The 56,190-nt window shown below is 72.1% G+C and carries 57 protein-coding genes (1 of these 57 only partly in view); 24 read left to right on the top strand and 33 right to left on the bottom strand.

Translation table 11 applies throughout. The features are described 5' to 3' along the window. From ABD262_RS00285 to ABD262_RS00270, 4 genes are all read right to left on the bottom strand, one after another. A protein-coding gene (locus ABD262_RS00285) for an ABC transporter ATP-binding protein (RefSeq protein WP_425564823.1) crosses the window boundary here: on the bottom strand, positions 1-7 show its start. The gene continues 716 nt to the left of window position 1, outside the view; only the first 7 of its 723 coding nucleotides appear in the window; the start codon lies at positions 5-7; the stop codon falls past the left edge of the window. A gap of 252 nt (positions 8-259) precedes the next feature. Next, the gene (locus ABD262_RS00280) at positions 260-853 is read right to left on the bottom strand and encodes a TetR/AcrR family transcriptional regulator (protein WP_344129422.1); all 594 of its coding nucleotides are present in this window, start codon (positions 851-853) and stop codon (positions 260-262) included. After that, entirely contained in the window at positions 850-1,668 is an 819-nt protein-coding gene (locus ABD262_RS00275; protein WP_344129419.1) for a sugar phosphate isomerase/epimerase family protein, read from the bottom strand. The genes ABD262_RS00280 and ABD262_RS00275 overlap by 4 nt, the downstream gene beginning before the upstream one ends. 23 nt (positions 1,669-1,691) lie before the next feature. After that, the gene (locus tag ABD262_RS00270; protein ID WP_344129416.1) at positions 1,692-2,618 is read right to left on the bottom strand and encodes a Ppx/GppA family phosphatase; all 927 of its coding nucleotides are present in this window, start codon (positions 2,616-2,618) and stop codon (positions 1,692-1,694) included. A 138-nt stretch (positions 2,619-2,756) separates the two neighbouring features. Here ABD262_RS00270 and ABD262_RS00265 point away from each other — a divergent pair, with 138 nt between their 5' ends. From ABD262_RS00265 to ABD262_RS00230, 8 genes are all read left to right on the top strand, one after another. Beyond that, a complete protein-coding gene (locus ABD262_RS00265; protein ID WP_344129414.1) occupies positions 2,757-3,269 on the top strand; it encodes a hypothetical protein in 513 nt (170 codons plus the stop codon). 47 nt (positions 3,270-3,316) lie between these two features. Continuing rightward, complete coding sequence (locus tag ABD262_RS00260; protein ID WP_344129411.1) at positions 3,317-4,117, top strand: DUF3109 family protein; 801 nt, start codon at positions 3,317-3,319, stop codon at positions 4,115-4,117. Between the two features lie 13 nt (positions 4,118-4,130). Continuing rightward, complete coding sequence (locus ABD262_RS00255; RefSeq protein WP_344129408.1) at positions 4,131-4,838, top strand: class I SAM-dependent methyltransferase; 708 nt, start codon at positions 4,131-4,133, stop codon at positions 4,836-4,838. Positions 4,839-4,952: 114 nt separating this feature from the next. After that, positions 4,953-5,381: an SRPBCC family protein gene (locus ABD262_RS00250; protein WP_344129405.1), complete on the top strand. Its 429-nt coding sequence runs from the start codon at positions 4,953-4,955 to the stop codon at positions 5,379-5,381. A 48-nt stretch (positions 5,382-5,429) separates the two neighbouring features. Then, on the top strand, positions 5,430-6,815 hold the full coding sequence (radA, locus tag ABD262_RS00245) for a DNA repair protein RadA (protein ID WP_344129402.1): 1,386 nt from the start codon (positions 5,430-5,432) through the stop codon (positions 6,813-6,815). Positions 6,816-6,858: 43 nt separating this feature from the next. Next, entirely contained in the window at positions 6,859-7,935 is a 1,077-nt protein-coding gene (gene disA / locus ABD262_RS00240; RefSeq protein ID WP_344129399.1) for a DNA integrity scanning diadenylate cyclase DisA, read from the top strand. Next, positions 7,932-8,834, top strand: a complete 903-nt coding sequence (locus ABD262_RS00235) for an HhH-GPD family protein (protein WP_344129396.1) — start codon at positions 7,932-7,934, stop codon at positions 8,832-8,834. The genes disA and ABD262_RS00235 overlap by 4 nt, the downstream gene beginning before the upstream one ends. 1 nt (position 8,835) lies before the next feature. Further along, positions 8,836-10,296: an MFS transporter gene (locus tag ABD262_RS00230; protein WP_344129393.1), complete on the top strand. Its 1,461-nt coding sequence runs from the start codon at positions 8,836-8,838 to the stop codon at positions 10,294-10,296. Between the two features lie 6 nt (positions 10,297-10,302). On the opposite strand, the gene ABD262_RS00225 is transcribed toward ABD262_RS00230, so the two are convergent. The 5 genes from ABD262_RS00225 to paaK form a co-directional block, all read right to left on the bottom strand. After that, the gene (locus tag ABD262_RS00225) at positions 10,303-10,824 is read right to left on the bottom strand and encodes an amino-acid N-acetyltransferase (protein ID WP_344129390.1); all 522 of its coding nucleotides are present in this window, start codon (positions 10,822-10,824) and stop codon (positions 10,303-10,305) included. Beyond that, positions 10,817-11,998 carry an LCP family protein gene (locus ABD262_RS00220; RefSeq protein ID WP_344129387.1) on the bottom strand — a complete coding sequence of 394 codons (1,182 nt, stop codon included), beginning with the start codon at positions 11,996-11,998 and terminating at the stop codon, positions 10,817-10,819. The genes ABD262_RS00225 and ABD262_RS00220 overlap by 8 nt, the downstream gene beginning before the upstream one ends. 177 nt (positions 11,999-12,175) lie before the next feature. Beyond that, a complete protein-coding gene (locus tag ABD262_RS00215; protein WP_344129384.1) occupies positions 12,176-14,698 on the bottom strand; it encodes an ATP-dependent Clp protease ATP-binding subunit in 2,523 nt (840 codons plus the stop codon). Between the two features lie 217 nt (positions 14,699-14,915). Further along, positions 14,916-15,428 (bottom strand): hypothetical protein, encoded by a 513-nt coding sequence (locus tag ABD262_RS00210; protein ID WP_344129381.1) that lies wholly within the window; start codon positions 15,426-15,428, stop codon positions 14,916-14,918. Between the two features lie 82 nt (positions 15,429-15,510). Further along, positions 15,511-16,788 carry a phenylacetate--CoA ligase PaaK gene (paaK, locus tag ABD262_RS00205; RefSeq protein ID WP_344129378.1) on the bottom strand — a complete coding sequence of 426 codons (1,278 nt, stop codon included), beginning with the start codon at positions 16,786-16,788 and terminating at the stop codon, positions 15,511-15,513. Positions 16,789-16,888: 100 nt separating this feature from the next. Between paaK and ABD262_RS00200 the strand changes: the two genes are divergently transcribed. The 5 genes from ABD262_RS00200 to ABD262_RS00180 are packed head-to-tail and all read left to right on the top strand — an operon-like array spanning position 16,889 to position 21,829. Further along, complete coding sequence (locus tag ABD262_RS00200; protein ID WP_344129375.1) at positions 16,889-17,764, top strand: S1C family serine protease; 876 nt, start codon at positions 16,889-16,891, stop codon at positions 17,762-17,764. Positions 17,765-17,788: 24 nt separating this feature from the next. After that, complete coding sequence (locus ABD262_RS00195) at positions 17,789-18,826, top strand: AAA family ATPase (RefSeq protein ID WP_344129372.1); 1,038 nt, start codon at positions 17,789-17,791, stop codon at positions 18,824-18,826. Continuing rightward, entirely contained in the window at positions 18,805-19,740 is a 936-nt protein-coding gene (locus ABD262_RS00190; protein ID WP_344129369.1) for a DUF58 domain-containing protein, read from the top strand. The genes ABD262_RS00195 and ABD262_RS00190 overlap by 22 nt, the downstream gene beginning before the upstream one ends. Further along, complete coding sequence (locus ABD262_RS00185; RefSeq protein WP_344129366.1) at positions 19,737-20,723, top strand: VWA domain-containing protein; 987 nt, start codon at positions 19,737-19,739, stop codon at positions 20,721-20,723. The genes ABD262_RS00190 and ABD262_RS00185 overlap by 4 nt, the downstream gene beginning before the upstream one ends. Before the next feature lie 2 nt (positions 20,724-20,725). Further along, positions 20,726-21,829, top strand: coding sequence for a VWA domain-containing protein (locus ABD262_RS00180; RefSeq protein ID WP_344129363.1), 1,104 nt, complete (start codon positions 20,726-20,728; stop codon positions 21,827-21,829). A gap of 117 nt (positions 21,830-21,946) precedes the next feature. Here the strand turns inward: ABD262_RS00180 and ABD262_RS00175 are convergent, their stop codons facing one another. Both ABD262_RS00175 and ABD262_RS00170 read right to left on the bottom strand, forming a co-directional pair. Continuing rightward, positions 21,947-22,096 carry a hypothetical protein gene (locus ABD262_RS00175; RefSeq protein ID WP_344129360.1) on the bottom strand — a complete coding sequence of 50 codons (150 nt, stop codon included), beginning with the start codon at positions 22,094-22,096 and terminating at the stop codon, positions 21,947-21,949. A 114-nt stretch (positions 22,097-22,210) separates the two neighbouring features. Further along, on the bottom strand, positions 22,211-23,038 hold the full coding sequence (locus tag ABD262_RS00170; RefSeq protein WP_344129357.1) for an Fpg/Nei family DNA glycosylase: 828 nt from the start codon (positions 23,036-23,038) through the stop codon (positions 22,211-22,213). Between the two features lie 49 nt (positions 23,039-23,087). On the opposite strand from ABD262_RS00170, the gene ABD262_RS00165 reads away from it, so the two are divergent. The 3 genes from ABD262_RS00165 to ABD262_RS00155 all read left to right on the top strand — a co-directional run bounded on the left by ABD262_RS00165 (position 23,088) and on the right by ABD262_RS00155 (position 25,665). Next, positions 23,088-23,732 (top strand): PadR family transcriptional regulator, encoded by a 645-nt coding sequence (locus ABD262_RS00165; protein ID WP_344129355.1) that lies wholly within the window; start codon positions 23,088-23,090, stop codon positions 23,730-23,732. A 162-nt stretch (positions 23,733-23,894) separates the two neighbouring features. Beyond that, the gene (locus ABD262_RS00160; protein WP_344129352.1) at positions 23,895-24,908 is read left to right on the top strand and encodes an ATP-binding cassette domain-containing protein; all 1,014 of its coding nucleotides are present in this window, start codon (positions 23,895-23,897) and stop codon (positions 24,906-24,908) included. A gap of 1 nt (position 24,909) precedes the next feature. Continuing rightward, positions 24,910-25,665: an ABC transporter permease gene (locus ABD262_RS00155; RefSeq protein ID WP_344129349.1), complete on the top strand. Its 756-nt coding sequence runs from the start codon at positions 24,910-24,912 to the stop codon at positions 25,663-25,665. 64 nt (positions 25,666-25,729) lie between these two features. Here the strand turns inward: ABD262_RS00155 and ku are convergent, their stop codons facing one another. Continuing rightward, positions 25,730-26,611 carry a non-homologous end joining protein Ku gene (ku, locus tag ABD262_RS00150; RefSeq protein WP_344129346.1) on the bottom strand — a complete coding sequence of 294 codons (882 nt, stop codon included), beginning with the start codon at positions 26,609-26,611 and terminating at the stop codon, positions 25,730-25,732. A 105-nt stretch (positions 26,612-26,716) separates the two neighbouring features. Here ku and ligD (ABD262_RS00145) point away from each other — a divergent pair, with 105 nt between their 5' ends. Both ligD (ABD262_RS00145) and ligD (ABD262_RS00140) read left to right on the top strand, forming a co-directional pair. Continuing rightward, positions 26,717-27,661 carry a non-homologous end-joining DNA ligase gene (ligD, locus tag ABD262_RS00145; protein ID WP_344129343.1) on the top strand — a complete coding sequence of 315 codons (945 nt, stop codon included), beginning with the start codon at positions 26,717-26,719 and terminating at the stop codon, positions 27,659-27,661. Continuing rightward, complete coding sequence (gene ligD, locus ABD262_RS00140; protein ID WP_344129340.1) at positions 27,654-28,535, top strand: non-homologous end-joining DNA ligase; 882 nt, start codon at positions 27,654-27,656, stop codon at positions 28,533-28,535. The genes ligD (ABD262_RS00145) and ligD (ABD262_RS00140) overlap by 8 nt, the downstream gene beginning before the upstream one ends. Here ligD (ABD262_RS00140) and ABD262_RS00135 read toward each other — a convergent pair. The 4 genes from ABD262_RS00135 to lysS all read right to left on the bottom strand — a co-directional run bounded on the left by ABD262_RS00135 (position 28,532) and on the right by lysS (position 31,314). Beyond that, entirely contained in the window at positions 28,532-29,035 is a 504-nt protein-coding gene (locus tag ABD262_RS00135) for a (2Fe-2S)-binding protein (protein WP_344129337.1), read from the bottom strand. The genes ligD (ABD262_RS00140) and ABD262_RS00135 overlap by 4 nt on opposite strands. Positions 29,036-29,208: 173 nt before the next feature. Further along, positions 29,209-29,541, bottom strand: a complete 333-nt coding sequence (locus tag ABD262_RS00130; RefSeq protein ID WP_344129334.1) for a histone-like nucleoid-structuring protein Lsr2 — start codon at positions 29,539-29,541, stop codon at positions 29,209-29,211. A 103-nt stretch (positions 29,542-29,644) separates the two neighbouring features. Then, positions 29,645-29,860 (bottom strand): hypothetical protein, encoded by a 216-nt coding sequence (locus ABD262_RS00125; RefSeq protein ID WP_344129331.1) that lies wholly within the window; start codon positions 29,858-29,860, stop codon positions 29,645-29,647. Next, entirely contained in the window at positions 29,857-31,314 is a 1,458-nt protein-coding gene (gene lysS, locus ABD262_RS00120) for a lysine--tRNA ligase (protein WP_344134459.1), read from the bottom strand. Before lysS ends, ABD262_RS00125 begins: the two co-directional genes overlap by 4 nt. A 419-nt stretch (positions 31,315-31,733) precedes the next feature. On the opposite strand from lysS, the gene ABD262_RS00115 reads away from it, so the two are divergent. Next, positions 31,734-33,209, top strand: a complete 1,476-nt coding sequence (locus ABD262_RS00115) for a fibronectin type III domain-containing protein (RefSeq protein WP_344129328.1) — start codon at positions 31,734-31,736, stop codon at positions 33,207-33,209. Positions 33,210-33,268: 59 nt separating this feature from the next. Here ABD262_RS00115 and nadC read toward each other — a convergent pair whose 3' ends face one another. From nadC to ABD262_RS00090, 5 genes are all read right to left on the bottom strand, one after another. Next, positions 33,269-34,147, bottom strand: coding sequence for a carboxylating nicotinate-nucleotide diphosphorylase (gene nadC / locus ABD262_RS00110; RefSeq protein ID WP_344129325.1), 879 nt, complete (start codon positions 34,145-34,147; stop codon positions 33,269-33,271). After that, on the bottom strand, positions 34,144-35,946 hold the full coding sequence (locus ABD262_RS00105) for an L-aspartate oxidase (RefSeq protein ID WP_344129322.1): 1,803 nt from the start codon (positions 35,944-35,946) through the stop codon (positions 34,144-34,146). The genes nadC and ABD262_RS00105 overlap by 4 nt, the downstream gene beginning before the upstream one ends. Further along, positions 35,939-36,364, bottom strand: coding sequence for an aspartate 1-decarboxylase (gene panD, locus ABD262_RS00100; RefSeq protein ID WP_344129319.1), 426 nt, complete (start codon positions 36,362-36,364; stop codon positions 35,939-35,941). The genes ABD262_RS00105 and panD overlap by 8 nt, the downstream gene beginning before the upstream one ends. 77 nt (positions 36,365-36,441) lie before the next feature. Next, entirely contained in the window at positions 36,442-37,392 is a 951-nt protein-coding gene (panC, locus tag ABD262_RS00095; RefSeq protein WP_344134456.1) for a pantoate--beta-alanine ligase, read from the bottom strand. Positions 37,393-37,410: 18 nt separating this feature from the next. Beyond that, positions 37,411-38,307, bottom strand: a complete 897-nt coding sequence (locus tag ABD262_RS00090) for a Rossmann-like and DUF2520 domain-containing protein (protein ID WP_344129316.1) — start codon at positions 38,305-38,307, stop codon at positions 37,411-37,413. A 60-nt stretch (positions 38,308-38,367) separates the two neighbouring features. Between ABD262_RS00090 and ABD262_RS00085 the strand changes: the two genes are divergently transcribed. Further along, positions 38,368-39,315 carry an SAM-dependent methyltransferase gene (locus ABD262_RS00085; RefSeq protein ID WP_344129313.1) on the top strand — a complete coding sequence of 316 codons (948 nt, stop codon included), beginning with the start codon at positions 38,368-38,370 and terminating at the stop codon, positions 39,313-39,315. Here ABD262_RS00085 and ABD262_RS00080 read toward each other — a convergent pair. Continuing rightward, entirely contained in the window at positions 39,299-40,501 is a 1,203-nt protein-coding gene (locus ABD262_RS00080) for a cytochrome P450 (RefSeq protein WP_344129310.1), read from the bottom strand. The genes ABD262_RS00085 and ABD262_RS00080 overlap by 17 nt on opposite strands. A 93-nt stretch (positions 40,502-40,594) precedes the next feature. Here ABD262_RS00080 and ABD262_RS00075 point away from each other — a divergent pair, with 93 nt between their 5' ends. Together ABD262_RS00075 and ABD262_RS00070 are read left to right on the top strand one after the other, a co-directional pair. Then, on the top strand, positions 40,595-41,176 hold the full coding sequence (locus ABD262_RS00075; protein ID WP_344129307.1) for a hypothetical protein: 582 nt from the start codon (positions 40,595-40,597) through the stop codon (positions 41,174-41,176). 104 nt (positions 41,177-41,280) lie between these two features. After that, positions 41,281-42,414: an NADH-quinone oxidoreductase subunit D gene (locus tag ABD262_RS00070; protein WP_344134453.1), complete on the top strand. Its 1,134-nt coding sequence runs from the start codon at positions 41,281-41,283 to the stop codon at positions 42,412-42,414. 3 nt (positions 42,415-42,417) lie between these two features. Here the strand turns inward: ABD262_RS00070 and ABD262_RS00065 are convergent, their stop codons facing one another. The 10 genes from ABD262_RS00065 to ABD262_RS00020 all read right to left on the bottom strand — a co-directional run bounded on the left by ABD262_RS00065 (position 42,418) and on the right by ABD262_RS00020 (position 53,485). Next, positions 42,418-42,891 (bottom strand): DUF3180 domain-containing protein, encoded by a 474-nt coding sequence (locus ABD262_RS00065; protein WP_344129304.1) that lies wholly within the window; start codon positions 42,889-42,891, stop codon positions 42,418-42,420. Continuing rightward, positions 42,888-43,772, bottom strand: coding sequence for a 2-amino-4-hydroxy-6-hydroxymethyldihydropteridine diphosphokinase (gene folK / locus ABD262_RS00060; protein WP_344129301.1), 885 nt, complete (start codon positions 43,770-43,772; stop codon positions 42,888-42,890). The genes ABD262_RS00065 and folK overlap by 4 nt, the downstream gene beginning before the upstream one ends. Further along, positions 43,769-44,707 carry a dihydropteroate synthase gene (folP, locus tag ABD262_RS00055; RefSeq protein WP_344134450.1) on the bottom strand — a complete coding sequence of 313 codons (939 nt, stop codon included), beginning with the start codon at positions 44,705-44,707 and terminating at the stop codon, positions 43,769-43,771. Before folP ends, folK begins: the two co-directional genes overlap by 4 nt. Positions 44,708-44,760: 53 nt before the next feature. Beyond that, on the bottom strand, positions 44,761-46,497 hold the full coding sequence (locus ABD262_RS00050; RefSeq protein WP_344129298.1) for a phosphatidylglycerol lysyltransferase domain-containing protein: 1,737 nt from the start codon (positions 46,495-46,497) through the stop codon (positions 44,761-44,763). Continuing rightward, positions 46,494-47,087, bottom strand: a complete 594-nt coding sequence (gene folE / locus ABD262_RS00045; RefSeq protein ID WP_344129295.1) for a GTP cyclohydrolase I FolE — start codon at positions 47,085-47,087, stop codon at positions 46,494-46,496. Before folE ends, ABD262_RS00050 begins: the two co-directional genes overlap by 4 nt. Beyond that, entirely contained in the window at positions 47,077-49,170 is a 2,094-nt protein-coding gene (ftsH, locus tag ABD262_RS00040; protein ID WP_344129292.1) for an ATP-dependent zinc metalloprotease FtsH, read from the bottom strand. Before ftsH ends, folE begins: the two co-directional genes overlap by 11 nt. A 155-nt stretch (positions 49,171-49,325) precedes the next feature. Further along, complete coding sequence (gene hpt / locus ABD262_RS00035) at positions 49,326-49,877, bottom strand: hypoxanthine phosphoribosyltransferase (protein ID WP_344129289.1); 552 nt, start codon at positions 49,875-49,877, stop codon at positions 49,326-49,328. A 38-nt stretch (positions 49,878-49,915) separates the two neighbouring features. After that, complete coding sequence (gene tilS, locus ABD262_RS00030) at positions 49,916-50,953, bottom strand: tRNA lysidine(34) synthetase TilS (protein WP_344129286.1); 1,038 nt, start codon at positions 50,951-50,953, stop codon at positions 49,916-49,918. Between the two features lie 4 nt (positions 50,954-50,957). Further along, the gene (locus tag ABD262_RS00025) at positions 50,958-52,031 is read right to left on the bottom strand and encodes a zinc-dependent metalloprotease (RefSeq protein WP_344129283.1); all 1,074 of its coding nucleotides are present in this window, start codon (positions 52,029-52,031) and stop codon (positions 50,958-50,960) included. A 14-nt stretch (positions 52,032-52,045) separates the two neighbouring features. Continuing rightward, a complete protein-coding gene (locus ABD262_RS00020) occupies positions 52,046-53,485 on the bottom strand; it encodes a D-alanyl-D-alanine carboxypeptidase/D-alanyl-D-alanine-endopeptidase (protein WP_344129281.1) in 1,440 nt (479 codons plus the stop codon). Between the two features lie 110 nt (positions 53,486-53,595). On the opposite strand from ABD262_RS00020, the gene ABD262_RS00015 reads away from it, so the two are divergent. After that, positions 53,596-54,153, top strand: a complete 558-nt coding sequence (locus tag ABD262_RS00015) for an inorganic diphosphatase (protein WP_344129279.1) — start codon at positions 53,596-53,598, stop codon at positions 54,151-54,153. 464 nt (positions 54,154-54,617) lie between these two features. Next, the gene (locus ABD262_RS00010; RefSeq protein ID WP_344129276.1) at positions 54,618-55,136 is read left to right on the top strand and encodes a hypothetical protein; all 519 of its coding nucleotides are present in this window, start codon (positions 54,618-54,620) and stop codon (positions 55,134-55,136) included. Positions 55,137-55,612: 476 nt separating this feature from the next. Here the strand turns inward: ABD262_RS00010 and ABD262_RS00005 are convergent. Further along, positions 55,613-56,190 (bottom strand): C40 family peptidase (locus ABD262_RS00005; protein ID WP_344129273.1); only part of this gene is annotated, 578 nt, incomplete at its 5' end.

The raw sequence follows: 56,190 nt of genomic DNA, 5'->3' as shown, positions 1-56,190 counted from the left end.
TTTTCATCATGCGATGAATATAGCCCTCCGAACGCACGTCGACAAGACCCCCGGCGCCCGCCGCCGGACGACCAGCCTCGGCGAGCGGCTCGCGGCGTGAGCACGAACCACCGGTGAGCGCGCCGAGCCCGGTCGCCGGCCGGTATGGCGCGTGGTCACCACACCAGGCGTCGGTGGTCACCACCCGGGGGCGTCGTGGCGGCAGCGTCGTGGCGGGGGCGTCGGGGCGGGGGCGTCGGGGCGGCTGACCCCGGGGCGGCTACGGGACGAGGTAGCGCTGGATGGTGGGGCCGACGAGCGCGGCCAGCTCGTCGTGGGTCGCGTCGACGACCGCGGGGAACTCGACGATGTAGCGCATCATCGCCAGCCCGACCATCTGGGCGGCGGCCAGCCCTGCCCTCAGCTCCATGCCGGCCGACGGCGCACCGTCGGTGGCCAGCTCGCGCACCACCCGCCCGAACACCTCGCGGGTCAGGAACTCCCTGAGCATCCGGGTCGCGTCGTCGTGGGAGACGGCCGCGCGCACCAGGGCCTGGAAGCGCTGGCGTCCGGCCTCGGAGTCCCAGACCGCGAGGAAGGTGCGCACCAGCGACTCGCCGACCTGGTCGCGCGGGCCGGAGACCACCGCGCCGATCAGGGCAGCGGGGTCGGCCGGGATGTCCATCACGGCGGCGAAGAGCTGCGGCTTGCCGCCGAAGTAGTGGTGCACGAGGGCCGGGTCGACCTCGGCCCGGCGGGCGATCCCACGCAGCGACGTGCCGTCGTAGCCCTGCTCGGCGAAGTCGACCCGCGCCGCCTCGACGATGGCCTGCCGGGTGTCGACACCGCCCGGCCGCCGCCCTCGAGGACTCATGAGACGTCAGCCGTGGAGGCGGTGGCCAGGTGCAGGCGCGCGAAGGCCAGCGCCTCGGCCAGGTCGACCTCGCGCTGGTCGGGGGTCAGCTTGCGCGTGCCGACCTCGACGACGACGGAGCCCGCGAACTGCCTCAGCGCCAGCATCTCGAGGAACTCGGCGCACGGCTGGCTGCCGCGACCCGGCACGAGGTGCTCGTCCTTGACGGAGCCCAGACCGTCGGCCAGGTGGACGTGGCGCAGGCGTGGACCGAGCGCGGCGGCCATGGCCATGGCGTCCGAGCCGGCGGTGGACGTGTGCGACAGGTCGAGCGTGACGTTGTCGTAGGCCTGGGGAACCGGGTCCCAGTGGGGCAGGTAGGCCTCGAACTCCCGCTGGCGGGCCCGCCACGGGAACATGTTCTCGACGGCCAGGGCGATGCCGGTCTCGTGCTCGCGCAGCGCCACCCCCTCGACGAACTCGGCCGCGTACTCCTTCTGCCAGCGGAACGGCGGGTGCAGCACCACCGTGGACGCCCCGACCTCGCGGGCCAGCGCGATCGAGTTGTCCACCTTGGTCCAGGGGTCGGGGCCCCAGATCCGCTGGGTGAGCAGGAGGGTGGGCGCGTGCACCGACACCACCGGTATGCCGTGCAGCTCGGACAGTGCGGCGAGCGCCCCGGCCTCCTGCGACACGGGATCGGTCCACACCATGACCTCGAGCGCGTCGTAGCCGAGCCGCGCGGCGGTCGCGAAGCCGGCGGCGCAGGTGTCGGGGTAGACCGAGGCGGTCGACAGAGCCACCGTGGCCCCTGGGATCGACACCGCTCCAGCCATGCCCCGAGCCTAGCGAGCGCCCCTCAGCCCATCGTGTCGAGCCTGCTGAGGATGACTCCCTCGCGCAGGGCCCACGGGCAGATCTCCAGCCGGTCGAGGTCGAGCAGGTCCATGACCGCCTCGGCGACGAGCGCACCGGCGAGCAGCTGGTGCGACCGGCTGGCCGAGATGCCGGACAACCGCTCGCGCTGGCGGGAGGTCATCGCACCGAGGTCGGTCACCAGGGTGGCGAGAGCCACGCGCTCGAGGCTGCGCGCGGCATACGGGCCCTCGCTGCTCGGGGCGGCCCCGGTGACCCGGGCCAGCGAGCGCATCGTCTTGGAGGTGCCGACGGCACGGTCGGCGGTGCCGGCCTTGGCGAGCGGGCGCATGGCGGCCGCGAGCCGCTGGCGGATGACCCGCCGCGCCTCCCGCACCACCTCGGAGCTCGGCGGGTCGCCGGGGAGCAGGTCACGGGTGAGCCGCCCGGCACCCAGTGGCAGGGACACCGCGGCGTCGGGCTCCTCGTCCATGCCTGCGGCGAGCTCGAGGGAGCCCCCGCCGATGTCGACGACGAGCAGGGTGCCGCTCGACCACCCGAACCACCGCCGGGCGGCCAGGAAGGTCAGCCGCGCCTCGTCCTCGCCGGACAGCACCTGGAGGGCGACCCCGGTGGCCGCGCGCACGCGGGCGAGCACCTCCTCGCCGTTGGGGGCCTCGCGGATGGCGCTGGTGACGAACGCCATGACCTCCTCGACGCCCTGGTCCTCCGCGACCGCCAGGCACTCGTGGATGAAACCGGTGAGCGCCGCCTCCCCCGACTCGGCGATGTCGCCCGCGTCGGTCACGTGCTCCGAGAGCCGCAGCTCGATCTTGTGGGAGGTGGCCGGCAGGGGCTGGGCGCCACGGTGCGCGTCCACGACGAGCAGGTGGACCGTGTTGGAGCCGACGTCGATGACCCCGAGGCGCATGGCTGCACGCTACGACACCCGCGGTGCGCGCGGAGGAGCGTCCCACCGCCACGGCCCTCCTTCCGGCCATCCTTCCGGCCCGCCCTCCGGCCGGATCCCGGGAGGCGGTCCGCGACCTCCCGGGAAAGACTGGGGCGCATGCCGTCCGACACCGACCGGGGCCACCGCACCCCCGGGACGACTCCCGGCGACGCCGGCCGGGAGCGCGGCCCGGTCTGGCCGGTCACCGCCCTGGTGATCCTGGTGGGCTGGTGCCTGCTCGCGTGGACGGTGCTGGTCGTGGCCATCGACACGGCGCCGTTCTTCGGTGAGACCGCCTCCCGCGACCGCTACGTCGAGTCGGGGATGGTCGCCCTGACGGCACTGGTGCCCCTCGCCCTGGTGGTCGGGCTGGGCCTGCTCGCGGGGTCGCGGTGGGGGCTGACCCTGCTGGCCGCGCCCGCGCTGCTCCTGGTCCCGACGGGGCTGAGCATGCTCGACGGAGCCGGCGACCCCGCGAAGGCGGGCTACGGCCGCGGGGTGGCGTGGGCCGACCTCTTCGCGGATGCCACCCGCCTCAACTGGGTCGCCACCGGCGTCCTCCTCGTGGTGGTCGCCGCGGTGGCCTGGTGGCGCCGACGGCGACAGGCCAGCACACGGGCCGATCCGTAGGCGGTGTCGAGTCACTGCAGCGCAAGGCACGACGTAGGGTGACGGACGTGCCAGAGACCCCGCTCGACACCGCCCGCATCTGGGTGGAGTTCACCGACCCCGCCGACTCGGGGCAGCGCTTCCGCTGCGACCTCACCTGGCTGACGTCGAGTTGGACGTGCATCTTCGGCAGCGGGTGCCAGGGCATCTACGCCGGCCGCCCCGACGACGGCTGCTGCACGCTGGGCGCCCACTTCACCGACGACGACGACATCAAGCGGGTCAAGAAGGTCGTCAAGGAGCTCGGCGAGGACGAGTGGCAGCTGCACCCCGGCTCCACCAAGCTCGGCGCCTGGACCGAGAAGGAGGACGACGCCCTCAAGACCAAGGTGGTCGACGGCGCCTGCATCTTCCTCAACCGGCCCGGGTTCCCCGCAGGGGCCGGCTGCGCCCTCCACCAGCACGCGGTCCTCACCGGCAAGGAGCCGCACACGGTCAAGCCCGACGTGTGCTGGCAGCTGCCGATCCGCCGCACCTACCGCAAGGTCGAGCTCCCCGACGGCTCGAGCTGGCAGGAGGTCAGCATCACCGAGTACGACCGGCGCGGCTGGGGCCCCGGTGGGCACGACCTCGACTGGTACTGCTCGAGCAACCCCGAGGCCCACGTGGGTCGCGAGCCGGTCTTCCGCAGCAACCGCGGCGAGCTCGTCGAGCTGATGGGCGAAGCGGCCTACGGAGAGCTCGAGATCCGCTGCGAGGCCCACCTCGCCAGCGTCAAGGCAGCGCGAAACGCCTACTCCCGCAAGATGTTGCCCCTGCTCGTCCACCCAGCGACGCTGGCCGCCCAAGAGGCCCGCAAGGGCCGATGACCCGCCCGAGCCGATGAGCGCCGCGACCGGTCGTCCCGAGCCGACGCGCAGCCCCAACATCTGGGACTCCCCCGACGTCTACGAGGTCGAGAACCGCGGGGTCGACCGCGCCGGGCTGCTCGAGTCGGCCATGGACGCGCTGCACCCGTTCGCCGGCGTCGACCTGGTGGACGTCGGCTGCGGCACCGGGTTCCACCTGCCGCGCTTCGCCGCGCTCGGGTGCGCCACGGTGGTGGGCGTCGAACCGCACCCACCCCTCCTCGCGATCGCCGAGGGCCGCGTCGCCGGTATGCCGGCGGTGCGGGTCCTCGAGGGCGTCGCCCAGGCGCTTCCCCTGGCCGAGGCGTCGGTCGACATCGCCCACGCCCGGTGGGCCTACTTCTTCGGCGCCGGTTGCGAACCGGGCCTGCGCGAGCTCGAGCGAGTCCTGCGACCCGGCGGCACGGCCTACGTCATCGACAACGACGCCACCCGCTCGACGTTCGGGCGCTGGTTCTCCCGCGCCAACCCGTCCTACGACGCCGCTGCCGTGGAGCGGTTCTGGAGCCGGCAGGGGTGGTCGCGCGAGCGGCTGACCATCTCGTGGGAGCTCGACTCGCGCGAGGACTTCGAGTCGGTGGTGGGCATCGAGTTCCCCGAGACCGCCGCCGAGGGGATCCTCGCCGAGCACGCCGGCACCGGCGTCGACTACGCGGTCAACCTGTGGTGGCGCCACTTCTGATCGCCTGCTGACGTGCTCGTTGGCCGCCGGTGGCGTGGTCGTCGGGTCTGGACAGGGGCAGCCTCGCGGGACAAGGTGGACGGAACCGGACACCCCGGACCACAGGAGGCCGCCATGACCGAGCACGTCGCCACCGCGAGCACCACCATCGACGCCGACCCCGACCGGGTCTGGCAGGCGATGACCGACCCGAAGCTCGTCGCCGAGTACATGATGGGCAGCGAGGTGGCCAGCGACTGGCAGCCAGGCAGCCCGATCACGTGGAGCGGTGAGTGGCAGGGCAAGCCCTACCAGGACAAGGGTGAGGTCCTGCAGGCCGAGCCCGGCCGGCTGCTCGAGGTCACCCACTACAGCCCGCTCAGCGGGGACGACGACGTGCCGGAGAGCTACCACACGGTGCGGTACGAGCTCTCCCCGTCCGGCGACGGCACGGCGGTGCAGCTGACCCAGGACGGCTGCGACAGCGCCAAGCAGGCCGCGGAGTTCTCGCAGAACTGGCAGGGCATGCTCGACGGGCTCAAGAAGGTCGCCGAGGGCCACTGACCCCCGCCCTCCACCGGCTTGTCGGCGGCTCCCCGTAGGTTGTCGCCCATGGCAGCGAAGACGTCGACCAGGTCGAGCGGTTTCCGCTGCTCCGAGTGCGGCTGGACCGCCGTCAAGTGGGTCGGCCGCTGCGGGGAGTGCCAGTCGTGGGGCAGCGTCAGCGAGGTCGGCGCGGTCACCGTCCGCACCACCGCTGCCACCCGCGTCGAGCGTCCCGCCGTGCCGATCGGCCAGGTCGACGTGCGGCGTGCCGAGGCGCGGAGCACCGGCGTGGGCGAGTTCGACCGGGTGCTCGGCGGCGGGCTGGTCCCGGGCGCGGTGGTGCTGGTCGCCGGCGAGCCGGGGATCGGCAAGTCCACCCTGCTCCTCGACGTCGCGGCCCGCGCCGCCCGGTCGGGCGACGGGCGCAAGGTCCTCTACGTCACCGGCGAGGAGTCGGCGGCCCAGGTGCGGATGCGGGCCGAGCGGATCGAGGCGATGGCCGCGACCCTGTTCCTCGCCGCGGAGACCGACCTCGCCACCGTGCTCGGCCAGATCGAGGAGGTGCAGCCCGACCTCGTCATCGTCGACTCGGTGCAGACCATCGCGAGCGGCGAGGTCGAGGGCTCGGCCGGCAACGTCACCCAGGTGCGCGAGGTGGCCGCCTCGCTGATCCAGGTGGCCAAGTCCCGCGGCATCGCCACGCTCCTGGTCGGCCACGTCACCAAGGACGGCTCGATCGCCGGGCCGCGCGTCCTGGAGCACCTGGTCGATGTCGTCGTGCAGTTCGAGGGCGACCGGCACTCGCGACTGCGGCTCGTCCGGGCGGTGAAGAACCGCTACGGCCCGACCGACGAGGTCGGCTGCTTCGACCTGTCCGACCTCGGGATCGTCGGGCTGCCCGACCCCAGCGGGCTGTTCCTCTCGCGAGGCACCCTGACCGTCCCCGGCACGTGCGTCACGGTCGCCCTCGAGGGTCGTCGGCCCCTGATGACGGAGGTCCAGGCCCTGGTCGCCAAGAGCGAGATCCCCACCCCTCGACGCGCGACCAGCGGGCTCGACTCCGCCCGGGTGTCGATGATCATCGCCGTCCTCGCCAAGCGGGCGCAGGCGCCGATCGGCAACGCCGACGTCTACCTCTCCACCGTCGGCGGCGTCCGCCTCACCGAGCCGGCCTCCGACCTCGCGATCGCGCTCTCGGTGGCCAGTGCCGTCAAGGACCAGCCGCTGCCCGATCACGCCATCGCGTTCGGCGAGCTCGGGCTGGCCGGCGAGATCCGCCCGGTCTCGGGCATGCCTCGACGCCTCGCCGAGGCCGCCCGGCTCGGGTTCCGCACGGCCTACGTTCCCCAGGGGGTGCTGGGCAGCGGCCCGACCCCCGACGGCATGCAGGTCGTGGAGTGCGACGACATCCGTGGCGCGGTGCGCGCGGCCCTGCAGCCGGTGCACGGTTAGACTCGCGCCAGACCGGACCGGCGGCACCAAAGGGGTTTGACCAGTGGATCTTCGCGAGGACGACGCGCTGCGCGCCACCCTCGCCGCCGTGGCACCGGGTACCGAGCTGCGCGACGGCCTGGAACGCATCCTCCGAGGGCGCACGGGTGCCCTCATCGTGCTCGGGCACGACCGCACCGTGGAGCAGCTCTCGACCGGCGGCTTCCCGCTCGACGTGGAGTTCTCCGCGACCCGGCTGCGCGAGCTCGCGAAGATGGACGGCGGCATCGTGCTCGACCGGGAGGCCTCGCGCATCCTGCGGGCCGCCACCCAGCTCGTGCCCGACCCCTCCATCGAGACCAGCGAGTCCGGCACCCGGCACCGCACCGCGGAGCGGGTGGCCAAGCAGACCGGCTACCCCGTCATCTCGGTCAGCCAGTCGATGCGCATCGTCGCCATCTACGTCGACGGCCGCCGCCACGTCCTGGAGGACTCCAGCGCGATCCTCTCCCGGGCCAACCAGGCCCTGCAGACCCTCGAGCGGTACAAGTCGCGCCTGGACGAGGTCACCGGCACCCTGTCGGCGCTCGAGATCGAGGACCTGGTGACGGTCCGCGACGTGGCCAGCGTGCTGCAGCGCCTCGAGATGGTGCGGCGGATCCGCGACGAGATCTCCGGCTACGTCGTCGAGCTCGGCGTCGACGGACGCCTGCTCACCCTCCAGCTCGAGGAGCTGACCGGCGGCCTCGGCAACGACCGCGAGCTGGTCATCCGTGACTACCTGCCGGTCACCAAGGCCGACCTCACGCTCGAGCAGGCGATGGCGGCGCTCGAGGAGCTGACCTCGACCGAGCTCCTCGACCTCGCCGCGGGGGCCAAGGCCGTGGGCTTCGCGGTCGGTGGCGACGCCCTCGACTCGGCGGTGAGCCCGTGCGGCTACCGCCTGCTGAGCAAGGTGCCGCGCCTGCCGGGCGCCATCGTCGACCGCCTGGTCGAGCACTTCGGGAGCCTGCAGAAGCTGCTGGCGGCCAACCTCGAGGAGCTCATGGACGTCGACGGCGTCGGCGAGGGCCGCGCCCGGGCCGTCCGCGAGGGCCTGTCCCGCCTGGCTGAGTCGAGCATCCTCGAACGCTACGTGTGAGCACCGGCGCCGCTCCCGAACGTCTGCACCACGAGGTGCTGGAGTGGTACGCCGTGTCCGCGCGCGACCTGCCGTGGCGTCGACCCGAGGCCACTCCCTGGGGCATCTTCGTCTCCGAGGTCATGCTCCAGCAGACCCCGGTCGCCAGGGTCGTGCCGGTCTGGCGTGAGTGGCTCTCCCGGTGGCCCACCCCGAGCGCGCTGGCCACCGAGGCTCCCGGTGAGGCGGTGCGCGCGTGGGGCCGGCTCGGTTACCCGCGGCGCGCGCTGCGGCTGCATGCCGCTGCCGTCGCCATGACGGAGCGGCACGACGGCGCCGTCCCGGCCACCGAGCAGGAGCTGCTGGCGCTGCCCGGGGTCGGCACCTACACCGCGGCCGCCGTCGCGACCTTCGCCTTCGGCGAGCGCACCACCGTCGTCGACACCAATGTGCGCCGCGTGCTGGCCCGGGTCGTGGGCGGTCAGGAGTATGCCGCGCCCTCACCGACGCGGGCGGAGCTCACCGTCGCCGCAGGGTTGGTCCCCGTGGATGCGCCCCGGGCACGGACCTGGAGCGTCGCGGTCATGGAGCTGGGGGCGATCGTCTGCACGGCTCGCACCCCGCGCTGCTCGGACTGCCCCGTCGCCGACCTGTGCGCCTGGCAGCTCGCCGGTCGGCCCGCTCACCAGGGCCCAGCCCGACGAGGGCAGGCGTGGGAGGGCACCGACCGGCAGCTGCGCGGGGCGCTCCTGGCCATCCTGCGCGAGAGCACCGACCCGGTGCCTCGCTCGGCGCTGGAGGCATTGTCCGACAACGAGATTCAGCGCGAGCGGTGCCTCGACTCGCTGGTCGCCGACGGCCTCGTCGAGCCGCTCCCCCATGACCGCTTCCGGCTGCCGGCTTCGCGCGAGGCGAGCTGAGGTGGGCGCGCCCACGGGTCGCCGGGCCGCGCACGCCCTCCGCGTGGGTGCCGCCCGCGCGGGCCGGGTCGTGGGGCGTGGCACGCTGGCCGGGGCCAGGCTGGCCGGGCGTGGCAGCCGGGCCGGGGCACGTCGGGCGCGCGCCTACACGCACTCGGCCGGAGCGGGCGAAAGCGGCCTGGCGCGGCTGGTGGAGCTGCACTTCGTCAACCTGATGGGCGACGCCGCCCTGACCGTGTCGCTGGCCGGCACCATCTTCGCGATCCCGACCGACGAGGCCCGTGGACAGGTCGCCCAGTTCCTGGCCCTCACGATGGCGCCGTTCGCCCTGCTGGCGCCCTTCATCGGCCCACTGCTCGACCGGTTCCGCCACGGCCGGCGCTGGGCCATCGGCACCACCCTCGCGCTCCGGGCCTTCCTGTGCTGGGTGCTGGCCGGGGCGGTGGCCAACGACTCGCCGTGGCTGTTCCCGGCCGCGCTCGGCTGCCTCGTCGCCTCCAAGGCCTACGGCGTGACCCGCGCCTCGGCCGTGCCCCGGCTGCTGCCACCCGGCTTCAGCCTGGTCAACGCCAACTCCCGCAACGCGCTCGCCGGTGTCGCGGGCATGGCGGTCGGGGGCGGGCTCGCGGGCGCCGCCGCCCGGGTCGGGCCCGAGTGGTCACTGCGGCTGGCGTTCGTCATCTACGTCGTGGGCACCGTGCTGGCCATCCGGCTCCCCGCCAGGGTCGACTCCAGCAGCGGCGAGCAGGACATCGCGGACACCGGGCCGCTGCCGGTCCCGCACCGCGAAGCCCGGCGGCTGGGGCTGTTCCAGCGGCTCCGGGCGCGGGTCGCCGCGCTGCCGGTGCCGGTCCTCACCGCGCTCTGCAGCGCCGTCGGCGCCCGGCTCCTGACCGGGTTCCTGACGTTGTTCATGGCCTTCCTCATGCGCGAGCACCCGCTCCCCGGCCACAGCGGCACCTTCGTGCTCGCCCTCGTGGTCGGCGCGGCCGGCGCCGGCAACGCGCTCGGCACGGTCGTCGGCAACGCGCTGCGACGGCTCCGGCCCGACCTGATCATCGCGGTGGCGCTGATCGCCGACGTGCTGGCGGCGCTCGCGGCGGCGCTGTTCTACTCGCTCACGACGTTGCTCGTCCTCGGCCTGGTCGCGGGTCTCGGGGCCCAGCTGATCAAGCTGAGCAGCGACGCCGTCGTGCAGCGCGACATCGACGAGACCGTCCGCACCCGGGTGTTCGCGTGGTCGGAGACCGTGCTGCAGATCGCCTGGGTGGTCGGCGGCGGGATCGGGATCGCGCTGCCCCTGGTCCCGCGCCTCGGCTTCGGGGTCATCTCCGGGCTGCTGCTCCTCGTGCTGGCCGCGTCGGTGCGGATCCGGATGAGCCGTCCACACGGTCCGCACCGCACCCCGCACCGCACGCCGCACCCCACGTCGCACCCTTCGCCGCCGGACGGGTCGAGGTGAACCGGCTCAGAGGGTGCGGAGCATGCGGGTGTTGCCGAGGGTGTTGGGCTTGACCCGCTCGAGGTCCAGGAACTCGGCGACACCTTCGTCGTAGGAGCGCACCAGCTCGGCGTAAACCTCCGGCTCGACGGCCTGCCCCTCGATCACCTCGAAGCCGTGCCGGGCGAAGAAGTCGACCTCGAAGGTCAGGCAGAACAGCCGCTCGACCCCCAGCGCCCGGGCGTCGTCGACGAGCGCCGCCATCAGCAGCGAGCCGACCCCGTGGCCCTTGGCCTCCGGCCGCACGGCCAGCGTGCGGATCTCGGCGAGGTCCTCCCACATGACGTGCAGGGCGCCACAGCCCACCACCACCCCGTCCTGCTCGGCGACCCGGAACTGCTGGAGCGCCTCGTAGTAGGTCACGGCGTCCTTGGACACCAGGACCCGGGAGTCCGCGTGCGGGCGGACGATCTCGCGGATCGTCCGGATGTCACTCGTGCGCGCCGCCCGGATCGTGACCGGTCCGGCGGGGGTCGCAGGGTCAGGCACGGAGGTGGCCGTCCTTCATGTCCGAGAAGATCGACCTCGCCCCCGAGCCGAGCAGCACCACGGACTGGCCCTCGCGGGTGCCGATCGCTCCGGGCACGACCTTGTTGGGCACCGGGGCCCCGGTGTTCACGTACAGGCTGGCGCACAGGTTGAGGACCTCGCCGACGGTGAGGTCGGTGCTCAGGTGGGGTCCCATCTTCGACAGCAGGCCGGCCAGGGCTCCCGGCCCCGCCTTGCGCGCCATCATCATGCCGGCCTTGATCAGCGCGCCCTGGTTCGCGGACCGGCCGAAGTCGCCGTTGGGGAGGTGCTTGCGCTCCCGGGCCAGCGCGAGCGCGTGCTTGGCGTCGAGCTTGTTCGTGCCGGGCTTGACGATCCGGAAGCCGTCGACGCTCTGCAGCGACCGCGACGCGACGAAGACGATGCCGCCGAGGCTGCGCACCATCGCCCGGAAACCCTTGAAGCCGGTGATGACGTAGCCGTCGATCTTGACCCCGCTGGCCCGCTCGATCGTCTTGACCTGACCGGCGACGCCGCCGAAGACGAGGGCGGCGTTGACCTTGCTGTTGCCCCCGGACGACAGCGGCACCCAGGAGTCGCGCGGGATCCCGACCAGGCCCCCCACGCCCTTCCTGGCGTCGACCCCGATGATGTGGAGCGCGTCGCCGCGGCACTTGGTCACCGGCTGCGGGTTGCGGGCGTCGGAGCCGATCGCGAGGATCCGCATGGTCGGGAACGGCGGACGGTAGACCGACAACGACGGCCACCAGCCCCCGACGACCTTCCAGGTCTTGTCCTTGACGAGCAGCGTGAGGTCCTTGCCCTGCACCACGGTCGCGATCGGCGAGCCCTGCCAGGTGCCGGTGGAGCCGGTCACCGTCACGGCGGAGGTGCGGGTCTTGCGCTTGCCCAGCGCCGCGCCCACGCTGGCGGTGGTCACGGCCACGTCGCCCCCGAGGTAGAGCGCGGTCAGCGCCGACAGCAGGTCGGCGGGCAGCCCGGCGCCGGTCACCTTCGGCGCTGCCGTGGTGGCGCCGGTCGTCGTGGACGGCGTCGGGGCGCTGCTGGTGGTGGGGGGCTGCTCGGGTTTGTCGCCCGTGCAGGCGGCGACGGTCAGGGGGGCGGCGAACAGCCCGAGGAGGACCGTCCGGCGGGGAAGCGAGGACTCAGACACGCGCTCCAATGTATGCCGCGACCCACCGAGGTCGCGCAACGGTCCGACATTCGCGGCATACCCGCTGGTCAGCGAGAGGCCTCGGGGCCGTGTGGAGACCGACCGACGACGAAGGCGAGGTATGCCGCGTGGTGACCACGCGGCATACCTCGCCTCGATCGTGCCTTGGGTGGGGCCTCAGCCGGCGTCGGCGGAGTCGCCCACCGTCTCCACGACCGGGAGCTCGATGCTGCCCGGGTGCGGGGTGCCGACGAAGGTGAACGTGCCGCTCTTGCCCTCGCCCTCGGCTCCGACGAGCACCAGCTCGCCGGCCTTGAGCTCGCCGTAGAGGATCTTCTCGGACAGGACGTCCTCGATCTCGCGCTGGATGGTGCGACGCAGCGGTCGCGCACCGAGCACGGGGTCGTAGCCCTTCTTGGCCAGGACGTTCTTGGCCTCGATGGTGAGCTCGATGCCCATGTCCTTGTCCTTGAGCCGCTTGTCCAGCTTGGCGATCTCGAGGTCGACGATGGCGACGATCTCCTCCTGCGTGAGCTGGGGGAAGACGATGATGTCGTCGACCCGGTTGAGGAACTCGGGGCGGAAGTGCTGCTTGAGCTCGTCCGTGACCTTGTTCTTCATGCGGTCGTAGTCGCTGCGGGTGTCCGCGCCGGCCGAGAAGCCGAGCGAACCCTTGGTGATGTCTCGCGTGCCGAGGTTGGTCGTCATGATGATGACGGTGTTCTTGAAGTCGACCATCCGACCCTGGGAGTCGGTGAGGCGGCCGTCCTCGAGCACCTGCAACAGCGTGTTGAAGATGTCGGGGTGGGCCTTCTCGACCTCGTCGAACAGCACGACGGAGAACGGCTTGCGGCGGACCTTCTCGGTGAGCTGGCCGCCCTCTTCGTAGCCGACGTAGCCGGGAGGCGAGCCGAAGAGCCGCGAGACCGTGTGCTTCTCGGAGAACTCCGACATGTCGAGCTGGATGAGGCTGTCCTCGTCGCCGAACAGGAACTCGGCGAGCGTCTTGGCGAGCTCGGTCTTACCGACACCGGTCGGACCGGCGAAGATGAACGAGCCGCCGGGACGACGCGGGTCCTTCAGACCCGCACGGGTGCGACGGATCGCCTGGGACATCGCCTTGATGGCGTCGTCCATGCCGACCACGCGCTTGTGCAGCTCGTCCTCCATGTGGAGCAGTCGGCTCGACTCCTCCTCGGTGAGCTTGAAGACCGGGATGCCGGTGCTGGCAGCCAGGACCTCGGCGATGAGCTCCTCGTCGACCTCGGCCACGACGTCCATGTCGCCGGACTTCCACTGCGTCTCGCGCTCCGCCTTGGCGGCGAGCAGCTTCTTCTCGTCGTCACGCAGGCTGGCGGCCTTCTCGAAGTCCTGGCCGTCGATGGCCGACTCCTTCTCCAGCCGCACGGCCGCGATCTTCTCGTCGAACTCGCGCAGGTCCGGCGGTGCGGTCATCCGGCGGATGCGCAACCGCGCGCCCGCCTCGTCGATGAGGTCGATCGCCTTGTCCGGGAGGAACCGGTCGTTGATGTAGCGGTCGGCGAGGTTGGCCGCGGAGACGAGGGCGCCGTCGGTGATGGACACCCGGTGGTGCGCCTCGTAGCGGTCGCGCAGGCCCTTGAGGATCTCGATCGCGTGGCTGAGCGTGGGCTCGGCGACCTGGATCGGCTGGAACCGGCGCTCGAGGGCCGAGTCCTTCTCGATGTGCTTGCGGTACTCGTCGAGCGTGGTGGCGCCGATGGTCTGGAGCTCACCGCGGGCCAGCATCGGCTTGAGGATGCTGGCGGCGTCGATCGCACCCTCGGCGGCACCCGCACCCACGAGGGTGTGGATCTCGTCGATGAACAGGATGATGTCGCCGCGGGTGCGGATCTCCTTGAGGACCTTCTTCAGCCGCTCCTCGAAGTCACCGCGGTAGCGGCTGCCTGCGACGAGCGCGCCGAGGTCGAGGGTGTAGAGCTGCTTGTCCTTGAGGGTCTCGGGCACCTCGCCCTTGACGATGTCCTGGGCCAGGCCCTCGACGACGGCGGTCTTGCCGACGCCGGGCTCACCGATCAGCACGGGGTTGTTCTTGGTGCGGCGGGACAGCACCTGCATGACCCGCTCGATCTCCTTCTCACGCCCGATGACCGGGTCGAGCTTGCCCTCGCGGGCCGCCATCGTGAGGTTGCGGCCGAACTGGTCGAGCACGAGCGACCCCGCGGGGGTGCCCTCCTGCTGGACGTTGCCGGCGAGGCCGGCGCCCGAGCCGCCCTCCTTGCCCTGGTAGCCGGAGATGAGCTGGATGACCTGCTGCCGCACGCGGTTGAGGTCGGCGCCCAGCTTGACGAGGACCTGGGCGGCGACGCCCTCGCCCTCGCGGATCAGGCCGAGCAGGATGTGCTCGGTGCCGATGTAGTTGTGGCCGAGCTGCAGCGCCTCGCGCAGGCTCAGCTCGAGGACCTTCTTCGCCCGCGGCGTGAAGGGAATGTGGCCGCTCGGGGCCTGCTGCCCCTGGCCGATGATCTCCTGCACCTGCTCGCGGACCGACTCCAGCGAAATGCCGAGGCTCTCCAGAGCCTTGGAGGCGACGCCTTCACCCTCGTGGATGAGACCGAGCAGGATGTGCTCCGTGCCGATGTAGTTGTGGTTGAGCATGCGCGCTTCTTCCTGCGCGAGCACGACCACCCGACGGGCCCGGTCGGTGAACCGTTCAAACATCTTCTGCTCCTGCCTATCGAGATCACCTCGATGCTATCCGTGCGACGCGGACCCGGCGTGTGCCTTCCGTGGACCGATACCTGATCGGGACGAAAAAGGACTCTGTCGTACGACTCGTTGGGGGCAACGCGGGGCGCTCCCCCACTGTTCCCTACCCTGAGCCGGGTCGGCTCATGTTCGCCGTGGGCGGACGCGCGGGTATGCCGCGCGACCGGCTTCAGGCCGCCGGGCCCTTCTTGCGCACCTCGTCGACGTGGGCCATCGCCTCGCGGAGCTCGCCGAGCCAGCTGTCGGACTTCTCGCCGACGAGCTTGACGCACCAGGCCAGCGCCTCGGAGCGGGACTTGGCCACCCCGGCCTCCACGAGGGTGTCGAGCACCTGGCGCTCGGACTGGCGCAGCCGCGTCATGACGGGGGCCGCCAGGTGGGTGAAGAGGGCCTCGGTCTCGCCGACCCGCACGCCCCACGACACCTTGCGGCCGCTGAGGTGCTCGAGCTCCCGCGCGATCTCGATGCGCCGCTCGCGGGTGTCCTCGCGGAAGGACTTGATCCGGCCGCGCGCGGCGATGGCGCGGTCGGTGTCGTCGGTGTCGTCACCGAGCTCGGGCTCGGCGAGGTCTCCGATGATGATGAGCTCGTCGCGGTCGCGGGTGACCTCGACGGGGCCGGTGAACCAGTCAGTGGGGAGCCGGCCGGCCAGCCAGGCTTCCGCAGTGGTCTTCGTTGTCATGTAATGATGATTACACCGTTGCAGCGACAAGGGAACGGTTGTCCGCTGACGGCGAACTGGCACTGGGGCGCGGGCATTGGGGTCAGCGGGGCCGCTGGTCGCTGATCCGCTTGGCCTTGCCGAGGGAGCGCTCGAGGGCGTGCGGGTCGAGGACCTCCACCCGGATCGTGACGCCGACCCGGTCCTTGACCTTCGTGCGCAGGGCGGACGCCATCGCGTCCCGCTGCTCGGGCGTGGAGTCGGTGGCCGCAGCCTCGACCTGCACCGTCAGCTCGTCCATCCGCCCCGGGCGGGTGAGGACGCAGAGGTAGTGCGGGGTCAGGCCCTCGATGCCCAGCAGGTGCTCCTCGATCTGCGAGGGGAAGACGTTGACCCCACGCACGATCATCATGTCGTCGCTGCGCCCGGTGATCTTCGCCATCCTGCGGAACTGCGGGTGGGCGGTCCCCGGCAGCAAGGAGGTGAGGTCCCGCGTGCGGTACCGGACCACCGGCATGGCCTGCTTGGTGAGCGACGTGAAGACGAGCTCGCCCTCCTGCCCGTCGGGGAGGACCTCGCCGGTGATGGGGTCGACCACCTCGGGGTAGAAGTGGTCCTCCCAGATGTGCAGCCCGTCCTGCGTCTCCCCCGACTCCTGCGACACCCCGGGGCCGATCACCTCGGAGAGCCCGTAGATGTCGACGGCCCGGATGTTGCTGCGGCGCTGGACCTCCTCGCGCATCTGCTCGGTCCAGGGCTCGGCACCGAAGATCCCGATCTCGAGGGAGGTGGTCTTCGGGTCGACGCCCTGCGCCTCCATCTCGTCGAGGATGGCGAGGAAGTACGACGGGGTGACCATGATGACGCGGGGCCGGAAGTCCAGGATGAGCTGCACCTGCCGCTCCGTCATCCCACCGCTGACCGGCACGACGGTGCAGCCGAGTCGCTCCGCGCCGTAGTGGGCGCCCAGCCCGCCGGTGAACAGGCCGTAGCCGTAGACGACGTGCAGCAGGTCGCCGGGGCGACCGCCGGCCGCCTCGATGGAGCGCGCCATCACCTCTGCCCACATGTCGATGTCGTCGCGGGTGTAGCCCACGACCGTCGGCTTGCCCGTGGTGCCGCTCGACGCGTGCACCCGGACCACCTGCTCGCGCGGGACCGCGAACATGCCGAACGGGTAGTTGTCCCGCAGGTCCGCCTTGGCGGTGAACGGGAAGCGCGCGAGGTCGGCCAGGTCCTCGAGGTCCTCGGGCCGCACCCCGGCGGCGTCGAAGGCGGCCCGGTAGTGCGGCACGTTCCGGTAGGCGTGGGACAGGCTCCAGCGCAGCCGCGCGAGCTGGAGCGCGCGCAGTTCCTCGACGGTGGCGACGACGTTGTCCATGTCCGGCAATCTACGACGACGGTAGGAGGCAACCTGAGAGTTGCCCGTGAAATCCAGACACCCGTATCGCGGGGGGATGATCGGACGTACGCTCCCAAAGGTGGACCGGCTGGGCTCGCCCCTCGTCGTCGATCCGCCCCAGGGGGTGGCCGACGAGACCTCGCGCGCCCCGGGTGGTCGCCTGACCCGGCTGGTCCGGCTCCCGCGACTGTGGCTGGTCGCCGCCTTCCTCGTCGTGGCGCTGCTCGCCCTGGGCACCTACGCGCTGACGCGCGGCCCCGAGACCCCGCCGATCACTGCCACCGACGTCGACAAGGCTGTCCGGGACGGCATCACCAAGGCCCAGGAGGAGGCCGCCAAGGCACCTCCCGACGCCGCCGCGGCATACCGGGCCGCCCTGCCGTCGCTCGTGACCGTCGCGACCCGGCTCACCGGCGCCAAGGGCGCGCAGCGCGGGACCGGAGCCGGCGTGGTCGTCAGCGCCGACGGCTCGGTCCTGACCGCCCTGCACGTCGTCGACGGGGCCGACAGCATCGAGGTGACGTTCGCGGACGGCACCTCGTCACCCGCCGGCGTCAAGGAGAAGGACAAGGCCACCGACATCGCGGTCCTCGCGCCCGAGCGCCTCCCGCAGGTGGTGGTACCCGCGGTCCTGGGTGGGGGTGCACAGGTGGGCGACCCGGTCTTTGCGCTCGGACATCCGTTGGGGCTCAACGGATCCCTCTCGGCGGGGGTGGTCTCCGCACTCGACCGCAAGATCCGGGTCGACAGCAACCAGACCCTCGAGGGCCTGATCCAGTTCGACGCAGCGGTCAACCCCGGCAACTCGGGTGGACCCCTGCTCGACAAGGGTGGCCAGGTGATCGGGATCGTCACCGGGCTGGCGAACCCCTCCGAGCAGAACTTCTTCGTCGGCATCGGCTTCGCCGTGCCCATCGCCACCGCCGGCGGCGTCGCCGGCAGTCCACCGCAGTAGCGCATCGCACCACGAGGAGAGCGCATGGAACCGCACCGCCCCGATCTCGGTCGGCAGCACCCGTTGGAGCAGGCGCTCTACGAGGTCAAGAAGACCATCGTCGGCCAGGACCTCCTGCTCGAGCGCATGCTCGTGGCGCTGCTCGCCCGTGGGCACCTGCTCGTCGAGGGGGTGCCGGGACTGGCCAAGACGATGGCGATCAAGACGCTGGCGCGGGCCGTCGGCGGTGAGTTCCAGCGCATCCAGTTCACTCCCGACCTCGTGCCGGCCGACGTCATCGGCACCCGGATCTACAACCAGAAGGACGGCGAGTTCCAGGTATCCCTCGGCCCGGTGTTCGCCAACCTCGTCCTCGCCGACGAGATCAACCGCGCCCCGGCCAAGGTCCAGAGCGCCCTGCTGGAGGTGATGCAGGAGCGCCAGGTGACCATCGGGCGCGAGACCTTCAAGGCGCCCGACCCGTTCCTCGTGATGGCGACCCAGAACCCGATCGAGTCCGAGGGCACCTACGCCCTGCCAGAGGCCCAGGTCGACCGCTTCATGCTCAAGACCCTCATCGGATACCCCACTGCCGCAGAGGAGTTCGTCGTCGTCGAGCGCATGACGACGAACCACGAGGTGGCACAGCGGGTGCTCGAGCCGGGGCAGCTGGTCGAGTTCCAGAAGCGGGCCGACGCCGTCTACGTCGACCCGGCGGTGATCGAGTATGCCGTGCGGCTGGCGAGCGCGACCCGCTCGCCCGGGTCGGTCGGCCTGCCCGACCTCGCCCGCTACCTCTCCTTCGGGGCCAGCCCGCGCGCGTCGATCAACCTGGTCCTCGCCGGGAAGGCCCTGGCCTTCCTGCGGGGCCGTGACTTCGCTCGGCCGCAGGACGTCCGCGACCTCGCCCGTGACGTGATGCGCCACCGCCTCGTGCTGTCCTACGAAGCCCTCGCCGAGGGGATCGGCCCGGACGACCTGCTCACCCCGATCCTCGACGCGGTCGGCATGCCGGACGTGCCGCTGCGCGACCGTCGACAGCCGCAGACCACCGAGACCCCATGGACGACCGGACCCCGCTGAGCACCGGACCACCCGGGTCCGGTCCGTCGACGCCGCTGACCGCCGAGCGCCTGCTCCGGCGGTTGGAGTGGCGGGTCGTGCGCCGGCTCGACGGACGGCTGCAGGGCGACTACCGGACCCTCTTCCGCGGGACCGGGATCGACTTCACCGACCTGCGCGAGTACGAGCCCGGCGACGACCTGCGGCACATCGACTGGAACGTCACGGCCCGCATGGACACGCCCTACGTGCGCGAGTACGTCGAGGACCGCGAGGTCACGGCCTGGCTGCTCCTGGACCGCTCGGCCTCGATGGGTTTCGGGCCCGTGGACCGCCAGAAGTCGTTGGTGCTCACGGAGATCGCGACCACCATCGCCCACATCCTGGCGCGCGGTGGCAACCACGTCGGCGCCGCGCTGTTCGACGGCGACATCTCGACCATCCCTCCCGGGCAGGGACGCAAGCAGGTGCTGCGCATCAGCCAGGCGCTGCTGCGACCGCCCGCCGCGAACCCGACCAGGGACACGACCGACCTGTCGCGGCTGCTGCGGGCGGCGCTCGGCCTGGCCCGGCGCCGCTCGCTCCTGGTCATCGTCTCCGACTTCATCACCCAGCCGGGGTGGGAGCAGCCCCTGTCGCTGCTGGCCCGGCGGCACGACGTCGTCGCCATCCAGGTGGTGGACCCGCGCGAGTCCGAGCTCCCCGCGGTCGGCATGGTCTACGTGGAGGACGCGGAGACCGGCGAGCAGATCTTCGTCGACACGAACGACCCGGTCTTCAGGGAGCGGCTCGCGGCAGCGTCGCAACAGCGCCAGCACGAGCTCGTCGCCGCGGCCCGCAGGGCGGGCACCGAGATCCATCCCGTCGCGACCGACGACGACCTCGTGCGAGCACTGGCCCGCATCTCCGAGCTCCGGCGGCGGAGGCGGCGATGACCTTCCAGTGGCCGGTCCTGCTGTCCAGCCTGCTCGCGGTGCCCCTCCTTGTCCTCGCCTACCGGGCCCAGTTGCGCCGGCGCGAGCGCGGGCGGGCCCGGCTGGCTGCCGAGGGGCTGGTCGCCGCGTCGGCCGGGAGACCCGACCGGTGGCGCCACGTCGCACCGCTGTTGCTGCTCGCAGCACTCACGCTCCTGCTCGTCTCGCTGGCGCGACCCGCGGCCACGGTGGCCGAGCCCCGGCGGGAGGGCACCGTCGTCCTGGCCTTCGACGTCTCGACGAGCATGGCCGCCAAGGACCTCTCGCCGACGCGCCTGGACGCCGCCAAGGCGGCGGCCCGAGCCTTCGTCGCCAAGCAGCCGTCGACGATCCGGCTGGGCGTCGTCGCGTTCGGCGACTCGGCCGTCATCTCGCAGCAGCCGACCACCAGCCGCGCAGAGGTGCTGGCCGCGATCGAACGGCTCACCCCCCAGGGCGGCACGGCCCTCGGGCGCGGGATCGTCTCGTCGATCAGCGCCATCGCGGGCAAGCCGATCAGCGTCGACGAGACCGGCCAGGACGGCAACGCAGGTGGTGAGCCCCTCGGCTACTACGGGTCAGCGGCCGTCGTGCTGCTCTCGGACGGAGAGAACACCACCGACCCCGACCCGCTGGTCCTCGCCCAGCTGGCCTCCACCGCCGGGGTGCGGATCTACCCGATCGGGCTGGGCAGCCCCCAGGGCACGGTCCTCGAGGTCGACGGCTTCCAGATCTCGACCCGGCTGGACGAGGCCACCCTCAGGCAGATCGCCGAGACCACCGACGGGGCCTTCTACGCCGCGAGCGACACGGCTGCGTTGGGCAAGGTCTACGACGACATCGGCCTGGCCTGGACCGCTCGCACGGAGGAACGCGAGATCACCTCGTGGTTCGCGGCTGCCGCGGCGGTGCTGCTCCTGCTCGGCGCCGGTGTCTCGGTGACCAGGTCGGGTCGGGTGGTGTAGCGATGTCCTTCGCCCTCCCCTACGCACTGCTGGGCCTGCTGGCCGTCCCGGTCCTCGTCGCGGCATACCTGTGGCAGCTGCGCCGGCGGCGCCGCACCGCCGTGCGGTTCTCCAACGTCGCCCTCATCCGCGCCGTGGTCCCCCGGCAGCGGATGTGGCGCCGCCACCTGCCCCTCGCCCTGGTGCTGGGCAGCCTGGCCCTGCTGGGGCTGGCCGCCGGCCGACCGCAGGTGCGTGCCGAGGTGCCGATCTCGAGTTCGGCGGTGATCCTCGCCGTGGACGTCTCCGGGTCGATGTGTGCCACGGACGTCGACCCGAACCGGCTCGCCGCCGCGCAGGAAGCGGTGCGGCAGTTCATCGACAAGCAGGACGACCGCACCCGGATCGGCCTCGTGGTGTTCTCGGGTTTCGCGCAGGTGGCCGTGGCGCCGACCACGAACAAGGACGACCTGCTCAAGGCGGTGGACGGGCTCACGACGGGGCGCGGCACCACCATCGGCGCGGCGATCCTCAAGTCGATCGACGCCATCTCGGAGATCAACCCCTCGGTCGCCCCGGCCGACACCGGCGACGGCACCGGCGAGGGCCCCGACTCGCAGTCGCCCACGCCGGGCAGTCCCGCCACCCCGGCCCCCGAGAAGGCGAAGACGGTGCCGGAGATCGTCGTGCTCCTCACGGACGGCGCCAACACCCGGGGCGTGACGCCTGAGGACGCCGCCGTGCAGGCCGCGGCCCGTGGCGTGCGGGTCTTCCCGATCGGCTTCGGCACGACCGAGCCGACCCAGATGGTCTGCACGAGCGACCAGCTCGGCGGTGGACTCTTCGACGGTCCGCCCGGTGGGTTCGGTGGTGGGCTCGGGCCCGGTGGTCGCAACTTCCTGGTCGTCGACGAGCAGGCGCTGCAGACGGTGGCCCGGACCACCGGTGGCGAGTACTTCAAGGCCAGCGACGCCGACCAGCTCCAGGGAGTGCTCAACGACCTGCCGAAGCACGTCGACGTGCAGGAGCGCGACGTCGAGGTCAGTGTCGCCTTCGCCGGCCTCGCGGCCTTGGTGCTGCTGCTCGGGCTCGGGCTGGCCGGGCGCTGGACCGCGCACCCCCAGTGACCGGCCGGGGCGACCCCCGCGACGAACGCGCCGACCCGCGCGGGCGACAGCAGGAGGGGCCCGGCCGATGGCCCGACCCCTCGTCACGCCGGCGGTCCGTGGACCCTCAGGCTCGAGTCACTTGGCGATCGTGGCGCAGGTGACCCAGGCGCGGACGATCTGCTCGGTGGTGCCGTTGTTGTAGCCCTTGACGACCCACCCGGTGGGACGGAAGCTGCCCGCCTCGTCGACCGGGATGTAGTCACCCTCGAAGTAGGGGGTGCTCACGGTGACCTGGATGTCCTTGGTGTCGCCACCGAGGTCCTTGTCGCCGCCCCAGGTGGAGAAGCCACCACCCAGCGCGTACTGACCCTCGGGGGCACGCCACCGAGTTTCCGCGCGTCAGCGACGGCGCTGGCAGCGGCCGCACCAGAAGAGGTTCCGTCCCCCGACGACCCGGGTGCGGATCCGCGAGCCGCAGACGAGGCACGGCTCACCCTGGCGTTTGTACACGTAGGACGTCCGCTCCGTGAGGCGGTCCACGTCGCCGGCCGCCACCCGGGCGCGGACCTGCTCGACCTGGTCCTCGACGGTGACGATCTTCCCGGTCGCCACCCCCAGGGGGAGCAGGTCCACGAGATCCAGCCAGATGGCGTCCCACGTCGAACGCCGGATCTCGCGGCCCGGGCGGAACGGGTCGACCCGCTGCCTGAACAGGACCTCGCTGCGGTAGACGTTGCCGACCCCGGCGAGCACCGACTGGTCCATCAGCAGCTCCGCGATGGTCTTGCTGCTGCGCGCGATCCTGCGCCAGGCCAGCTCCGGATCGGGTTCTGGCCGAAGGGGATCCGGGCCGAGTCGCGACGTCACCGCCTCCACCTGCTCGGGCGTGATGACGGCGCACAGGTTGGGGCCGCGCAGGTCGGCGACGTGCTCGTCCGTGGCCAGCCGCAACCGCACCTGTCCGACGATCGGCGCCTCGCCGGCATACCGGTGCTGGTCGATGGTGAACGTGCCGATCAGCCCGAGGTGCACGTGCAGCCAGGCGTCGCCCTCGAACTCGGCGAACAGGTGCTTGCCCCACGAGGTGGCGTGCACGAAGGTGCGCCCCGAGATGAGCGCCGCACCGGCGGCGAAGCGCCCCTGGGGACTCGTCGCGGTGGGCTGCGTGCCACGGTATGCCGCGTCGAGGTCACGGGCGAGGGCGAAGAGGGTGTGGCCTTCGGGCATGCAGCCATCATCACGGGTCGCGGGTGAGGCTGCCTCCTACACTCACCTCATGGCGGCCACCGAGACCCGACTCCTGCTGCTCGGCGCGGTCATGCTGTTCGAGCCGGTCAACGGCTACCAGCTTCGTCGCGAGCTGCTGTCGTGGCAGGTCGAGGACTGGGCCCACGTGAACCCGGGCTCCATCTACTCGGGCCTGGCCACCCTGGCCAAGCAGGGCAACCTCGACCGGCACGACCTGGTCGACGGGAGCCGTGAGGTCGCCGTCTACACGAGCACCCCCTTCGGACGGCGGGAGTTCGAGCGGCTCTGGCGCGATGCGGTGCAGACCCCCGACCTGCTGTCGCCGCTGCCGCTGCACACCGCCATGGCGCTGATGCCGCTGATGAGCCGCACGGCGGTCCGCGAGGCGCTCCAGGCGCGACTGGCGAACCTCGACGCCAGGACCCGCGAGCAGCTGTCGCGCGAGATCCCGGCCGAGGCGCTGCCGCCACACGTGCTCGCGCTGACCGACCTCTGGATGGGCATGGAGCAGACCGAGCGGGAGTGGCTGGTCAACCTCATCGGCCGGGTGGACCGGGGCGACTTCGGCCTGCGCGGCGAGCCGGCCGACTGGCAGGCGCCGGCCGACGACCCCGGCTGGCAGATGGCCACCGACCGCCAGCGCTACGTGGAGCTCATCGCCCGTCAGCGATGAGTTCTGGCCGGTGGTCCGGTCCACCTTGCGCACCGACGGGCTCAGTGGGACGCGGACGCACCGGCTTGACGGGCGCATGTTCAATATTGAACACTACCTGTGTTCAACATTGAATGAATTCATTCGACAGGCGACACCCATCCGGGGCAGAGGGAGCGGGCCATGATCCACGCACGAGGTCTGGTGCAGACCTTCCAGACGCGCGAGGGCAGGAAGAAGGGTGAGGTGCGCGCCGTCGACGGCGTCGACCTCGACGTGACGGAGGGCGAGGTCGTCGGTTTCCTCGGGCCGAACGGCGCGGGCAAGACGACGACGCTGCGCATGCTGACCACCCTGCTGAAGCCCACCGAGGGCACCGCCACGGTGGCCGGCTTCGACGTGGTCACGGAGTCGGAGCAGGTCCGCCGATCGATCGGCTACGTGTCGCAGAGCGGCGCGACCGGGCAGTTCGCCCGCGCCGGGGACGAGGTCGTGGACCACGGCATGCTCTACGGCATGTCGGCCGCCGACGCCCGCCGCCGGGGCCAGGAGCTCTTCGGCCAGCTCGACCTCGAGGGGCTGTGGGGGCGCCAGCCCAAGACCATGTCCGGAGGCCAGCGGCGCCGCCTCGACATCGTGATGGGGCTCATCCACGAGCCGACCCTGGTCTTCCTCGACGAGCCGACCACCGGTCTCGACCCGCAGGCCCGGGCCAACCTGTGGACCCACATCGCCGACCTGCGCAAGCGCCGCGGGGCGACGGTGTTCCTGACCACCCACTACCTCGACGAGGCCGACGCCCTGAGCGACCGGATCATCGTCATCGACCACGGCAGGATCATCGCGGCCGACACGAGCGACAACCTCAAGGCGCAGGTGTCCGGCGACCTGGTCGACCTCGAGGTCGCCGACCCCGACCTCGTCGCCGAGGCGGCCGCTCGGCTCGACGCGATCGCCGAGTCCGGCCGCGACGGTCGCGACGCGGTGGAGATCGACGGCAACCACGTCCGCGCCCGTGTCCAGCGCGCCGGCAAGGCGGTGCCCGGGCTGCTGGCCGACCTGCGCGCCGTCGACATCGACCTCGAGTCGATCGAGGTGCTGCGCCCCACCCTCGACGACGTCTTCCTCACCCTCACCGGCCGCTCGCTGCGCGACGCGGAGTCCAGCGCGACCGACTCGACCTCGAAGGAGAAGTGACGTGCAGTTCCTGCGTGAGTCCTTCATCGTCTTCCGCCGCCAGCTGCGGATGAACCTGCGCAACCCGGCCTGGGTGCTGATCGGCCTGATGCAGCCGATCCTCTACCTGTTCCTCTTCGGCCCACTGCTCAAGCCGATGGCCCAGCAGCTCGGCGTCCAGAACACCTGGACCTTCTTCGTGCCGGGCATGCTCGTCCAGCTCGGTATGTTCGGGGCGTTCTTCGCCGGCTTCGGGCTGATCTCCGAGTGGCGGGACGGCGTCATCGAGGCCGAGCGGGTCACCCCTGCCAGCCGCACCGCCCTGCTCATGGGACGGCTCTGGCGCGACCTGCTCCAGCTGTTCGTCCAGGCGCTCGTGCTGGTCGGCCTCGGCTACCTGGTCGGGATGGAGGCACCCCTGGGCGGGGTCGTCCTCGGGGTCCTGCTCACCCTGCTCGTCGGTGGCGCCTACGCCGCGGCGTCCAACGCCCTGGCGCTCACCACCAAGAGCGAGGACGTCATGGCCCCGGTCATCAACGTCGTGATGATGCCGGTGCTCCTGCTGTCGGGCATCCTCCTGCCGATGACGATCGGACCCGACTGGTTGCAGCGCACCAGCGACTTCATGCCGTTCCGCTGGATCACCGACGGGGTACGCGGCTCGTTCCTGGGCGACTTCGGCGCCAACGGCGTGATGTGGGGCAGCCTGTGGGCGGTCGCGCTCTTCGCCATCGCGCTCTGGTGGGGCACCGCGACGTTCCGCAGGGAGAACGCCTAGCCGCTGGTCCGACGCAGGTATGCCGCGTGGCCCAGCCACGCGGCATACCTGCGTCTGCGCCTGGTCAGCTCGCCTTCTTGGCTGCCTTCTTGGCGGTGGACTTGGACGCGGTCTTCTTGGCCGTCGCCTTCCTGGCCGCAGGCTTGGCGGTGTCGGACGTCGACTCCCCGCGCGAGGCCTTCGCCTTGTCGACGGACTTCTTGAGGGCGGCGAGCAGGTCGACGACCTCGCCCGACTCGTCCTTGGACTCGGGGGTGATCTGCACCTCGCCACCCTCGACCTTGGCCTTGACGAGCGACTGCAACGCGGCGGCGTAGTCGTCCTCGTAGTCGTCGGGCCGGTAGTCACCGGCGAGCTGCTCGATCAGCAGGTCGGCCATCGCCAGCTCCTGCTTGGTCGCCTTCGCCTCGTCGTCGAGCGTCGCGAAGTCGGGCTTGCGGATCTCGTCCGGCCACAGCATCGTCTGCATCAGGATGACGCCCTCGTGCACGCGCAGCACGGCCATCGTCATCCGCGTGCGGATCGAGACGGTGACGACCGCGACGCGGTTCTCCTTCTCGAGCGCGTCGCGCAGCAGGATGTAGGGCTTGGTCGACGCCTTGTCGGGCTCGAGGTAGTAGGACTTGTCGTAGAGCATCGGGTCGATCTGCTCGGCCGGGACGAACTTCTCGACCGAGATCTCCTTGCTGCTGCTGGCCGGGAGGTCCTTGAAGTCCTCGTCGGTGAGGACGACCATCTCGCCGTCCTCGGTCTCGTAGCCCTTGGCGATGTCGTCGTACGACACGACCTCGCCATCGATGCTGCAGATCCGCTGGTACTTGATGCGACCGCCGTCCTCACGGTGCACCTGCCGGAACTGCACGTCGTGGTTCTCGGTGGCGGAGTAGAGGCGGATCGGCACGTTCACCAGCCCGAAGGACACCGCACCCTTCCAGATCGCTCGCATGCTCGTTCGTCCTCTCCATCGGCCTGTTCGCGGACGGGCCCCCGTCCCTGACGAGACACCTCGGGCCTCGCACCTGGGAACCAGCCTATGCGTCAGGATGGCCCCATGCGCCCCATGCTGGCCAGTCCCACGACCGTCATCCCCGACGGCGACGAGTGGCTGCACGAGGTCAAGTGGGACGGCATGCGCGTGCTCGCCGACGTCCACGACGGGGTGCTCACCCTGACCTCGCGGATCGGCAACGACGTGACCGTGAGCTTCCCCGAGCTGCTGCCGCTGGCCGAGACCTACGACGACATGCTGCTCGACGGCGAGGTGGTCGCCCTCGAAGCGGGCCGACCGTCGTTCGGGGCGCTCGCCGACCGGATGCACGTGCGCGACCGGCGCAAGGCGGAGCGGCTGTCAGCGGTGCGACCCGTGACCCTGATGATCTTCGACCTGTTGCGGCTCTATGGCTCCGACCTCACCGCGCAGCCGCTGTCGGCTCGGCGCGAGCTGCTCGAGCGGCTCGACCTCGCCGGTCGGCACTGGCAGGTGCCGCCGGTCTACGAGGACGGGCGCGAGCTGTTCGCCGCGACCCTCGAGCAGGGGCTGGAGGGGGTCGTGAGCAAGCGACGGTCGGCGCCGTACCTGCCGGGGCGCCGGTCGTCCGACTGGCTCAAGTCGCCGCACCGGACGACCATCTCGGCGGTGGTGGGCGGCTGGCGGCCCGAGAAGACCAACGACTCCGGGAGGCTCGGCGCCGTGCTGCTGGGCGTGCCCGACGGCGCCGGAGGCTGGCGGTTCGCCGGTCGGATGGGCAGCGGGATCGCCGGGCGAGCGGCGGTGCAGCTCGCCGAGGCACTCGCTCCGCACACCAGGACCGACTCCCCCTTCAGCGACGAGGTGCCACGACTCGACCGGGCCGGCGCGACGTGGGTCGACCCGGTCGTCGTCGTCGAGGCGCGGGCACTGGAGGTGACGCGGGACGGGCGGCTGCGCCAGCCGGCCTACCTCGGCCTGCGCACCGACCTGACCCCGGAGGACCTCCAGGAGGTGGACGGTGCCTGAGCGCTACGACCCGCAGACGACCCGCGTCGAGGTCGCGGGGCGCACCCTCAAGCTGACCAGCCTCGACAAGCTGCTGTTCCCGTCGACGGAGACCACCAAGGGCGAGGTGCTCAGCTACTACGCCCAGGTCGCCGACGTGCTGCTCCCCCACCTGGCCGACCGCGCCCTGACCCGGGTGCGCTGGCCGCACGGCACCGGCGACCAGAGCTTCTTCGAGAAGAACCTGCCGTCGGGGGCGCCGTCGTGGCTCCCCCGCGTGAAGATCGACGACGTCACCTACCCGATGGTCGAGGACCTGGCGCACCTGACCTACTTGGTCAACCTCAACTCCATCGAGCTGCACATCCCGCAGTGGCGGGTGCTCGACGGCGAGCGCCAGCACCCCGACCGGCTCGTCATCGACCTCGACCCGGGCTCTCCGGCCGGGCTCAAGGAGTGCGCCCAGGTCGCCCTCATGGTGCGCGACCGGCTCGGTGCGCTCGGCCTCGACCTCTACCCCGTCACCAGTGGCAGCAAGGGGATGCAGCTCTACGCCGGGCTGCCCGGCGACCTCACCTCGGACCAGACCCGCGACCTCGCGCAGCAGCTGGCCCAGGAGCTCACCAAGAAGAACCCCGACCTCATCGTCTGGAAGATGACCAAGTCGCTGCGCCCCGGCAAGATCTTCCTCGACTGGAGCCAGAACGTCGCCGCCAAGACGACCGTGTGCCCCTACTCGATGCGTGGCAAGGAGACCCCGACCGTGGCAGCACCGCGGTCGTGGGACGAGGTCGAGGCCGGGGCCGAGGGGGCGAAGTTCGAGCAGCTGATGTTCGACGAGGTGCTCGACCGCCTCGAGTCCGACGGAGACCTGCTGGCCGACCTGGTCGCCTAGGAGGCCGGTCCGGGCACGCGCGGGCACCCGGCGCACTCGTGAACGCCCGGCAGCACGTAGATGAAGCAGCACGACCCCCGCTGCGGTGGACGTTGCCCGCTGGCGCGGGCGAGGGTCATCGCCCACACGTCGTCGACCATCGCCAGCCGGGTGTGCGGCCCGAGCCGCACCGGGGAGTGGTAGCCGAGCGCGAGCTCCACCGCGTCGATCCGGTATGCCGCCCGCGCGGCTGCCAGCCGATCGCCCAGCGGCGCCGTGGTCGCCCGCGCCCGTTGGTACTGGGCCGCCACGGGGTAGAGCTGGCTCGGCTGCAGCTCGAAGCTGAGCCCCGACTCGACGGGGTGCACGACGACGGAGTCGTGCCGGGCCGCGTGCACGCCCGCCTCGGCAGCGGCTTCGAGGGTCCACTGCAGCACGAAGGCGGAGGGCATCGACCCGGGCACGAGGGCGGCATACTGGCGAGCCGTCGACAGGCTCAGCTGGTCGCGCCACGCGCGCAATGCGTCGACTCCGGCGCGCTGCTTTTCGACAATGTCCCGCCAGCTCCAGGAAAGTGTCGGATCTCCTGCTGCGCCCGGACGTATTGGATCTCCTGCTGCGCCCGGACGTATTGGATCTCCTGCTGCGCCCGGACGTGCCGTCGAACCCTCGGGGACGTGCGTGACCTGCAGGGTCAGTGCGCCTTGTCGTAAGCCGCCTGGACCTCGGCGGAAATGCGTCCGCGGTCGCTGACCTGGTGACCGTTGGCGCGCGCCCATTCACGGACATCGGCGAGGTCGCGCTTCCCGGTGCCACGGCTGGAGGAGGCCGGACGTCCGGCGGGCCGGCGGCCGGCGGCGCGACGAGCGTGACCCACGTACTGCGCCAGCGAATCCCGCAGAGCGGCGGCGTTCTTCGCGCTCAGGTCGATCTCGTAGGAGACGCCGTCAAGGGCGAAGGTGACGGTCTCGTCGGCCTCGGAGCCGTCGAGGTCGTCCTCGAGCACGATGTTGACACGCTGGGCCATGGAATGTCCTCCGACAGGGAATGTGAGGGAAAGGGAAATGCCTTTCGTCGGCAAAGCCGACTGCATTAGCCTATCGCCCGGAATGCCGGTCCGGAAATGACGTTCAGGCGCCGCTTCCGCCATTGGTGTTCCCGGAATGCGGGTTTGCGCCATTCTGGGGGGTGGCGGAATCCTCGGCCGGATGGGCGGCGTCCCATTGCGAATGGGCGAGGCGTTCCTTGCGGTCACCCTCGATCATGTTCTTGATGACGAGCCAGAACAGGAACCCGACACCGGCCGAGGGGATCAGCGCGGCGACGTAGGGCCAGACGCCGCTCATCGGGACACCTCGGGCTTCAGGTGGGGGAACAGGATCGTCTCGCGGATGCTCGCGTTGGTGAACAGCATCACCAGCCGGTCGACCCCGAACCCGAGGCCACCCATCGGGGGTGCGCCGTACTCCAGCGCGCGCAGGAAGTCCTCGTCGAGCTGCATCGCCTCGGGGTCACCGCCCGCCGCCTTCACCGACTGGGCGGTCAGCACCTCGCGCTGCACCACGGGGTCGACGAGCTCGGAGAACCCGGTGCCGCGCTCCACGCCGGCGATGATCAGGTCCCAGGCCTCGATCAGCCCGGGCTCGCTGCGGTGCGGGCGGGCCAGCGGCTGGGCGACGGCGGGGTAGTCGCACAGGAACGTGGGCTGCAGCAGAGTGGGTTCGACCAGCTCGCCGAGCAGCTCGAGGAAGACCTTGTCCTTGCCCCAGCCGGGGTCGATGGCGACGTCGTGCTTCTCGGCGTACCCGCGCAGCGTCTCGACGTCGGTGTCGATGGTGACGACCTCGCCGACCGCCTCGGACACACCCTGGTAGACGGGGAGCCAGCGCCACTCGCCGTCGAGGTCGACCGTGCCGGCCTCGGTCTCGACCTGGCGGGAGCCGAGCGCGTCGGCCACGCCGAGGTAGACGTCACGCATGAGGGCCGCGATCGTCGTCTGGTCGCCGTAGGCCTGGTAGGCCTCGAGCATCGTGAACTCCGGGCTGTGGGTCGCGTCGACGCCCTCGTTGCGGAAGATGCGACCCATCTCGTAGACCCGGTCGATGCCGCCGACGACGGCCTTCTTCAGGTTGAGCTCCAGCGCGATCCGCAGGGTCATCTCCTGGTCGAACGCGTTCATGTGGGTGCGGAACGGCCGCGCCGCGGCGCCGCCGTGCACGAGCTGGATGATCGGCGTCTCGACCTCGAGGTAGCCCTGCGCATCCAGCACCCCGCGGATCGCCGAGAGGGCAGCTGCCTTGGTGCGCACCATGTCGCGCGCCTCCTGGCGCACGATCAGGTCGGCGTAGCGCTGCCGGACGCGGGACTCCTCGGACAGGTCCTTGTGCAGCACCGGGAGCGGGCGCAGGGCCTTCGACGCCATCTCCCACCGCGTGGCCATGACCGAGAGCTCGCCCCGACGCGACGAGATGACCCGACCCTCGACGAAGACGTGGTCGCCGAGGTCGACCGTCGACTTCCACTCGGCAAGCGCCTCCTCACCCACCTCGGCGAGGCTCAGCATCACCTGGAGCCGGGTGCCGATCCCCTCCTGCAGGGTCGCGAACGCGAGCTTGCCGGTGTTGCGGATGAAGATCACCCGGCCGGCGACGCCGACGACGTCCTGCGTCTCCTCGCCGGTCTCGAGGTGCCCCCACTGCTCGCGGACCGCGCCGAGCGTGTGGGTGCGGGGCACCGTCACCGGGAAGGCCTGCTTCCCCTCGGCCAGCAACCGGTCGCGCTTCTCGCGGCGCACCTGCATCTGCTCGGGCAGGTCGGTGTCCGTCGCGGCGTGGGGCTGGGCCACCTCGGGGGAGGTGGTGGTCTCGGGGGTCTGGCTCACCCGCAAAGGGTACCGACCGGCATACAGTGCCCCGCATGGCGGGGAAGGCAGGCGGCGAGGTCGACTGGACCGTGCCCCCCTCGACGTCGTGGCGCACCACCGTCGCTTCCTCGAGGGTCCCGGCCGCTACCTGCGCCACCTCTTCGGGTGAGAGCGCCTAGTCCGATCGGCCCGGTCTTGTCCTGATATGCCGCGTAGGCCCGGAACAGCCCCCCGTGGTTGTTACGTTCCCCCTGCCTCTCGCGTCGCACCCGCGCCCGTGGGGAGCACGTGCACTCCCGGTCCGCCTGGGCCCGCGCCCTGAACGGGTTCGCGAGGAGCCGACAGCAGGGACACCGATGTTCTCTTCCCCCGTCCGCCAGTCCGCCTCGACCGCGCCCCCGCTTCGTCGGTCCGGCGCCCGCCTCGCGGCCCTCGTGGCCGCGGCCACCTGCGTGGGGATCTGCGCCGCAGGCCCCGCCTCGGCCGACCCGGCTCCCGCCGAGTCCACCCCGGCCTCCACCCCTGCGTCCGTCACCCTGTCGGCTCCGGTGGCCCCGGCTGAGACCGGGACGGCAGCGCCTACCGAGGTCGCGCCTGCCACCGAGGTCGCGCCTGCCACCGAGGTCGCGCCGACCCTCACCGAGCCCGCCACCGCCGAGCCCGCCACCCAGCCGGTCGTCCCCGTCCAGCCGGCCCCGGCGCAGCTCACCGCGTCGCGCGCCTCCGCCGCCACCAGTCGCACCGCGGTGTCGGCGGCCGCAGTCGCCACCAAGCCGGTGGTGACGACCCAGCCCGTGGAGACCTGGGTCGACCTGGGCAAGTCGGCCACCTTCACGGCCCATGCCAGCGGGTCGCCGACCCCCACCGTGCAGTGGCAGAGCCGCCGCTGGACCGAGGACGCCTGGACCGACATCCCCGGCGCCACGTCCGACAGCTACACCTCGCCGCCGGCCTCGGTGAACGACGTCGAGCCCGGCTTCCGCGCCGTCTTCACCAACAGTGCCGGCAGCGTCGCCACCCAGTCGGCCGACCTCCGTGTCAACCAGGCGCCGCCCGCGGCCGGCACCCCCTCGGCCCCCCGCAACGTCAAGGCCCGCCAGACCGCGCCCAGCCAGATCACCATCACGTGGTCGGCACCCAGCGACGAGGGCAGCTCTCCCATCACCAGCTACGGCGCCGGCTACGGCACGCGCCGCTGGGGCAACGGTGACGACTTCTCCCCCTCGACGTTCAAGGCCGTGTTCAACGGCATCGACGACGGCGACTACACCGCCGTGGTGTTCGCCGTGAACGACTCCGGCATGGGCTGGCGGGTGTTCGTGCCGATCTCGGTCGGCGACGTCCCCACCGCGCCGCGCCACCTGGCCGCCACGCGCTCCGGTTCCTCCGTGACGGTGACGTGGGGCAGCCCGGCCCGAGCAGGCTACGCGCCGGTCCGGGGCTACGACGTGGTGCTGACCTCCGGCTCGCGCCGCCTGACCCGCACCCTGCCTGCCGACGCCACCAGGGCCACGTTCCGCGACCTGCCGGCAGGCACCTGGCGGGTCACCGTGACCGCCACCAACGTCGTCGGCGCCAGCTCTGCCGCGACGGTGTCGGTCACCGTGCCGAGCAGCACGCCAGTCGCACCGCCGAGGCCGGCAACCCGCCCGGCCGCGGCCGCCATCCCCGCGGTGGCACCGGCGCAGGCTCCGACCCGGGCGCCGGCAGCCCAGCTCGCCCTCACCGGTAGCGAGGGTGCCGCCCAGGCTGCCCTCGCCCTCGGCCTGCTGGTCCTCGGGCTGGTCTCGACGACCGCCGCTCGCCGCCTGCGAACGGCCACCAAGGCCTGAACCCAGCCGCCTTGGTGGGAAGGGAACGTCCGGGTGTCCGGGCGTTCCCTTCTCGCAGGTCAGTCGACGAGGTCGAGGGCCAGGTCGAGGATCGGCGAGGAGTGCGTGAGCCCGCCGACAGACAGGTAGTCGACCCCCGTCTCGGCATACGCCCGGGCCAGGTCGAGGGTCAGCCCACCCGTCGCCTCCAGCTCGACCTGGTGGCCGGTGGCCCGCACCGCGGCCACCGTCTCGCGCAGCAGGTCGACGGACATGTTGTCGCACAACAGGAACCGCGCCCCGACCGCCACCGACTCGAGGGCTTCCGCCGTCGTGGTCACCTCGACCTGGACGGGCACGTCGGGGAACCTCGCGCGCACCGCGGCATACGCGTTGCTCAGCGAGCCCGCCGCGAGCTTGTGGTTGTCCTTGATCATGGCCACGTCGTAGAGGCCCATCCGCTTGTTCGTGCCGCCGCCCGCACGCACCGCGTACTTCTCCAGCGACCGCAGCCCCGGTGTCGTCTTGCGGGTGTCGAGGACGGTCGCGCCGGTGCCTTCCAGGCGCTGCGCCCAGGCGTGGGTGTGCGTCGCGATGCCCGACAGGCGGCAGACGAGGTTGAGCATCGTGCGCTCGCCGACGAGGGTGACCTGCGTCGAACCCTCCAGCACCGCGACGACGTCGCCCTCGGCGACCACGTCGCCGTCCGCCCGGGTGGCGGTGACCCGCAGCGGCTCCGCGCCGGTCCGCCGCGCGACCTGGTCGAAGACCATGGCGACGAGCGGTATGCCGGCCAGCGCGCCGCCCTCACGCGCCACCACGTGCGCCGTGCTCACCTGGTCGACGGGGATCGTTGCCGTGGTCGTGACGTCCACGCCGTCGGGGCCGCCGAGGTCCTCGTCGAGGGCGGTGCGGATGACGGTCAGGGCGTCGGTCTCGGGGAAGGCCAGGTCGGTCACGTCAGGTCCTGTTCGGCGACGGGTTCGAAGGTCGTGGTGACGCGGGTGTCGGCGCCCCGGACGAGCAGGGTGTGTCCGCGCCAGCGCGGGTCGACCTGCTCGGTGTGGTCGCTGCGGACGTGCCCGCCGCGGGTCTCCTCCCGCAACGACGCGGCCAGGGTCAGCACCTGGCCGACGTGCAGGAGGTTGGTCGTCTCCCACGACTGCGGACCGGGCTCGCTCGACGTCGCGGCCAGGGCGAGGTCGCGCAGGGCGGCCGCGGTCGCGGTGAGGGAGGTCGCGGACCGCACCGCCCCCGCGCCGTCGGTCATGGCCGCCTGGACCTGCACCCGCGCGGAGCCGTCGAGCAGCGCGGCCTCGCCGTCCACCGGGGCCGGCGCGGACTGCGGGAGCTCGCCCCTGGCCACGCGTTCGCTGATGTCGTCGGCGATGCGGTGGGCGAAGACCAGCCCTTCGAGGAGGGAGTTGGAGGCGAGCCGGTTGGCGCCGTGGACCCCGGTGCACGACACCTCCCCGCAGGCGTAGAGGCCGTCGAGGGAGGACCGGCCGACGAGGTCGGTGCGCACCCCACCGCTGGCGTAGTGCTGTGCGGGGGCGACGGGCAGCAGCTCGGTGGCGGGGTCGAAACCGAGCTCCCGGCAGCGCGCCACGATCGAGGGGAACCGCTCCTCGAGGAACTCGCGACCGAGGTGGCGCGCGTCGAGGAAGACGTGGCGCTCACCGGTCTGTTGCATCCGGTCGACGATGGCGCGCGAGACCACGTCCCGCGGGGCGAGGTCGGCCAGCGGGTGGCGTCCCTGCATGAAGCGCACGCCGTCACGGTCGACGAGGAACGCGCCCTCGCCCCGCACCGCCTCGGAGATCAGCGGTTGCTGGCCGCTGGAACCCTCGCCGAGCCACAGCACAGTGGGGTGGAACTGCACGAACTCGACGTCGGCCAGGACCGCTCCGGCTCGCAGCGCCGCGGCCATCCCGTCACCCGTCGCCACCGAGGGGTTGGTGGTCGCCGAGTAGACCTGCCCGAGGCCGCCGGTCGCCAGCACCACGGCCCGCGAGGTGGCCGCGCCCACGCCGTCCATCTGGCCCTCGCCGATGACGTGCAGGGTCACGCCGCAGACCCGGGACTCCTCGTCCTGCAACAGGTCCACCACGAGGGCGTGCTCGATGACCTCGATGCCCGGGTCGTCCTGCACCCGGTGGAGCGCGGCGATCAGCGCCCGCGAGATCTCCTTGCCGGTGGCGTCGCCCCCGGCATGGGCGATCCGGTCCTTGTGGTGACCACCCTCGCGGGTCAGCTTGATCTCACCCTCCGCGTCGCGGTCGAACTCCGCGCCCAGGGCGACGAGCTCGCGCACCCGCGCCGGCCCCTCGTGGACGAGGGTGGTGACGGCCGCGACGTCACAGATCCCGCAGCCGGCGACCAAGGTGTCGTGCAGGTGCTCCGCCGGCGAGTCCCCCGGGTCGAGGGCCGCGGCGATGCCGCCCTGGGCCCACTGCGTCGAGCCCTCGTTGAGCACCGTCTTGGTCACCAGCAGCACCCGGTCGACCCGCTGGCGCAGTCGCAGCGCGGTCGTCAGCCCGGCGATCCCGGAGCCGACCACGACGACGTCGGCGGAGGTGGTCCAGCCGGGGTCGCCGGCCACGAGGCGGCGCGGGATGACCAGCGGGTCTGCGGAGTCGGCGACGTCCGTCGTCGGCTGGTCAGTCGCAGGCCGGTCAGTCGTCGGCTGGTCAGTCGCAGGCCGGTCAGTCGTCGGCTGGTCAGTCGCAGGCCGGTCAGTCGTCGGCTGGTCAGTCATGGTGGCGCCGGGTGACCGCAGAGGTCTTGAGGCCGAACCCGTCGGGGACGTCGCCGCCGTCGTGGCCGACCTCGACGATCCGGTTGTGGGCGTCGACGAAGACGACCTGCGGCTCGAAGGTCCGCGCCTCGGTGTCGTCCATCGCGGCATACGCGATGATGATGACGGTGTCGCCCGGCGAGATCAGCCGCGCGGCGGCGCCGTTGATGCAGACGATCCCGCTCCCCCGCTCGCCCTCGATCGCGTAGGTCGTGAGCCGGTGGCCGTTGTCGACGTCGACCACGTCGACCTGCTCACCGGGCAGCAGCCCGGCCGCGTCCATCAGGTCGCGGTCGATCGTCAGCGACCCGACGTAGTGCAGGTCGGCCTGGGTGACCGTCGCGCGGTGGATCTTGGCGTAGAGCATGAAGCGCTGCATGGGCGAACGTTCCTCTGTCGTGAGCTGCCTTGGCGTCGTCGGTGTTCTCGTCGGCTCTGGGCACCGTACCTGCGGCGTCAGGCCCCGGCGGAGTCGACGTCGGTGAAGACCTCGAGGGCTCCCCCGCCCGGGCCCACCGAGATCGGCAGGTTGTCGATCAGCCGGGTCGTGCCGACGCGACCTGCGACGGCCAGCAGGGCCTCCCCGCGGTACCACTCGGGCACGTCCTCCAACGTCGACGGGTGGACGAGGACGAGGTAGTCGATCAGGGCCAGCGGCTCGCGCACCAGGACGGTGCGGGCCGCCCGGCGGATCGCGGACGGGCCCTCGGCCGCGGCCGCAGCCCCGGCTCGGAGCGCCCGCGACAGGCACAGCGCCGTCTCACGGTCGGAGTCGGTGAGGTAGGTGTTGCGGCTGCTCATGGCCAACCCGTCGGGTTCGCGCACGGTGGGCACCGACACCACCTTCACGGGGAAGTCGAGGTCGCGGACCATCCGGCGGATCAGCAGGAGCTGCTGGGCGTCCTTCTGGCCGAAGTAGGCCGAGTCGGCCCGCGTCAGGTGGAACAGCTTGGCGACGACGGTGAGCATGCCGTCGAAGTGGCCCGGACGGGCCTGCCCCTCGAGCACGTTGCCGAGCGGTCCGGCGGAGATCCGCACGCCGGGATCGCCGTCGCGGTAGATCACGTCGGGGGTCGGGGCGAAGACGAGGTCCACGCCTGCCCTGCGGCAGATCTCCATGTCGGAGTCGAACGTGCGCGGGTAGCGCGACAGGTCCTCGCGCGGCCCGAACTGCAAGGGGTTGAGGAAGATCGTGACGACGACGTGGGCGGCCCGCTGGCGGGCGGTCTCGATCAGGGTCGCGTGCCCCTCGTGGAGGGCGCCCATCGTCATGACGACCGCGACGTCGCCGTCGGTCCGCGACCGCCGGGCGGCGTGCAGCTCCTCGCGGGTCCTGGCCACCACCGGCTCGACACCCCCGGCCGTCGGCACGTCGGTGACGGTCGCGCCCGCCGGCGCGGACGGCATACCGGGCTGTTCGCTCACTTATCGCTCCTGGTTGGTGGCGAGGATGTCCAGCAGGGGCTCGGCCACGTGCGGCTTGAGCCGGCCGCTGGCCAGCGCCCGCTCGGCAGTCGCCCGCGCCAGCGCCACGTAGGTCGGACGGATGTCGGGGGTGAGGCTCTGGAGTTGTCGCAGGTGCTCGGCAACGGTACCGGCATCACCGCGCGCGACCGGCCCGGTGAGGGCAGCGTCACCCGCTCGCAGCGCGTTGTCGAGCGCGGCGGAGACCAGCGGGCCGAGCACGCGGGCGGGCGACTCCACGCCGGCCGCGCGCAGGGCCTGGAGCGACTGGGCGATGAGGGTCACGAGGTGGTTCGCTCCGTGGGCGAGCGCCGCGTGGTAGAGCCCGCGCGCCGACTCCTCGATCCAGACCGGCTCGGCGCCGATCTCCAGCACCAGCGCCTCGGCGACCGGGCGCAGCGGCTCCGGCGCGGTCACGCCGAAGCAGCACTCGACGAGCCGGTCGAGGTCCAGGGCCGTGCCGGTGAAGGTCATCGCGGGGTGCAGGGCGAGCCCGAGCACGTGCTGGTCGAGCGCCGGGGCGTAGACCTCGAGCCCGTGCCGTCCGGAGGTGTGCGCGACGAGCTGACCGGCCTGCCAGCTCCGGGTGGCCGCGAGCCCTGCGACGAGGTCGGCCAGCGCGTCGTCGGGCACGGCGAGGACGACCAGCTCGGCCTGGCGCACGACCTCCTCCGGCGCGAGCACCGGCACCCCGGGCAGCAACCGGGCGGCGCGCTCCCGCGACTCCTCGCTCACGCCCGAGACGGCCACGACCCGGTGGCCGACCCGCTGGAGCGCCGCGCCGAGGACGGCACCGACCCGTCCGGCACCCACGACGCCGACGTCGAGGCGGGCGGGACGCTCGTCGGCCGAAGTCACCGGCCCAACCTATCTTCGCCTCCCAGCAAAACGGGCGAGTGGTCGCAATAGGTTGGGCAGGTGACCCCGGTGGCGTGGCAGCAGGCGTGGCAGGAGGCGTTGTACGGCCCCGGCGGCTTCTACCGGTCGGCGGTCGGCCCGTCCGGTCACTTCAGCACGGCCACCCACGGTGGACCGGGCGAGGTCCTGGGCGCAGCGCTCGCCCGGCTGGCCCGCGAGAACGACCTCGACCACGTCGTCGACGTGGGCGCCGGCCGCGGCGAGCTCCTCGGCCACGTGTATGCCGCGCAGCCGACCCTGCGGCGCACCGGCGTCGACGTCGTGGCCAGACCGGCGTCGCTCGACCCGTCCGCCGAGTGGCTGGTCTCCCCCGGCGGCGGCCCTGACCTCCCGGACCGGCTGCGCGACCTCGACGGGGCGCTCGTCATCGCGCACGAGTGGCTGGACGTCGTCCCGTGCCCGGTCGCGGAGGTCGACGACCGGGGCGTCCTGCGCCACGTGCTGGTCGACCCGGTGACCGGGGCCGAGTCGCTCGGCGAGCCGCTCGACGGTGACGACCTCGCCTGGGTCACCGCCCACTGGCCGACCGACCGAGCGGGCCAGCGCGTCGAGGTCGGCCTCCCCCGCGACCGGGCGTGGGCCGAGCTCGTCAGCCGGGTGGCGCGCGGGGTGCTGGTCGCCGTGGACTACGGCCACCGTGGGGGCGACCGCCCCGCACGAGGCACCCTCACGGCCTACCGGCACGGGCACCAGGTCGCCCCCGTGCCCGACGGCACGTGCGACCTCACCGCCCACGTGGCGATGGACTCCCTCGACCACGACGAGCTGGTCGACCAGCGCACCGCCCTGCGTGGCCTGGGTGTCGACGGCCGCACCCCGCCGATCGAGCTCGCCGGCAGCGATCCGCACGCCTACCTGACGGCCCTGGCCTCCGGTTCCGCGGCGGCCGCTCTCGTCGCGCCCGGCGGCTTCGGCGACTTCCTGTGGGCCGTCAAGCGCGTGGGCTGACCACCAGCTGCTCGAAACCCCGCAGCACGAAGGTCGGCCTCCGCCGGGCCTCCACGACCTGCAGGTCGGGGAAGCGGGAGAGCATCGTGCGCACCGAGATCTCGAGCTCCAGCCGGGCCAGTGGCGCACCGATGCAGAAGTGGATGCCTGCGCCGAAGGCGAGGTGGGGGTTGGGGTCCCGCGTGGCGTCGAACCGGTCGGGGTCGGCGAAGACCGCCGGGTCGCGGTTGGCCGCACCGAGCAGCGCTGCGACCTTGTCGCCCGGCTGGAGCGAGATGCCGGCCACCACGGCGGGCTCCTTGGCGGTGCGCTCGAACAGGTGGAGGGGCGAGTCGTGCCGCAGGAACTCCTCGACCATCCGCGCGACCGCGGCCGGGTCGGTGACGTCGAGCGGCTGGCGGTCGGGGGCCGTCAGCCAGGAGTGCAGCCCGTTGCCGAACCCGTTGACGCTGGCCTCGTGCCCCGCGTTGAGCAGGAGCACCGCGGTCGCCACGAGCTCGTGGGCCGAGAGCCGGTCCGAGCCGTCCCGCGCGGTGACGAGGTCGGTCAGCAGGTCCTCACCCGGCGCCTTCGCGCGGTCTGCGGCGAGCGCCTCGACGTAGGCCGCGAACGCCCCAGCCGCCTCGCGGGCCGCCGCCTCGTCGGCCTCCGTGCGGTCGACCTCGTACATCCGCACGATCGCCTGCGACCACGGGCGGAGGTGGTGCCGATCCTCCTCGGGGACCCCGAGCAACTCGGCGATCACCAGCACCGGCAGGGGCTCGGCATAGTGCTCGAGGACGTCGAACTCGCCGTCGGGCAGGTCGGCCAGCAGGCCCGCGGTCAGCTCCTCGATCCGCGGGGCCAGCCGCTGGACGTGGCCGCGGCCGAACGCGCCGGCCACGAGCCGGCGGAGCCTGGTGTGCTTCGGCGGCTCGCTGTCGAGGATCGAGTCGGCGTGCAGCCAGTTGAAGGTGTCCCAGTCGGCCTCCGGGGTGCGGGGTCCGAAGACCCGGCCGAGGCGTCGGTCACGGAGCACGGCCCCCGCCTCGGCGTGGCCACTGGCCAGCCAGGCCCCCAGGCCGCTGTGCCACGCGACGGGTGCGGCCGAGCGCAGCGCGGCCAAGTGGGGGTAGGGGTCGGCGACCGTCCGGGGGTCGGTCAGGTCGAGGAGGTCGGCGGCATCGACGGTGGGCTGTGAGGGCACCTTGGCAGCCTGCCGCAGATGATCGAGTTTTGTCAGGTGCTCGGTGGAGGGCAGACTTGAGTGTTGCTGCCCCTCGAAAGGACCCCCGTCCCCATGAAGCTCCAGCACCACCCGCGCGCGTCCACTGCCGCAGGATCGCTTGCCGCCCTCGCCGCCGTCGCCCTCCTCTCGGGCTGCGGCTCGGACAGCCCCGGCACCGGCGGCAACGTCACCGTGACCGTCACCCCCACCGTCACGGCGAAGGCGCCGAGCCCCAGCAAGACCTCGTCGGCTCCCAAGACCCCGGCCTCCGACGTGAAGGGTCGCCGCTACGACTTCGGGGTCGTGACGAAGACCGGTGAGGTGGGCGGCGTCGCCTACCTCGAGCTCGACCGGTGGACCTGGAAGAAGCTCGACGACGCCAAGCTCGCCAAGGACGGGGTGCCCACCGGACCGTTCAAGGGCGACGTGCCCTACGAGAACCAGAACGCGAAGCTCACCTACACGATCCCGCTCGCCGCCAACGCACGGATCCTGTACCACCACTGCATCGCCGCCGACCAGCCGCTGCAGACCAAGTCGGTCGACGCCGCGGACCTCAAGGGACTCGCCGACCGCGAGAACACCGTGCTGGTCCAGATCGACGACAAGGGCGCCGCCACCACGGTCCAGAACATCCCCGGCTGCCCCGGCTGAGGCCGGCCTCCCCGCGCCGCACCCGCTGACCGGGCACGCCACGCGGCATACGGCAGACTGGCGGGGTGACCACGACCGAAGGCCGGCGCGAGCTCACCGTCGGCATGGGCGCCGGCGGGCTGGCCACCGCCGACATGGTGCTCAACATCGGCCCGCAGCACCCCGCCACCCACGGCGTCCTGCGGCTGCGGATCGTGGTCGACGGCGAGCGCATCGTCTCGGCCGAGCCCATCGTCGGCTACATGCACCGCGGCGCGGAGAAGCTGTTCGAGGTCCGCGACTACCGCCAGATCATCGTCCTGGCCAACCGGCACGACTGGCTGTCCGCCTTCTCGTCCGAGCTCGGCGTGGTGCTCGGCGTCGAGCGGATGCTGGGCATGGAGGTGCCCGAGCGCGCGGTCTGGGCGCGCACCCTGCTGGCCGAGCTCAACCGGGTCCTCAACCACCTGATGTTCCTGGGGTCCTACCCCCTCGAGCTGGGCGCGATCACCCCGATCTTCTACGCGTTCCGCGAGCGCGAGGAGCTCCAGGCGGTCATGGAGGAGGCTTCCGGTGGGCGGATGCACTACATGTTCAACCGCGTCGGCGGGCTGAAGGAGGACCTCCCCGCCGGCTGGCTCGACCGCGTCGCGTATGCCGTGCAGGCAGTCCGCGGGCGGCTGCCCGACCTCGAGGCGCTGATCGTGGGCAACGAGATCCTCGAGGCACGCACCCGCGGCGTCGGCCTCGTGACACCGGAAACCATTGCCGCGTATGGCGTCTCGGGGCCGATCGCCCGAGCGGCCGGGGTCGACATCGACCTGCGGCGCGACGAGCCCTACCTCGCCTACGGTGAGCTGTTCGCCGACGGTGGGCCCGGTCGCGTCGTGACCCGCACGGCAGGCGACTGCCTCGCGCGCCTCGAGGTGCTGCTCGAGCAGACACACGTCAGCCTCGACCTCGCCGAGGCCTGTCTCGACCGGTTGCGCGCGCTCCCGCAGGGGCCGGTGAACGTCAAGCTCCCCAAGGTGCTCAAGGTGCCGGAGGGCGACCTCTACACCGCGACCGAGAACCCGCTCGGCTTCAACGGCTACTACCTGGTCTCGCGCGGGGAGAAGACCCCGTGGCGGCTGAAGCTGCGGTCGGCCTCGTTCAACAACGTGGCCGTGCTGGCGGAGGTGCTGCCGGGCAACCTGATCGCCGACATGGTGGCGATCCTCGGGTCGATGTTCTTCGTGGTCGGCGACGTCGACAAGTAACCCTCAGGAGGAGCGCTGGTCACGGTCGTCGGGAGGGTCGACCCGGCACATCCGCTGGGTGAGCATCCCGGCGGCGACGAGCACCAACGACGCCGCGGTGAGGGCGAGCAGCCGCCACAGCAGCGAGCGGTAGCCGGGCAGGTCGACGTCGGCGAGCGCGTGGGCCACCTGGGCGGCGTACCACCCCAGCACGGCCGACCCCGTCAGGGCGGCAGCCTGCGCGAGCACCAGCGTGCGCGCGGCACGGATGGGGCTGAGCGTCTTGCGGGCCTCTCCCCGCAGGAAGCGCCGCACGGGCAGGCCGGCTGCGACGACGAGGACGGCCATCGCGACGATCAGCACCGCCGAGACCCACGAAGCCGGTCCGAGGAGGTGTCCCGCGTTGAGGTAGAGCCGCCAGCTGATCCAGGACACCAGCCCGACCACCAAGGTGATCGACACGAGCTGTGACCAGCGCAGACCGCTGCCGTCGTTCACCACGGACCCTCCAGGAGGTCGACGTCGGGCCCGGGGCGGACACCTGACACGTCCATCGCGTCGACGAGGTCGGCGACCCGGCGGACCTGGCCCTCGACCCGCAGCACCGCCTCGCTGTCCGCCCTCAGCCACGGCACCAGCACGAACGGGCGCTCGTGGGCGCGGGGGTGGGGCAGGGTGAGGGTGGGGCTGTCCATCACGACGTCGGTGTCGAAGACCGGGTCGCCGTACTGGATCAGGTCGAGGTCGAGCGTGCGCGGCCCCCAGTGCACCTCGCGGGTGCGGCCGTGGGCGCGCTCGATGTCGTGCAGCCCGGCCAGCAGCGACGAGGGAGCCAGGTGCGTCGTGCCCGTCACCACCGCGTTGAGGAAGACCGGCTGCTCGGGGCCGCCCACCGGGTCGGTCTCGACGGGCGCGGACACCTCGATGATGTCGATCAGGCCGTAGAGCGAGATCGCGGCGTCGTGGAGGGTCTCGATCGAGTCGCCGATGTTGGAGCCCATCGCGATGACCACGTGGGACTGTCGTTCCCTCGTCACGCGGACCTGCACGTCGGTGAACGGGTGCCCGACCGGCGCCTGCGGCTTGTGCACCACGACCTCGACCGCCTCGACGAGGGGACGGGCCAGCACGCGGTCGGCGATCCGGGACGCGAGGGCCTCGATGAGGTCGAGCGGGTCGCCCTCGATGAGCGCCACGACGTCGCCCGCCACGTCCGCGTAGTTGACGGTGTCGGCGAGGTCGTCACTGGTGCCGGCGGGAGCGAGGTCGACGTGCATGGTGACGTCGACGACGAACACCTGTCCGTCGCGCTTCTCGAAGTCGAGCACACCGTGGTGGCCCTTGGCCGAGATGCCCTTGAGCACGATCTGGTCGGTCACTGCTGCCCCTCCGTCCTGGTTGCGGTCGTCACGGGGCGTCCTTCTCCAGGCGAGCCGGCGGCGGAGGCCCCGGAGGAGGCGTCCGGGGAGGTGGTGACCGAGGTGGTGGCGGAGATGGTGCCCGAGGTGCTGGCCGAGGTGGCGGCGGACTCGATGGCCCGGGCGACGCGCATCGCGTCGAGGGTCGAGGGCACGTGGTGCACCCGCACTCCCCACGCGCCCAGTCGGGCGGCGTGCATGGAGGTAGCCGCGGTCGCCACGTCACGGTCGAGCGGCGGTCGCGGGTCGCCGCCCGGTTCGACGCCGAGCCGGCCGAGGAAGGTCTTGCGCGACGTGCCCACGAGGACCGGGTGGTCGAGCTCGAGGACCTGGTCGAGCCCGCGCAACAGCGACCAGTTGTGGCCGGTCAGCTTCGCGAACCCGAAGCCCGGGTCGAGGACGATCCGGTCGGCCCGCACGCCCGCCGCGACGAGGGCGTCGGCCCGGGCTGCCAGCTCGGCGACGACCTCCGCGACGACGTCGTCGTAGACGGCGCGCGACTGCATGTCGGCGCTGTGCCCCCGCCAGTGCATGGCGACGAACGGCACCCCTGCCGCGGCCACCACCGCGGCCATCTCGGGGTCGGCCAGGCCACCGCTGACGTCGTTGACGATGGTGGCTCCGACCGCGACCGCCGCGGCCGCCACCTCGGCCCGCATGGTGTCGACGGAGACCACGGCGCGCTCCGCCGCGAGCGCCTCGACCACGGGGACCACCCGACGCAGCTCCTCGGCGACGGACGGCCGCTGCGCGCCCGGACGGGTGGACTCGCCGCCCACGTCGAGGATGTCGGCGCCCTGCGCCACCAGCTCGCGGCCGTGCTCGATCGCCGCTGCCGGCTCGAACCACTGACCCCCGTCGCTGAACGAGTCGGGGGTCACGTTCACGACGCCCATCACGACCGGCAGGCCGTCGACCCGACGCAGCGGCCAGGTCGCCGGGGCAGAGGTCACGCCCCGCCCCCGAGCCGGCCCAGCTTCGGCCAGGTCAGGAACGCCTCGGCCTCCAGCGCCGCCAGGCCGACCCGCGGCAGGTCGGAGCCCGAGGGGTAGACCAGGAACCGCGGCTGCCACTGCGGCTGGAACTTGGCGTTGAACCGGTAGAGGCTCTCGATCTGCAGCCACCGCGACGCGAAGAGCAGGACCCGTCGCCAGGCCTTGAGCACCGGCCCCGCCCCCAGCCGGCCGCCCCGCTCGAGCACCGAGCGGAAGGCGGCGAAGTTGAGCGACACCCGGTGGACACCGAGGCCCGGCGCCGCGGCGAGGGTCTCGGTGATCATCAGCTCGTTGACACCCGCCTCGGCCGTCGCGTCGCGACGCATCACGTCGAGGGACATCCCGTCGGAGCCCCAGGGGACGAACTGCAGGAACGCGCGCACGACCCCATCCTGCCGTGCCGCCACGAACACGCACTCGGGGTCGGCCTCGTCCAGCAGCCTGCCGAGCGCCATCGAGAACCCTCGCTCGGTGGCACTGGACCGCCACGCCGCAGCATCCGCCAGGGCCTTGGCGCGCACCTCCTCGGTGACGTCGCGGACGCGGCAGACCTCCACGGCATACCCGGCGCGCGCGACGCGGCCGACCATCTGGCGCACGTTGCGCATCGGACGTCCGGCGAGGGTGAAGGTGGTGGCGTCGACGACGGCCTCGTCGCCGAGCTCGAGCGCGGTGAGGCCGGTCTCGCGGACCCAGACCGTGCCGGCGTGCTCGGAGCAGCCCAGCACGGCAGGGGTCCACGCGTGGGCGCGCGCCTCGGCGAGGAAGGCGTGGATCGCGCCGGGCCACGCCTCGGGGTCGCCGATCGGGTCGCCACTGGCCAGCATCACGCCGGAGACGACGCGGTAGGCGACGGCGGACTTGCCGGACGCGGACCAGACCACCGACTTGTCGCGCCGGGTGTTGAAGTAGGCGAGCGAGTCGCCGTGCAGCTCGACGAGCCGGCGCAGGGCCACCTCGTCGTCGTCGGTCAGCGACGGCCTCGGCTCGGGCGGACGCAGCGCGAGGTAGGCGGGCGTCAGCAGCGTCATCAGCCCGAGCGCCAGCAGGAGGGACCCCACGATGTCGCCGGACCGGTCGCGGGTGAAGACCAGCGGCCCGTCGAGGCCGACCATCCCGAGACCGAGCTCCTGCACCAGGTCGGCCGGCCCCGGGAAGCCACCCCGGAGGTCGAGGCGGTTGAGCCAGAGCACGAAGCCGCCGATGACGACGGAGACGACCAGGAGGACGACGAACGCCCGCACCGCGCGCCACCGCGTCGACGGGTCGCCGAGCGCCCGGAACTCCCCCCGGTGCCGCACGAGCAGCCCCAGGCCGACGAGGGAGACGACGGCTGAGGCGGGTTCGGTCTTGATGGCGTGCAGGACCACCGACAGGGTCAGCAGCGCGACCGCGGCCCGCCAGGCCCGTCGCTTGCGTCGCTTGAGCGAGTGACCGAGGACGATCAGGAAGATCCCCGACACGACGGTGGCTGCCGCGGCGGCGTCCGAGAGGGCCCCGGGGAGCAGCTCGGTGAGCCCGTGCAGGTGGACCCGCCAGGAGTGCAGCAGGCCGGTCAGCAGGTCGAGGGTGCCGACGACGTAGGTGAGGGTGCCGAGCAGCCGCGGGACCGGCGAGGCCATGAGGATGCCGGGGAGCCTGCTGGTGGTGTTGGCCGTGGTGGTGGGGCGCGCGAGATCGCGTCCGGTCACCGTTTGCCCCCCAGGAGCAGCGCCATGGCCTCCGCCCGGGTGGCTGCGTCACGCAGCTGCCCGCGGACCGCGGAGGTGATGGTCCGCGACCCCGGCTTGCGGATGCCGCGCATCGACATGCACAGGTGCTCGCACTCGACTATCACGATGACCCCCTGGGCGCCCAGGTGGGTGCACAGCGCATCGGCGACCTGCGTCGTGAGCCGCTCCTGCACCTGCGGGCGCCGGGCGTACATCTCCACGAGCCGGGCGATCTTCGACAGGCCGGTGACCCGGCCGTCCTTCGCGGGGATGTAGCCCACGTGGGCGACGCCGTGGAACGGCACGAGGTGGTGCTCACACATCGAGTACACCTCGATGTCGCGCACCAGGATCATCTCCTCGTGCTCGATCTGGAACGTCTTGGAGAGCACCTCCGCGGCGTCGAGGGACAGCCCGGCGAAGAACTCGCCGTAGGCACGCGCGACCCGGGCCGGCGTCTCCACGAGCCCGTCGCGGTCGGGGTCCTCCCCGATCGCGATCAGCAGCTCGCGGACCGCGGCCTCGGCGCGGCGCTGGTCGACCACGTGCGAGGCGCGGTCAGTGGCCATTCGGATCGACCTGACCGCCCGGGGGGGTCTCGATCACCTGGGTGGGCGGGTGCTCCTCCGGGGCCTTCACCGAGCCGGCCTCGGCTGCCTTGTCGATCGCCTCGGCCGTGGCACGGTCGGTGCCCGCGGCCTCCAGGCGCGTCGAGCCGTTCTGCGCGGCCTTCTCCGCCGGCGTCAGCACGGGTGGCTGGTCGGACAGGAAGCGGGTCTCGCTGGACAGCCAGGTCGGGCGCAGCGGTCGCTTGCGGATCGGGGCGAAGATCGCCGCGAGCTCCTTGGCGTTGAGGGTCTCGTGCTCGAGCAGGTCGAGGACGAGCTTGTCGAGGATGTCGCGGTTGTCGTTGATGACGTGCCACGCCTCGTCGTGCGCCGCGTCGATGAGCTTGCGCACCTCCTCGTCGACCACGCTGGCGACCTCCTCGGAGTAGTCGCGCTGGTGACCCATGTCGCGGCCCAGGAAGACCTCGCCCTGCGACTGGCCCAGCTTGATGGCGCCGATCCGCTCGCTCATGCCGAACTCGGTGACCATCTTGCGGGCCATGCCGGTGGCCTTCTCGATGTCGTTCGAGGCGCCGGTGGTGGGGTCGTGGAAGACGACCTCCTCCGCGACGCGCCCACCCATGGCGTAGGACAGCTGGTCGAGGATCTCGTTGCGGGTGGTGGAGTACTTGTCGTCGGTCGGCATCACCATCGTGTAGCCGAGCGCCCGACCGCGCGGGAGGATCGTCACCTTGGTCACCGGGTCGAGGTGGTTCATCGCCGCGGCGACGATGGCGTGCCCGCCCTCGTGGTAGGCGGTGATCTTGCGCTCCTTGGCCGACATGATGCGGGTGCGCTTCTGCGGGCCGGCGATCACGCGGTCGATGGCCTCGTCGAGGGCAGCGTCGTCGATCAGCTTGCCGTCGCTGCGCGCGGTGAGGAGGGCCGCCTCGTTGAGGACGTTCGCCAGGTCGGCGCCGGTGAAGCCGGGCGTGCGGCGGGCGACGGCGAGCAGGTCGACGCCGGTGGCCATCGGCTTGCCCTGCGAGTGCACCTCGAGGATCCGGTGGCGACCGATCATGTCGGGCGCCTCCACCGCGATCTGGCGGTCGAAGCGGCCCGGGCGCAGGAGGGCGGGGTCGAGGATGTCGGGACGGTTGGTCGCCGCGATGAGGATGACGTTGGTCTTGACGTCGAAGCCGTCCATCTCGACCAGCAGCTGGTTGAGGGTCTGCTCGCGCTCGTCGTGGCCACCGCCGAGCCCCGCACCACGGTGCCGGCCGACGGCGTCGATCTCGTCGACGAAGACGATGGCAGGGGCGTTGGCCTTGGCCTGCTCGAACAGGTCGCGGACACGGGAGGCACCCACACCGACGAACATCTCGACGAAGTCGGAGCCGGAGATCGAGTAGAACGGCACGCCCGCCTCGCCGGCGACGGCGCGCGCGAGCAGCGTCTTGCCGGTGCCGGGGGGACCGTAGAGCAGGACGCCCTTGGGGATCTTGGCGCCGACCGCCAGGAACTTGGCCGGCTCGGCCAGGAACTCCTTGATCTCGTGGAGCTCCTCGACGGCCTCGTCGACACCGGCGACGTCGGCGAAGGTGACCTTCGGGGTGTCCTTGGTGGCGAGCTTGGCCTTGGACTTGCCGAACTGCATGACGCGGGAGCCGCCGCCCTGCATCTGCGTCATGAGGAACCAGAACAGGCCCAGCAGGATGATGATCGGCAGGAGCGAGCCGAGCAGCGACAGCAGCGGGTTGGTGTCCTTGTTGACCTGGTTGATGCGTCCGGGCGGGGTGTTGTCCTCGAGCAGCTTGATGAAGGACGGACCAGCGGCCTCGACGTACTGGGTGCGGACCTTGGTGGCGTTCTTGATGTTCTTGCCGTCGGAGTAGGACTCGCCCTTCTTCAGGTCGAGGTCGACCACCTCGTTGTTGGTGACGACCGCCCGCTCCACCTTCTTCTCGGTGATGAGCTGCTGGGCCGCGGAGGTGTCGATCCGCGTGTAGCCACCCGCGTCACTCAGGCTGAAGACCATCAGCGTGATCGCGATGACGGCGACGACCCAGAACAGGGGTGCCCGAAGGATGCGCTTGAAATCCATGTGTGTAGCGGGGCTGGCCGCCCCGTTCCTCCTGCTCGCTCACGCTGTGTGCCGTTGCCCGGCCTGGGCACGGCTCTGCCACGACGGTACTACGCGGTGCCGGGGTGGTTCGTGCTGGACAACGACCCGGATGGGCCCGGTGTTCCGACTACGCCTCAGGCGTAGACGTGGGGCGCGAGGGTCCCCACTTCGCGCAGGTTGCGGAACTTCTCCGCGTAGTCGAGGCCGTAGCCCACGACGAACTCGTTGGGGATGTCGAATCCGACCCACTTCACGTCGATCTCGACCTTGGCGGCCTCGGGCTTGCGCAGGAGGGTGCAGATCTCGACCGAGGCCGGCGAGCGCGACTCGAGGTTGGACCTGATCCACGACAGCGTGAGCCCGGAGTCGACGATGTCCTCGACGATCAGCACGTGCTTGCCGGTGATGTCGGTGTCGAGGTCCTTGAGGATCCGCACGACACCGGACGACTTGGTGCCGGAGCCGTAGGAGGACACCGCCATCCAGTCGACGGGGGCGGTGCCGGGCAGCGCGCGCGACAGGTCGGCCATCACCATGACGGCGCCCTTGAGCACCCCCACGAGCAGGAGGTCCTTGCCGTCGTACTCCGCCCAGATCTCCGCGGCCAGCTCGTCGAGCCTGGCGTGGATCTCCTCCTCGGTGATGAGGACCTTCTCGAGATCGGCTCCCATGTGGGCAGCGTCCACGGCTCAAACTCCCTCAGTTGTCGGCTCGGGGTGCGGGGCTATTCAACCCGAGCGGGTGGGGCGATGGATACCCGCCCTGCGGAGCGGGTCGCCTGCAGGGGGCCGGGGAGGCTCACCGGCCCCTGACCGTGCCAGTCCGTCAGCAGCGCGTCGCACGCCTCGGTATGCCGCGTGCTCACCTGCCCGGGCGGCGCCCCGGCCGCGAGGACGAGCCTGCGCCACACCCGGGTGCGCACCGGCCGGGGCAGCGCGAGCAGCGCGTCCACCCCCACCCCCGCCGGTCCGGGGTAGTCGTCCCCGGGCTGCCCGGCGCTCTCCGCCCGACCGGCAGGGGGCGGGAGCAGGGTCGCGAGCGCCCGGTCGGCGAGGGCGTCGAGGTGGTCGGCGTCCTCGCGCAGCTGCTCGGCGGTGCGGGCCAGCGCGGCCGCGACCCCCGGGCCGAGGTCGCGCTCGAGGTCGGCCAGCGCCCGACGGGCGCGGACCCTCGTGAACGCGGGGTCCGCGTTCATCGGGTCGTCCCACCAGGTCAGCCCCTCGGCGGCACAGGACGCACGGGTCTGCTCCCTGGTCACGCCCAGGAGGGGACGCCGGAAGCGGTCGCGGGCCCGCGGCATACCGGCGAGGGATCGGGCCCCGGCGCCCCGGGTGAGGCCCAGCAGGACCTGCTCCGCCTGGTCGTCGAGGGTGTGGCCGAGCAGCACCAGCCGTGCCCCGTGCCGGTCTGCCGCCGAGCTGAGCGCCGCGTAGCGGGCGTCGCGAGCCGCCGACTCGACCCCGTCCGGGCCCCGCGCGACCTCCACGGACACCACGTCCACCGGGTCCAGACCGAGCCGGCCCAGCCGGCTGCCGACCTTCGCCGCGACCTGCGCGGAGTCTGCCTGCAGCCCGTGGTCGACGACCACGGCGCCGGCGCGGAGGGCGAGCTTGGGCGCCTCGAACGCCACTGCCGCCGCGAGCGCGAGCGAGTCCGCTCCCCCGCTGCAGGCCACCAGGACCAGGTCGCCGGGGTCGCCCTCCCCCAGCACCGCACGGACGGCGAGCCGGGTCGCCGCCGTCGCCGGATGTGGTCCGGTCACCGGGTCAGCCGTGGACCCGGGCGACCCAGGCCGAGGGCGTCTCGATCTCGGCCGGCTTGGGCAGCGTCTCGGGCGACTCCCAGACCCGGTTGAAGCCGTCCATGCCCACCTGGTCGACCACTGCACGGACGAAGACGGCTCCGTCGCGGTACTGCCGCATCTTGGCCTCGAGGCCGAGCAGCCGGCGCAGCACCCGGTCGAACGCACCCACGCCCTTGCGCCGCTCGTTGAACCGGCTGCGGATGTGGGCGACGGAGGGGATCACCTGTGGGCCGACCTCGTCCATGACGACGTCGGCATGTCCCTCCAGCAGGGACATCACGGCGGTGACCTCGGCGAGCTGGGCGCGCTGCTCGGGCGTAGCGATGAGGTCGGTGAGCCCGGCGCCACCGGTCTTCAGCGACTCCGGCAGCTGCTTGCCCAGCCGCGCCAAGGTCTCGTGCAGCGACTCCGGGTCGGGCACCATGTCGGACGCCAGCGTGCGCACCCGCTCGATCATGTGGTCGCGCAGCCACGGGACGGCGGTGAACTGCACGCGGTGGGTCTCCTCGTGCATGCACACCCAGAGCCGGAAGTCGGCCGGGTCGACCCCGAGCTCGCGCTCGACCTGGACGAGGTTGGGGGCGACCAGCATGAGCTGGGGCGTGCCGTGCGGGGCCAGGTCGTACTGGCCGAGGACCTTGCTCGACATGAACGCCAGCAGGGCACCCGCCTCCCCGCCGGTGACCTTGCCACCGATGGCCTGCACGGTCGGGTTGGGAGCGGACTTCTGGGCGTCGACCAGCTTGCCGAACACCGGGTCCATCAGCGCGGACATCGAGTCGGCGTTGAGCGAGATCCACGTGCCGCGGTCGACCACGACGGGAGCCGGGGCGTCGCCGGGGGCGTGCAGCCGGGCGGTCTCGGCGACCGGCTGCTGGGCGGCCAGCGCGGCCGCCCGCACCGAGGCGACGACCTGGGCGGCCTCGGCCCCGGTCACCTTCGGCCCGGCCGGCACGAGCCGGGCGCCGGCGGCCTTGGCGAACTGCCAGTCGACATAACGGGTGACGTGCGGTGCTGCGGCGTCGGACACGGTCATCCCCTCACGGTAGGTCAGGGACACCCGCAGGTCGCGAGCACCGCCACGAAGCGGTCCAACGCGGCCCGTGCGTTCAGGGTTCCGACGCCTGCGGGGAGCCCGTCGGCCTGCACGACGTAGGACAGCACGCGGCCGTCGGCGTCCATCACCGTGCCGGCCATCGCGCTGGTGCCGGTGAGCGTGCCGGTCTTGGCCCGGGCCAGTCCGGCCACGGCGTGGGTGCCCTTCGCCTGGAACCGCTCGGCGAGGGTGCCGGTCAGTCCCGCGACGGGCAGCCTCGAGATGGTGTCCTGCAACGCCGGCACCGAGCCGTCGGCCCCCAGCTGGAGCACGTCGGACAGGACCTGCGGAGGGATCGCCTGGCCGGACGTCAGCCCGCTGGTGTCCTTGAGCCGCACCCCGGTCAGGTCCACCCCCTGGGCCTGGACCGCCTTCCGCACGAACGCGACCGCCGCCGCGAACGTGGCGGCACCCCCCTGCTTCACCGCGGCCTGGCGGGCCAGTCCCTCGGTGAGGGCGTTGTCGCTCTCGTCGAGGGCCAGGGCGAGGAGGTCACCCACGGGAGCCGACTCCACGCGACCGAGCTCGGTCGCCCCGGCCGGCACGGGCGTCGACCAGGTGCTCTCCTTGGTCAGCGTCGCGCTGATGCCGACCTTGCCGAGCGCGGCGACGAACGCCGCGCCGGTGACGGCCTCGGGGTCCCGGGGCGCCGGGTGGTAGGGAACCGCCCGCTGGCCGGCGAGGCCGAGCATGGAGACGCCACCGGTGAAGCCGGCGTCGATGTCGGCCCGGCTCCAGCCGGGGGCCCAGCGGGGTCCCTTGGCGTAGGTGGTGTCCAGCCGCAGCGAGACCTTCGTCGTGCCGGCCGCCTGCAGCGCGGCGCCGACCTGCGCGGCCAGGTCGCCGAGTCCGGCGCGCCCCTCGACTGCGGTGGGCGAGCCCTTGCCCTTGGCCAGCATGGTGTCGCCGCCGGCGACCAGGACCACCTCGTCGGGCTCGGTCCCTTGGACGACGCGCGTGGGCAGCGTGGCGAGCGGGTCGAGGGTGGTGCCCACCGCCAGGGCCGTCAGCAGCTTGGCGGTCGAGGCCGGGACCCGCGGCGTGTTGGCCGCCTTGCTGAACAGGGTCTGCCCGGTGAACGCGTCGCGGACCACGACCCCGGGGCCGGGTCGCAGCGCCGGGTCGGCGACCGCCGGGGCCAGCACCTTGGCCAAGGCGGAGGGGGTGGGGATCGGCGCGCTGGCGGAGGCCGGCTGGAGCGGCTGGGCGGCCTCGTCCACCGTGGGCACGGGGACGCTGGTGGGCGTCGCGCTGCCGGTCGGCGTGGGCGTCGGCGGGGCCGCCTGCGGCTGCTCCCGGGTGAGGATGCCCGGCACGACGTCGTAGACGTCCAGCGCGGCATAGGCGAGCGCGAGCAGCACGACGGCCAGCAGGGCGGCCAGGAATCGACGCACTCGACCCCCTCAGCGCTGGACTTGCGTCATACGGAACACTTAGCCGCGAGCCTAGGTCATAGGCACGCGCACCAAGTCTCAGGCATGCGCACTACGGAAGGGACATCGTCGTGGAGTTCGACGTCACCATCGAGATCCCGAAGGGTCATCGCAACAAGTACGAGGTGGACCACGAGACCGGTCGCATCAGGCTGGACCGGCTGCTGTTCACCTCCACCCGCTACCCCGCGGACTACGGCTACGTCGAGGACAGCCTCGGCGAGGACAGCGACCCGCTCGACGCGCTGGTCCTCCTCGAGGAGCCGACCTTCCCGGGCTGCCTGGTGCGTGTCCGCCCCATCGGGATGTTCCACATGCGCGACGAGGCCGGCGGCGACGACAAGATCCTGTGCGTGCCGGCCGGAGACCCGCGCCAGGCCCACCTCGTCGACCTCGAGCAGGTGAGCAGCTTCGACCGGCTGGAGATCCAGCACTTCTTCGAGACCTACAAGGACCTCGAGCCCGGCAAGTCCGTCGAGGGCGCCCACTGGGCGGGTCGCGAGGAGGCCGAGCGCGTGGTGCGCGAGGCGATCCAGCGCGCCAAGGAGGCCGGCATGACGACCGCGCGCTGGCGCATGCCCGACATCTCGGCGGAGCCGATGTCCGAGGCCAAGCCCCCCACCGAGTGAGCCCGCGCGCTGCGGCGCGCACACGGCACCCCCGAGCCCCCAGGCGACCTCGCGTCGTCGTGGGGCTCGGTGCGTCCTGGGGTATGCCGCGGGCGCGGTCGTGCGAATCCGGCTGCGGCACAACGACGCGAGGCTCGCGTAACGCGCTGAGGACACCGCCCGTCTTCATGGTGATGTTCCCCCCGGTGCCCGTCGGCACACCATCACCAGCCGGTGCCCTACGCGGGCCGAAGGAGACAGCCATGTCCATCGCAGAGCAGTCCTGAAGCGGATCGGCGCCGGCGCCCTCGTCACGGGCGGCATCGCCCTCGCAGGGTCCGCACCGGCCGGCGCCGCCGTGGCGTCCGGCGCCGAGATCCGCCTGGACTCCTTCACCGGGACCGACGACCGAGGCTCACGGCCGTGCTCCCGGCAGCCAGGGCCTCGACCCGCGCCCTCCCATCCGCCTCGCGGCGCGCAGCCACGTGTTCAGCCTGACCCGCACGACGTTCAGCGGCCTGCGCATCCTGGGTCCCGACATCGGCTGGCAGAACCCCGAGATCGGCGGCAGCAACGGCGCCCTCCCGCAGTGCACCGTCACCCTCAACTGCGGCAACGGCGCCGGCTCCTGGCTCGTGGGCACCGCCACCACCGACGACGTCACGGTCGCGGCGATCTGCTTCTTGTCCTCCAACGGCGTGACGCAGCCCTACCACCACCCCTGCAGCGCGGGGACCTCCTACGCCACCCGCCTCGACACCCTGAGCTTCTTCGGGTTCAAGCACGTCCTGGGCCTCCCGGGCGACCCGTTCTCCGCAACCCTCAACACGTGGGCGGGCGACTGGACCCTTGTCGGCGTGCAGGACACCCAGTTCTCCCTGCGCGGCTCGGACAACTGGTTCGCGCCCTCGTCGATGAACTACGGGTGGGCGGAGCCAACGGCGGCAGGTACCTCATGCGGTTCTCCAACGTCGCCAAGAGCAGCGTCAAGGACCTCTTCCTGACCGCTCGCGGAGGCTCACGCGGGGTGCTCGTCGAGGGTCCGGCCTCCCACCGGGGCGGCCTGCCCTTCTCGGACTGAGTGATCGAGGGCCAGAACGCCGGCGACCCGGCGATGGGCGCCCAGATCGTCGTCAAGCGCGGCGGGTGTCGTTCACCAACACCAGGCTCAACTACGGGATGGCCCGCCCCGGCGACTTCACCGACCAGCAGGACACCCCCCCCGGTCATGGTCAAGGGCGGCGTGTGCCCGCTCACCAACACCTGGGTCAACCGCGCCACCGCCACGGCCGAGTCGGTCCCCGTCGTCGCCGTGTCCGGGGGCAGGTGCACGTCTCGGCGCTGATCGGCATGGGCGGCAACTGGACCGGCAAACCCCGGACCACGCAGACCGGTGGGGTCCTGGTGGCCGACGCGACGGTCACCGCGGCCTGACGCCGGCCCGGCGGGGCAGGCCCGGCGGACCTGCCCGGCGGCTCCGTCAGGGACGGCCGCCGTAGGGCACGAGGTCGGAGCGGTAGATCGAGGCGTAGCGGACGTTGGCGCCGGTGTAGGGCGCTTCGATCATCTCGCCACCGCCGATGTAGAGGCCGACGTGGTGGCTTTCAGGACCCGAGCTGCCGTAGAAGACGAGGTCCCCCGGTCGCAGGTCGCTGATCGCCACGCGGGCGGTCTCGCCCCACTGGGCGCCGGTGTAGTGCGACAGGTTGACCCCGGCGCGCTCCCAGGCCCGCATCGTGAGGCCAGAGCAGTCGAAGCTGTCCGGGCCGGCGCCGCCCCACTGGTAGGGCTTGCCGACCTGGGCCCGGGCGTAGGCGAGGACCGCTGACACGCCACCGTTGGTCGAGGGCGGCGGGGGCGGCGGGTTGTCCGGCTGCTGGGGCCTGGGACGGGGCTTGTTCTGCGAGGCGGCTTTCTCGGCGGCCTCAGCGGCAGCCTTCTGGCGCGCGGCTTCGGCGGCGGCCCGGGCGGCAGCGGCACGGGCGGCCCGCTTCGCAGCGGCGGTCCGGGCGGCCTGGGCGCGCTCGGCGGCGAGCCGGGCCTGGCGGGCGGCCTCGG

Source organism: Pedococcus bigeumensis (assembly GCF_039531795.1).
Classification (GTDB): Bacteria; Actinomycetota; Actinomycetes; order Actinomycetales; family Dermatophilaceae; genus Pedococcus; species Pedococcus bigeumensis.
Note: the sequence above shows the minus strand (reverse complement) of the source record. Positions and strands in the feature narration are given on the sequence as shown.

Bases quoted from the DNA above. Each gene is read 5' to 3' on its own strand.
- ABD262_RS00130 (WP_344129334.1), bottom strand. From the start codon at position 29,541: ATGGCCCAGCGTGTCAACATCGTGCTCGAGGACGACCTCGACGGCTCC.
- ABD262_RS00165 (WP_344129355.1), top strand. From the start codon at position 23,088: ATGGCGGCCACCGAGACCCGACTCCTGCTGCTCGGCGCGGTCATGCTG.
- ABD262_RS00185 (WP_344129366.1), top strand. From the start codon at position 19,737: ATGACCTTCCAGTGGCCGGTCCTGCTGTCCAGCCTGCTCGCGGTGCCC.
- ABD262_RS00105 (WP_344129322.1), bottom strand. From the start codon at position 35,946: ATGACTGACCAGCCGACGACTGACCGGCCTGCGACTGACCAGCCGACG.
- ABD262_RS00275 (WP_344129419.1), bottom strand. From the start codon at position 1,668: ATGGCTGGAGCGGTGTCGATCCCAGGGGCCACGGTGGCTCTGTCGACC.
- ABD262_RS00075 (WP_344129307.1), top strand. From the start codon at position 40,595: ATGAAGCTCCAGCACCACCCGCGCGCGTCCACTGCCGCAGGATCGCTT.
- ABD262_RS00070 (WP_344134453.1), top strand. From the start codon at position 41,281: ATGGGCGCCGGCGGGCTGGCCACCGCCGACATGGTGCTCAACATCGGC.
- ABD262_RS00215 (WP_344129384.1), bottom strand. From the start codon at position 14,698: ATGTTTGAACGGTTCACCGACCGGGCCCGTCGGGTGGTCGTGCTCGCG.
- ABD262_RS00270 (WP_344129416.1), bottom strand. From the start codon at position 2,618: ATGCGCCTCGGGGTCATCGACGTCGGCTCCAACACGGTCCACCTGCTC.
- ABD262_RS00180 (WP_344129363.1), top strand. From the start codon at position 20,726: ATGTCCTTCGCCCTCCCCTACGCACTGCTGGGCCTGCTGGCCGTCCCG.
- panD (WP_344129319.1), bottom strand. From the start codon at position 36,364: ATGCAGCGCTTCATGCTCTACGCCAAGATCCACCGCGCGACGGTCACC.
- ABD262_RS00265 (WP_344129414.1), top strand. From the start codon at position 2,757: ATGCCGTCCGACACCGACCGGGGCCACCGCACCCCCGGGACGACTCCC.
- paaK (WP_344129378.1), bottom strand. From the start codon at position 16,788: ATGGACAACGTCGTCGCCACCGTCGAGGAACTGCGCGCGCTCCAGCTC.
- ftsH (WP_344129292.1), bottom strand. From the start codon at position 49,170: ATGGATTTCAAGCGCATCCTTCGGGCACCCCTGTTCTGGGTCGTCGCC.
- ABD262_RS00125 (WP_344129331.1), bottom strand. From the start codon at position 29,860: ATGAGCGGCGTCTGGCCCTACGTCGCCGCGCTGATCCCCTCGGCCGGT.
- ABD262_RS00250 (WP_344129405.1), top strand. From the start codon at position 4,953: ATGACCGAGCACGTCGCCACCGCGAGCACCACCATCGACGCCGACCCC.
- ABD262_RS00280 (WP_344129422.1), bottom strand. From the start codon at position 853: ATGAGTCCTCGAGGGCGGCGGCCGGGCGGTGTCGACACCCGGCAGGCC.
- ABD262_RS00255 (WP_344129408.1), top strand. From the start codon at position 4,131: ATGAGCGCCGCGACCGGTCGTCCCGAGCCGACGCGCAGCCCCAACATC.
- ABD262_RS00190 (WP_344129369.1), top strand. From the start codon at position 18,805: ATGGACGACCGGACCCCGCTGAGCACCGGACCACCCGGGTCCGGTCCG.
- ABD262_RS00115 (WP_344129328.1), top strand. From the start codon at position 31,734: ATGTTCTCTTCCCCCGTCCGCCAGTCCGCCTCGACCGCGCCCCCGCTT.
- lysS (WP_344134459.1), bottom strand. From the start codon at position 31,314: ATGCAGGTGCGCCGCGAGAAGCGCGACCGGTTGCTGGCCGAGGGGAAG.
- ABD262_RS00160 (WP_344129352.1), top strand. From the start codon at position 23,895: ATGATCCACGCACGAGGTCTGGTGCAGACCTTCCAGACGCGCGAGGGC.
- ligD (WP_344129343.1), top strand. From the start codon at position 26,717: ATGCGCCCCATGCTGGCCAGTCCCACGACCGTCATCCCCGACGGCGAC.
- ABD262_RS00210 (WP_344129381.1), bottom strand. From the start codon at position 15,428: ATGACAACGAAGACCACTGCGGAAGCCTGGCTGGCCGGCCGGCTCCCC.
- folP (WP_344134450.1), bottom strand. From the start codon at position 44,707: ATGGGCGTCGTGAACGTGACCCCCGACTCGTTCAGCGACGGGGGTCAG.
- folE (WP_344129295.1), bottom strand. From the start codon at position 47,087: ATGGCCACTGACCGCGCCTCGCACGTGGTCGACCAGCGCCGCGCCGAG.
- ABD262_RS00195 (WP_344129372.1), top strand. From the start codon at position 17,789: ATGGAACCGCACCGCCCCGATCTCGGTCGGCAGCACCCGTTGGAGCAG.
- ku (WP_344129346.1), bottom strand. From the start codon at position 26,611: ATGCGAGCGATCTGGAAGGGTGCGGTGTCCTTCGGGCTGGTGAACGTG.
- panC (WP_344134456.1), bottom strand. From the start codon at position 37,392: ATGCCGTCCGCGCCGGCGGGCGCGACCGTCACCGACGTGCCGACGGCC.
- radA (WP_344129402.1), top strand. From the start codon at position 5,430: ATGGCAGCGAAGACGTCGACCAGGTCGAGCGGTTTCCGCTGCTCCGAG.
- ABD262_RS00025 (WP_344129283.1), bottom strand. From the start codon at position 52,031: ATGACCGTGTCCGACGCCGCAGCACCGCACGTCACCCGTTATGTCGAC.
- ABD262_RS00170 (WP_344129357.1), bottom strand. From the start codon at position 23,038: ATGCCCGAAGGCCACACCCTCTTCGCCCTCGCCCGTGACCTCGACGCG.